Genomic DNA, 43719 nt, shown 5'->3' on the forward strand with positions numbered 1-43719 from the left:
ACAGTTAACAGTTAACAATTAACAATTAATATTAATTGCGATGATTATTGGTGTAAGGAATTCTGGCTCCGGCCCACTGAAGTTTTTCTCTTAAGGTGCGGTAATAAGAATAGTTTTCGCGCAAAATGATAAATTTTGCATTACAGTCTGCCATCCGCACGTCTACGCGATGTCCTGGCCAGATGGCAGTAGCCATAACGCCATCCATCCAGAGCTTAGTAGTTAGATCGTAGTCGGCTAGTGGCCAGATGCTAACTACGGAGCCGGAAGGCAGAAGAATTGGGCGACTGGAGAGGCTTAAAGGGCAAATCGGAGTAACTGCGATCGCTTCCATTCCGGGGTGTAGGATGGGGCCATTGGCAGAAGCCGTGTAGCAAGTCGAACCTGTAGGAGTAGCGACTATTAAACCGTCTCCTTGATATTGATCGACTACTTCGCCGTCTACCTCCATTTCGAGGATAGAAGTCGGCATTCTGTCAGCGGAGGCTGGCTTGACGCACATTTCATTGAGGGCGAGGAAGCGATCGCTTACTGGTTCCATGTTAGTGCGATCGCCCTCAAATACGGCCGCCTGTAACATCATCCGCTTCTGTACAGCATAGCGATCTTGCAACAACCGATCCCAAACCTTTTCACTGTCCTTAAAATCTTCAAAAGATTCAGTTAAAAACCCCAAATGTCCGCCCACATTCACCGCTAAAATGGGGATGTTATCGGGAGCAAGATGTCTAGCCGCAGCCAAAGCCGTACCATCACCGCCGAGCACTACTGCTAGGTCGATCTTTCCCGTGCTAGAAGCCAAAAATACTGGGTAGGGGTTATCCTTCGCGCCGGATGGCCCCATCAAAACGTGACAACCCCTACTTTCCAATTGCCTCGCACACTGTTCGGCCCACTGCTGGCTTTGGGCATCTCTAGCTTTGTGGGCGATGATTACCTGTTTGAGCTGCACGTTTTTACTCTAATAGGACTTGGATTAGTACCATTGTGTCATTAGGAGTCTTGTGAAGCAATGTTGTTGAGAGTTTTGAGTTTTGAGAGATGGCTTCGTTCCTCGCAACGGGCTTTACCCTGTGGGTAGTCTTGGCCAAAACCGTAGGTAGAAGGTAGAAGGCAGGAGGTTGGTTGTATGAAGTTCACTCAATCTAGGAAAAATAGTCAATTACTTGAAAGCGATCGCGCTTAAGCTAAATTAGAACTATAAGACGCTGTTTACTCAAAAGAATGGAAGAAGAGAAAGTTGTGTTTAATTTATCTCCTGTTTTTCGAGAATATCTCAGAAATTGCAGTTAACTGTTGACAGTTAACCAAAGTGCGATAAAATTAGAAATAACTACGTAAAGGAATCTTTATTAATTGAATTTCTAGACCATTAATTAAGATGAGTAAAAATCATAAGGTAAGGTTTTTCAATTCAAAAAATGGCTAATTTACCAGAGGAGATAGTTACAAGAGTTTTTAGCTTACAACGACAAATGCTAGTGTTGATGGATGAAGCCGGAGCAGCAGAATTAGCACTTTTTGAACGAGTAGGCGAAACAGAGGCAACGCTGCCCGAATTAGGGGAACTCCAAAATATTAGAGAACGTGCTGATGGTTACTACTCGCGTTTTTCTACGGTGTTGCGACGGATATTTGATTCTCAACCGAGGGCGAACAGTGCTAACCTAGAATTACTAGCTAGGACAATCTCAGAAGTTCAAGTGAATGCTGAGGCGATGCGAGCTAGTATTGAAGAAGTTAAGAGAAACTGGAACTTGCTATGACTAATGAAGTGAAAATTCCTGACGAAGAAGCCAGGGCGCGTTCTGTCGAAAAAATGCGATCCCTCTGCAAGCGAATTGACAGTAATTTTTTAGAATTAGATGAATTAATTGCTAGTTTGGAAGCAGACATTCGCAACAGCCCTCTGATTGCTTATCGTTTAGGAAAGATAAAAAAGGAATCGGTAAATGGTTAACTGTTTACCGTTTTTTGCATAAGTCCTAAAATTCATTAGTCCTCTGAGCGAGGACTTTAGTTATTAGCCAGGGGTTAAAACCCCTGGCTGTTTTCAGCTTAAGATATAATTCTCTGACCATTGCCAGTAAGTAAAGCAAGGATTATCTGCTTTTACAGCCACAGCTCCGATATATCCTAAAACAGGAGTTAACTGCTGCAAAAACCAAGGTTTTGCTGCTTGATAATTGCCCTGAATGGTTAATATTTCAGGAGGTTTGTTTGGGGAAAATAAGATTTCAAACCGATCTAAACCAAAGGCTAATCCTTCTCCTATTGCTTTTAGATAAGCTTCTTTACAAGTCCATAATTCAAAGAATGCTTCTGGTTTTTCTGAGGGAGAAAGTTCGCTCAGCCACGCATATTCTTTGGCTGAAAAGAAGCGTTGAGCAATTTGTTCGGCATCGGCAATCGGATGAATTTTTTCGATATCAATGCCAATTTCGCGATCGCGGGTAATGGCATACAAGGCAACTTTACCAGAGTGAGATAAGTTAAATTTGAGTTTTTTAACTCCACAACTTTCTGCTATTTCTGGTTTGCCTCGACTTCCATAATTAAACTGTATTTGCTCTGGAGCTATCTCTGAGTAGCGGCTTAAAATTGCTCTTAAAATTCCGCGAGAAGCGATGAAAAATTGTCTATGTTCCTCAAAGTGAAATCGCTCTGCTCTAATTTTCTCGTCACTAGATAGTGTTAGAGAAAATATCTCAAGTTGCTCAGGAGGTAAATCGAGAGCAGCATACCAAATATGGATGTCATTACTAGATAATGTCAGTTCTGCAATGGGAGCATTCCAGAGGCAATCAGAAACATTCATGTTTAGTGTAATTCAACAGAAAAATCATAATCATATCCCTTGAAATTCGAGTCAAGTTGTAAAGTGTAGTCGCCCGTAGCTGGGATTTTTCCTGTCCACTCTGTTTTACCTTCTACATCGCTAGCTCCGCCTAAAATTTTACCATCTGGTGTTAAAATTAATGGTAAAACTTGTTGATGATTAGTGAGTATCATCGTCTGACCTTTGGTAGCATTAATTAGGTAAGAATGGCTACCACCGCCGATGATTTTACCTTGGACTATTGCCTCACTTCCTCCCGCAACAAAACTAATTCTCTGCTTGACATTTGGACAACTACTTTTTGTACGATTTTTGGCAATCCAACCCGCGATCGGATCGCTAATTTGCAACCAACCATTTTGTTCATCAGCGACAGAAACAAAGCTATTATTTCTGAGCGTACCGACTATTTTGCTCTCGCTTACCTGTGGGCGATCGCGCACATTTAGCGGAGGGTTGGGGTCAGCTACTAAGGCCATACTAATTTTACACCCCGAATCTGGCGGGGAGACCACTATTGGCTGAGGTTTAGGAGTGGTAGGCGGGGAGGCGGCTGGCTGAGGTTTGGGGGATACTGGGGTGTCCGCCACTGGCGATACTGGATTGATATCCGCTTGCGGGTTTGGTACTGGGGATGATAGAACGGGAGGATTAGAGGGTTGGGGTGGTAATTCAGAGTCAGTGAAACTCGATTGGGACTGAATCGTGGCAACGGTGACACCAAGGGCGGTGGCAACTCCAGCTAAGCCTGCTATGATGAATTGGCTAGGTTTGAAGGACATAACTTATACCTCTTTATGAAGACTAATAATTTTTGTTGCAAATTTCGGCTTTAAAGCCTTTTATTTGTTTTAAAAGTTACAGAGGTTTGGCTAACTTTTCAGGACTTTTTATTAAAGTTTAACATTGAAAATTACCACAATCAAGACGTTAGTTATTGGTGGAGTCTATTAAGTGAATAATTTTACTGAGAGATGGCAAGAGATGATGTCCAACAAAGGTAAAATCAAATAAGTAAAATGTTAAGATTGAGTCCTCTTAGAGAAAAATCATCTCGCGAGAAGTTACTAGACGAAGTAAAGCGGGAAGTGAAAGCGGGGCGATCGCAGTCCTTGCACAAAGCTGTGTTGGTTAATTTACACGCAGACAAGCCGCCGCAGCAGTTTAGGCGATCGTGGGACATCGATCTGAAAATCGGCAGCCGCCCCAGCGTTCAGGTGCCGCAAAAGGCAGGAATTATGCAACTTTTCGACCGTATGGGTGGGAAATTGGTGATTTTGGGGGCAGTTGGGGCGGGCAAAACGACAACTTTGCGGGAACTAGCAGCGAAACTGGTGAATAGGGCGGAAAATGATGCAAATTTGCCCTGTCCGGTGCTGTTGAACTTGGCTTCGCGGAAAGATGATTCTCGGGCGATCGCGGATTGGGTAATCGAGCAAATTCACCTTAAGTATAACATTCCCGTTAATATTAGTCAACAGTGGCTTGCTCAACAGCAATTATTGCCATTATTAGATGGATTAGATGAAATTGAAGGTGAGCGACATGAAAATTTAATTCAGAGTATAAATAAATTTATTGAAGATTTTCAACCTAATCATCTAGTTATATGTAGCAGTTTTGAATCTTACAAAAAGTGCCAAAATAGATTCCGATTGCAAGCAGCAATTTTGTTAAAACCGCTGACCCAAACTCAAATTCGCGAGTATTTAATAGCTGCTAGAAGTCGAGAGCTATGGTACAATATTGAACGGGAACCTGAATTGTTGAAGTTAGCCAAAACACCGTTGCTATTAAGTCTGTTGACTTTGGCTTATGAGGAAATTTTAATTGAATCTTGGAAACGACTTCCTTCTACTGAGGCGCAGCGCCAGTATTTGTTAAATGCTTATATTCGCCGCCAGATGACACGGGAAATTAATCAGCAATGGTATCCTAAAGGTAAGGAACCGCGACCAGAACAAATTCGGTACTGGTTAGTATGGTTGGCTAAAAAGCTGGAAACAGAGAATTTGACAGAATTTTCTGTGGCAAAAATTACATCTAGTTGGTTGCAAACAGAACAGCAACAGCAAATATGTCTGATTGGAGTCATAGTAATTACTGGGTTAATTTTAAGTTTAACTGCGGGTATCGTAGGAGCAATTGTTGCGACAATCTTCGAGTTAAGTTCGGGAATAATTTTTGGGATAATTGCTGCCTGCATTAGCGGTTTATTTATCAAAATACCTGCTATTGAAAATTTTATGGTGCGAGTAGTGCTTTGCCGATACGGGTATATTCCCTGGAATTATCGGCGTTTCTTAAATTATGTCAGTGAAAGATTGTTGCTACAAAAAATTGGAGACGATCGCTATCATTTTATTCACAATTTGTTGCAACAACATTTTGGTGAAATGTGATGAAACACAGTAATGTCACCCTCTGGGCGGCGTTACAATTTTAGCGTTGAGGGCAGAGGCAATTTCTCCCCAATTTTATACTGACGTTTCTCGATCAAACGCTTTAATTCTGCAACGCGATCGCGCGGATTTGGATGAGTAGCTAAAAAAGGTATAATATCCCCACCCTGTTTCTCACTCATGCGCTCAAAAAAGTCAGTTGCTCCCCCCACATGATTATAAGTAGCTTGCAAAAGAGACAAGCCAAATTCATCAGCTTGACGTTCTTGATTTTGAGAAAATTGAGCAGTGGAGACAGTAGAAATAGTAGATTGCAGCGAGCTCAAATCCCCAAAAAAATAAGCCAGTACAACTTGCACAAGTAAACTCCGCCCCAAACTTCGTAAATGATCGCGGTGAGCAAAATGACCGAGTTCATGGCCGAGTACCATCATCAGTTCATTTTCTGATTTTGCTTCAGCAACTAAACCAGAATAAATAATCACAATATCACCCGGTATTGCTAAAGCATTGACCGTCGGCTGTGACACATACAAAACTCTGTAATTACGCCCTTCTGCTTGCTCTTTTGTTAACTTAGTTTCTAGTCGATCTAAAAGTTGATTCAGCGTATCTTGAGCCGGAGAAGGTTTAGCTATTTGCTCGTAAGCAGGAGCAATTAATTTACCAAGCTGTTGTTCTGCACTAACAGGAATTACCCATACTAAGCTATCGACTATAAATAGTATAAAGCAAATCGATCCTACAAGCAACCCTAAAAAGATTGTCAGAATTATCAATAACTGGCGATTGCTAGTTGGGGAATTTCTAGAGCTAAATTCATCATCAGGCATGATCTATAAATAGGTTTAGTTATTGCTTTTAACTGGACGGAAAGGATTCAAAAAATTAAGCAAAGGAAACAGATTTCGCGACTGCACCCACAGACGGCCTTGACCTTGGAAGCGACACACCAATCCTTCACCACCTAGAATCCCCGTTTTCAGACTTTTAAAAGATAAGCCGCCCATCATTTCCACATTATAGTTGAGAGTATCTTCAAAGGCGACAATGTAACCTGTATCGACAACATGATCGCCATCAATAGGAATTTCAACAATTGCCCCGTAGGAAGAAAACCAAAAATCTCCTTTCCCAGTAGCTTTAATTAAAAACAGCGATTCACCACTAAAAAAGCCTTTAAAATCTTGAAATTTTGTGTCAATAGTGACAGTGGGGCTAGAAGCAACAAACCCGGAAGATTGAACCATTAAATTATTACCATTACCATTAAGATAATAATGCTGAATATCTCCGGGTACTCCTGGCGAGACAAATAATTGCCCAGGTTTTCCTTCGGCGGTAAACTCACTGATAAATAGCGATTCACCCCCTAACATTCGACCAATTCCTTTCATTAATCCCCCTTGCACCTTGGATTTCATTTTGATACAGGAATCCATAGCTGCCATTGCTCCCGATTCCACAAAAACAGTTTCATTTGCCTTGAGGTCTAACCGTAATGAAGCATAGGAAGGGGAATGCTCAATAGTGTAATCAATTTCATTTTTCATGGCTGTTTCTCCATCGCCTTACTAAAATTCTCTACCAATATTCTCACTTAACAGTTAACAGTTAACAGTTAACAGTTCTATTATCGAGGCGGTAACTGAGGGCCAACTAATTGACCAAAAGCCGTCGCATTGTGAGTTTGACAGAATAATCGCCCTTTTCCTTTAAACCGACAAACTAATCCTTCACCACCTAGAAAAGCACCTAGCCAGCTAGAACCTGGCTTGCCAATTGTAAAGTTCAGGGTTTTTTCAAAAGCGACAATATGACCAGTATCTACTACATATTCGCCATCAACAGGGATTTCATAAATTGCTCCAAAAGAACTCAGGAGTAAATCGCCTTTGCCGCTAATATCTAACCAGAAAATTGATTCTCCCGAAAATAAAGATTTAAAACCTTGAAATCCCAACTCAATATCAACATCAGAACCGCTAGCTAGATAAGAAGTAGCCTGTACTACCAATCCCACATTAGAAACTTGATAATGGCAGATATCTCCGAGCAGTTTAGGAGCTAAAAATAGTTCACAGCCAGCAGTAGGAGAACGAAAAACGCTTAAGAATAAAGATTCTCCTGCGATCGTACGTTTAAGTCCGCCTAAAATGCCACCACCTTTACCTTGCCGGAGAGTAGTGCTAACATTAATATAACCGTTCATCGCAATCATCGCACCTGCTTCTGCTACTAATTCTTCGCGAGCATCGAAGGTGACACGCGCAATTGCACTATCAGGTTGCTGCAAAATTTGGATATCCATTATTGCTGCCTCTATTGCAAAATTAAAAGAATTTTGGACGTAAAAATCTAACTAAACCATCTATGCTGCGAGACTGTAAATAAATATCCCCAGTGCCGGAAAGTTTGTTAACGAATCCTTCCCCTGATGTGACTGAACCAAATAAGCCTCCAGCCAAAGTAACGCTCATTTTAATCCCTGGTTCGTAGGCGACTAAATGACCGCTATCAACCACAAATTCACCTGTAATTTTTTTATTCGTAATGCCACCATAAGCGCCGAAGAAAACCAGACCTTTGTTTTTACTACTAACTTTTAACTTGAACAATCCTTCGCCAGCAAACCAACTAGAAAAACCCGCCCAGCCGACACCGATATTTAATCCTTTAGTATGGGCAATATAAGCACCAGATTGAAAATATATCTCGCGATCGCTTTTTAATTCTATGGCTTCTATATCGCCAATAGTAGGTTGAGTTAAGATGACTTGTAGGGGTTCTTGCGTTTCATTGATGAACTTATTGACAAACAGAGATTCGCCGCCAAAAAACTTTTTGAGTAAGCCAGAGAAGAAGCCGCCTGAAAATTCAGTTTTTATAGATAGTTTTCCATCCATGCTAGTCATAGCCCCCGCCTCGGCGGTGATACTTTCTCCGGGGTCTAGGGTGATGAAAATAGCTGCAAAGGATGGTTTATAACGAATTTTATATTTCACAGGGTAATCTCCTTTAGAGACTGGTGAAGATAAATACAATTCTGTCAAAACTTGGCCTAACTAATTCCATTTTTTAACAAAAATATACATAGCTTGCTGATTTCCTAAACACTAGAGCAAAAATAATTGTGGAGTGAATCGGCATTTGCCCTTAGCAATCAGGCAGTATTTTCTGTGATAAAATAATGCCTGATTGTGATTTTTTAGTTATTATTTAGTGGTATTTTTGCCTTTTGAAATATCTGCTCTGCGGTAAATTCTAGTCCTGCAAACAGTGAATCTGTTAGCAGTGTATCTCCCATATAAGTCTGTGGTGGTGCATCGGGATAAAAAACAGTAATACTTCTAGCTTTGCTATCTACCACCCAAACCCGCAATACATTAGCATCTAAATAATCTCTTGCTTTAGCCGCCATTTGTCCAAAAGTTTGTCCAGGTGAAATAATTTCTATCACGAGTTCTGGTGGAACAGAACAAGCTCCATCTTGATCCCAGTCATCTGGTAAGCTTTCATTAGAAATATATAAAAGGTCTGGTATTGGTGCCCAATCTCGCCCTTTTTTACTTAAAGTGACAGCTAATTCTGGACATACTTCTCCCCGTCCATCAGACCAATTTTCAATTAGATTAAGGAATGTACGGGTGAGCTTGGAGTGAAATTTTTTTGGAGACATCTTTGGTACAGCCTGACCATCAATAAGTTCATAGGTAATATCACTCTCAACTGGCGGGAGACCCAAAAACTCTTCGAGTGTTAATCGGCTTGTGATTTGCACTATTTTTTACCTAATTATTTAGTGGTATTTTTGCCTTTTGAAATATCTGCTCTGGGGTAAATTCCAATCCTGCAAACAGTGAATCTGTTAGCAGGATATCTCCCATATAAGTTTGGGGTGGTGCATCGGGATAAAAAACAGTAATACTTCTAGCTTTGCTATCTACCACCCAAACCCGCAATACCTTAGCATCTAAATAATCTCTCGCTTTAGCCGCCATTTGTCCAAAAGTTTGTCCAGGTGAAATAATTTCTATCACGAGTTCTGGTGGAATGGGACAGGCTTCATCTTGATTCCAGTCTGCGGGTAAGCGTTCATAAGAAATATATAAAAGGTCAGGAGTCGGTACCCAGGCTCGACCTTTTTTAGTTAATTGAATAGCCCATTCTGGCAAGACTTCACCGCGTCCTTCACACCACAAATCGATTAGATATAGTAGTGTACGGGTAAGCTTAGAGTGCGAAAATTTTGGAGACATCTTTGGGACAGCCTGACCATCAATAAGTTCATAGGTAATATCTCCCTCAAGGGGGGGGAGAGCGAAAAACTCTTGTAGTGTTAGTTCGCTTGTGGCTGACATTGTTTACCTCGCTCAACTAGGAAATAGTTTAGCATTATTCTAGATTGAATTCAATGACAATAAATATTTGTGTGCGGATGGCGAAGCGATGGTATATAATTCATAACTATAGCAGTTTCATAATGCGCTAGGTAATTCAGGATGCGGGAACCTCAACCCCGAAAACGATTTGCTCAACATTGGCTCAAGAGCGAAAAAGCTTTAAATCAGATTGTTAAAGCGGCTGATTTGTCGCAGGATCGCGTATTAGAAATTGGGCCTGGTACAGGAATTTTAACTCGGAGCTTATTACCTGCGGCGCAGTCAGTTGTGGCTGTGGAAATCGATCGCGACTTATGCGAAAAATTAGCAAAGCAACTGGGTAAAGTTGACAATTTCCTACTTGTCCAAGGCGATATCCTTGCAATGGATTTAGAGGAGCAATTAGCTGCGTTCCCTAAATTCCAAAATCCTAATAAAGTCGTTGCCAATATTCCTTATAATATAACTGGGCCGATTATTGAAAAACTACTAGGTAAAATCTCAGCTCCGGCAGCTAAACCTTTTGATTTAATTGTGCTGCTCGTACAAAAAGAAGTTGCAGAAAGGCTGTATGCTAAACCTGGTTCCAGAGCCTTCGGTGCGCTGTCAGTGCGAGTGCAATATTTAGCTGAATGCGAGTTAATTTGCGACGTACCAGCTAAGGCATTTTATCCGCCGCCCAAAGTGGATTCTGCTGTAGTGCGGCTGCGTCCCCGGATGGTGGAACCGCAAGCGATTAACCCCGTACATTTAGAGAGTTTAATTAAACTCGGCTTTGGTAGCAAGCGTAAGATGTTGCGTAATAATTTAAAAGGAACAATTGAGTTAGAGCGACTCGCTCAATTACTAGAAAAATTACAAATAAATCCTCAATGTCGGGCTGAAGATCTAAGTGTAGCTGAATGGGTAGCTTTAGCTAACAACTTAGAGGTAGAATTGGGGAGAGAATTATACACCGGTGAGTAGCCTATGAAGTTCTGCATAGTTTTATGTTAAGCAATGAAGAAGGATTGATTATGGTCGCAGACTGATGTAAATTAGCTCAGAACAAGGGAATTACGTCCCAAATCATCCATACTTATGCGCTCATATTCTCTGATTGCTCCCGCAAAAATCAATCTATACTTAGAAATCATCGGTGATTCGCCTAGCGGCGGCTATCACGAACTGGCAATGGTACTTCAAAGTATAGATTTAGCCGATCGCATCGACTTGCGGCCCATCGGTACAGAAACCATCCGCGTCCGCTGTGACGATTCCCAAGTCCCCGCTGACAAAAATAACCTCGCCTACCGCGCCGCCGACTTGCTAGCTAGGCAATTTCCCACTGCTTTTGCTCGCTACGGCGGCGTGGAAATTGTGATTCACAAACACATTCCTGTAGCAGCAGGTTTGGCTGGCGGATCGGCAGATGCGGCCGCTGTTTTAGTGGGGATGGATTTGATGTGGCAACTCGGACTTACGCACTCAGAATTGCAAGAATTGGGTTCTCAATTGGGTTCGGATATCCCTTTTTGCATTGCTGGTGGTACTGCTTTAGCAACAGGTAGAGGTGAAGAACTTTCACCCTTGCCGGATTTAGATAATCTCTATGTTGTGCTGGCAAAATATCGCAATTTATCGATTTCTACGGCCTGGGCCTATCAAACTTATCGGCAACAATTCAGCAGTTCTTATTGTGCGCCGGATGATGTAGAATGTCGCCGACAACGGGTACATTCTGGGCAGATGGTAGCCGCGATCGCCCACAAAGATGCAGCAAAAATTGGGCAATTATTGCACAATGATTTAGAGAAAGTAGCCTTGCCTGTATATCCTCAAGTATTGCAACTGCGAGAGGTTTTTCAGTCACTAGGGGTTGTGGGAACGATGATGTCTGGTTCGGGGCCTACGGTGTTTGCTTTAACGGAGTCTCTGGCAGAAGCAGAACAGGTTAAAGAGCGGGTAAAAAGTGCGATCGCATCTCCCGATTTAGACCTGTGGGTGGCAAAATTTAGTAATACTGGCATTCGCATTGCATCTGATTAAACTATGACTAATCTAACTAATCCAACTCCCAATTCTCAACCGCCTAATTCTGCGGAAGAAACAAGTATTTTGCGGTGCATTACTGGTTCGATGATTGCTGGTGCATTCGCATCTGGTCTCTATTTATTAACGGCATCAATTGCCCAGACATTTGCTAACAAACCAACTCATTCTGACAATATCACGGTGATTAAAATCGCCTCTGCTGTGCGAACCTTAGTCGTAGGGATGGCTGCACTAGGAACAGGCATTTTCGCCTTGGCAGCTCTGGGTTTGATGGGGTTAGCGGTGCAACTTTTGATTCAGCGGTTGATAAAACGATTGAAGAAAGATGCAAGTATTTAATTCGACATTGCCAGTAATGAAGTTTCCAATCAGTTACAATTTTTACTAAAAAATTATATAGAAGTGTAATATTTTAGTGAGATTGAGCTAAAATTATTTGATATAGTCAAATTTTAGGGAATCTTGCATCTGACTGGATTAACAGTGAATCAAACTCTTGGACATCAGCCGCAAGTGGGGTTTCCCCGGATACCGCCATCTCTCCAACTGCGGCAATATCAACAGCAAGCTATCGCTAATTGGTTTGCCAATAATGGGCGCGGTACGCTCAAAATGGCCACAGGAAGTGGTAAGACAATTACAGCACTAGCCATCGCTTCTGAACTATATCAAAAAATCGGTTTACAAGGTCTCATTGTTATTTGCCCCTATTGTCACTTAGTCGCACAATGGGCGCGGGAATGCGAGAAATTTGGAATCCAACCGATTTTAACTTTTGAAAATGCCCGCAGTTGGCAAAGTCAACTAGCTGCGGGTTTGTATAACGTGCATTCTGGTTCCCAACCTTTTCTCGCGGCGATTACTACTAATGCTACTTTAATGGGAGAAAGTTTACAGTCCCAACTGCGCTATTTCCCAGATAAAACTTTGATTATTGGAGACGAAGCTCATAACCTGGGTACACCTCGTTTAGAACAAAGTTTACCGCGAAATATTGGACTGCGCCTCGCTCTTTCTGCTACTCCCCAAAGACACTTTGACGAACAGGGAAGCGAGGCTATTTTTGATTATTTTGGCCCCGTTTTGCAGCCGGAATTAACATTAGGAGATGCTATACGTCAGGGAGCTCTAGTTCACTATCTATACTATCCCCTCTTAGTAGAACTGACAGAATATGAAGCTCAAGTCTATAAAAAATTAACCAAAAAAATTGGCTGGGCTTTGCTAACTGGTGGAGAAGATATTGAGGATATAGATGTTAAGCCATTGCTGATGCAGCGAGCGCGGTTAATTGGAGCAGCCGCCAATAAATTAACCGCATTGCGGCAATTAATGGCAACGCGAAAACATACCAATCATACATTATTTTATTGCGGAGATGGTTCCGTAGAAGGAAGCTCTAGCAAAATTAGCGATCGCCAATTATCAGAAGTTACTAGAGTGCTAGGCTCTGAAATTGGCTATCGGATTAATACATATACTGCGGATACGCCTTTAGCTGAAAGAGAGCAATTGCGGCGGCAATTTGAAAGTGGAGAATTGCAGGGTTTAGTAGCAATTCGCTGTTTGGATGAAGGTGTTGATATTCCCGCAATTCGCAATGCAGTTATTTTAGCAAGTAGTAGCAATCCCCGTCAATTTATCCAGCGCCGAGGGCGAATTTTACGGCCGCACCCCGGTAAGGAACGTGCTACTTTATTTGACATGATAGTATTACCTCCCGACTTGGGTAGAGAAACCCTAGAAGTTGAACGTAACCTCTTGCGAAAAGAACTCAAGAGATTCCTAGAATTTGCGGATTTGGCAGACAACTCAGGAGCAGCTAGGACTAAATTGTTACAACTGCAAACCCGATATGGATTGTTAGATATTTAAAATCTTATAAACCTGCTATTCTTATTATAGACCATTAGCGTTTTGAGTTTGTAAAACTTGACACATTTAGGAAATATGACTATGGCATTTAGATACGAAGACAATTTTATCAGCGCAATATCAACGAACATTTTAGCTGAAAAGAATTCATCTTATAAGCTTAAGGTAGATTTGGGAGACGTGCAAGAACCAATTACCAGCGCACCTGAAGAAGTATGCCAAATCATCGAGCGGGTATTGCAAGCTGAGAAAGATAAGCTTTATATGAAACCACCCCGCAATATTAATGAAGACATCTTGAAAATTATCAAGGAGGTAATTAAATGAAACTAAACTCAATTAAACTTTATAATTTCCGTCAATTTTATGGCAAAACTCCAGAGATTACCTTTGCCTCTGGAACTCGGAATACCACAATGATTCATGGCAACAATGGATCAGGAAAAACAACGCTAATGAATGCGTTTACTTGGGTGTTATATGAAAAATTTAGCGCTGCTTTCGCTGCTCCAGACCAATTAGTAAATAAACGGGCAATTAATGAAGCTGAACCGAATAAAGCTATCGAATGTTGGGTTGAAATTGTGTTTGAGCATGGTGGTAAACGCTATCAAGCAAAACGGGTATGCCGCGCTTATAAAAATGATACAAATGTTGAGCATGGCAAAACTCAATTGCTGATGCAAATAGCGCAAGATGATGGTCGTTGGATGTTTCCGTCGGAACAACCAGATGATATTATTGGGCGAATTTTGCCAGAAAGTCTGCATCAATATTTTTTCTTTGATGGTGAAAGAATTGAGCAAATTGTCCGCACTAATAAGAAAGCTGAAATTGCTGAGGCAACTAAGGAATTGCTAGGTGTAGAGGTTTTAAATCGCTCGATTAGACATTTAGGAGAGGCGAAAAAGTCTCTAGAAACAGATTTGAAAGTTATTGGGGATACACAAACCAAGAAATCTTTAAAGGAAAAGCAAAAGTTAGAAAAAGAGGTGGAAAAACTTTCAAGTCGCCAAGTTGAAATCGCTCAGGAGTTAGCACACCAAGGTGAGCTAAAAAAAGCAATTAACAGCCGTTTGCTGGAACTTAGCGGTGCGGGAGAATTGCAGCAATTGCGGGCTGAGCTTGAAGCTAGTGCAGGCTCTATTAAAGAACAGTTAAAACAGGCGAGAGAAGCCTTAAAACGAGCGATTACCACACGAGGATATACTGTTTTTATTGCTGATATGACGGTGGAATTTCGACAAGTTTTTGATGGTTTGCGAGCGAAAGGAGAATTGCCAATGGGTATTAAACGGCAATTTGTGGAGGAGTTATTAAAAAGACAGCGCTGTATCTGTGGTGCAGAGTTAATTGATGGCACTCACGCTCATTTTGAGGTAAATGGTTGGATGGATAAAGCGGGAACTGCTGATGTGGAAGAAACAGCAATTCGCACGATTGTGCAAGTGGAGGAACTTGAGAAGCAAGTTCCTGATTTGTGGGAGGAACTTGACAGACAGCAAGAGAATATTAAGTATAATCGCACGGAGCTTTCTCGGATTGAGACGCAGTTAGATGACATTAATAAAAAATTGCGAAATTATCCAGATGAAGATATTAGTAAGCTGCAAAAACGCCTGGATGAAATTGAATCTAAAGTTAGTGAATTTAATCGCGAAACGGGTTCCAATCAGCAAGAAATAGATCATCTTACTCGTGAAATTGAAGGTTTAGGTAAACAGATTGATAAGCAGCAAATGAATGAGTCTCGGCAAGTTTTGGCTCAGAAACGCATTGCTGCCACTCAAGATGCTGTTGATAGATTGATTGAGGTAAGATCCCGTTTAGAGAAACAGTTTCGTTTGCAGTTAGAAAAGCGAGTGCAGGAATTATTTAGTCAAATTTCTTTCACTCCCTATCTCCCTAAGCTGAATGAAAAATATGAGATCAATTTAGTAGAAAATACAGGGGGTGAGGAAATTAGCGTTGCAGCTTCTACTGGTGAAAATCAAATTCTGAGTTTGTCGTTTATTGGTGGTATCATTGAGGGGGTACGGGAGTGGAGTCAACAGAATACTTTAATGGGGCCAGATAGCAGCACTTTCCCGATAGTAATGGATTCCCCTTTTGGTAGTTTGGATGAAATGTATCGGCGAAAAGTTGCGAAGACGCTGCCAAGATTGGCGAATCAATTGGTAGTTTTAGTTACAAAGACTCAGTGGCGGGTAGAAGTTGCGGAAGAAATGAGTAATCGCACAGGTAGGGAATATGTTTTAGTTTACAATTCTCCTAAGCCTGAGTGTGAAGAGGATTCGATTGAGTTGGCAGGCGTGCGTTATCCTTTGGTTAAACAAAGTCCGAATGAGTTTGAATATACGGAAATTGTAGAAGTAGATTATGATTTTTAGTTTGGTACTTACGCAGTTTTTGAGGCAGATAGTTTAGTGAACGCTAAAAAGATTAAGTGATGGGAGAAAAGAGGTATTTATGACCCCAAAATTATGTTACTCTGAACATAGTAGTAAAATTTATCACCACAAATAAAGGAGAAATCAGATGTTTTCTGATATTGAAAATCACTGGTCAAAAAAGTGTATCCTTGCTCTAGCCCAAAAAAATTTAGTCAGTGGGTACCCCGATCGCACTTTTCATCCTAATGCACCCCTAACTCGCGCTGAATTTGCTGTGTTAATGGGCAATATTTTCCACTATGCTGAGCCAATTCAGAACCCGATTTCTTTCAAAGATGTTACTAATAATCATTGGGCTTATAAAGACATTCAAAATGCTTCAACTAAAGGATTTTTAGCTGGCTATCCCGACAAAACTTTTCAACCAGAACAACTAATTTCAAGAGTACAAGCATTTATTGCGTTGGCAGCACAACTTAAGTTAAAAGTTCCTGAAAAATCTGAGGAAATCCTCACAAATTATTTTGACGATGGAGCGGGAGTTCCACAGTACGCTCGCAAGATGATGGCAGCCGCAACTAATGGTTTTCTAGTAGTTAACTATCCGAATTCAAGGCAGCTAAAACCGAATAAAAGTGCAACTAGAGGAGAGATGGCTGCTTCTCTCTGTCAAGTATTAGGCATTCCTTTTATTGTCCCGTCGCAGTATTTTGCTAAGGGTAAATTGTTTGCTATCGCACCCCAATTTGACTATGCTAGACCTTTTTCTAAAGGTTTAGCACAGGTAATAATCGGTGACAAAGAGTATGCGATCGATAAAATAGGCAATTTGGTTGACCAGTCTTATACGGAGCCTCAAGTAGCTAATAATTCTAATCTCCAACCATCATTGGTAGGTGAAAAAATTGGTTATGTAGATAATAAGAATAAATTGATTATTCCGCCAGAATTTGATGAAGCAAGGGAATTTTCTGAGGGTTTAGCGGCGGTGAGAGTTGGCGCTGAATGGGTGATAGAACCAAGAGGAAATGATGGTTCTGGTTCACCGGCTGAATATGTTAGAGTTTTAACTGGTGGCAAGTGGGGATATATTTTCAATCCTCTCTCTTAAAAGGTAAAATTTTTAGTTAAATTTGCAGTAAATAATTGATTTAAACAATGACTACTAATCGTATTAATGTTGCTAAAGATAAAGCCGATTTAGTCAAAGCTTTAACAGTAGCAGAGGGGAAAACTGGCCCTTTCCAGACTTACGCAGACGTGATAGTATTTGCCGCTGCTTTGGGGTCAAAACGGAAAAAGCGCTTACCTCTTAAGGAAATTTCTAAAAGAGAACCTGGGCCCATTGGGCTAGAAGTTTTTGTGTCTAGGGGTTACGATAGTATAATTAAGTTAATTGCGGTAGCAGAAACTAAAGACTCAAAAATTCTCTCCTATAATGATGCCACCTTAGAAGAACAGAGGCTTACTATTTTTGAAGAATATGCTAATGGAGGTTTGGAAATATTGCGAGAAGAATTACGAGGTGCTGGTGATTATTTAGATCAGCTTTTATTGATGCTTATTGGTGAAAGATTTAAGGAAGAATCGACAGAGCAAAGTTTTGATTTAAGGAGATTTTTATAGATACATAATGGCAGAAATAGGATTTAAATCCTATTTCTACACTCTCACATCTCTTCAGAAGTTTTGGAAGATTTTAACCACCGCTAGTCAGCGAGTTATTTATAGTTCAATTCAAAATCGGCGGCAAACCAACCTCCCTCGGTTTCACAAACTTACCATTAAAATTAATCGCCCGATCTTCCACAGTCCTGGCCGCTGCTACCGCCTGCCGCAATTCGGCTTTTTCCATATCATCCGTTACTCCTCCTAACAGATAAACAATCAATTTTGCTGACAAATCTTTTCCCGAAACTAACACCCGTTTCTTATTGGGATCGTATAAAATTCCATACCACAGTGACTCTGGAAAATCCATGTGGCTAAACCCGCCATCAGTGTCATATCTCCGCAGTTTGTGGAAGATTTCTTTAATAGACAATTTCTTTCTAAATACTAAATTTCCTAATGCCTGAGCTAGGGCAACTTGACCGACAGGACGGAATAACATATTGCCATCGCCCCCCGGTTTTTCAAAGCTAAAACGCCGCATTTCTAACGTTCCTAACCCATTATCTAATTCACAATAACTCGGCAAACTCGCTAATCCGTCAAAAAACAACTTAAATTCTTCAATTCCGGCTTCTAACTCCTCATCATCTGGTCGCATAGCAATTAATCCTTTATCTGAGGGTTTCCAGTGGGGAAATTTATACCGCAGATAGCGTTCTGACATATCTTGTAATGCTTGCAATGTAGTTAAAACTGTTGATTTAGCAGCCACAGTTGCGCTATCCCAATTAACGCGGGGATTGCGACCTTCGACTTCTTTTAATAGCGGGTGGGTAACGGCAACTTTACGGGCAACAATAGAAAATCCATCATCTTCATTGAGGAGTGCGAGTTGTCCTTGGCTTAATTTTACTGCCATTAAATTGACGTGAACAAAGATCGATCGCACTCTCCATCTTGCCTCTTGGTGGGTTTCTCCTTTGACAACGGCAGGAATGAATTCAATGCCGATTTTTTCTTGGGCTAGACCTTGTAAATAGGTGAGATCGATTTGATATTCTTCAATTAAGTCATCAACAGTAATCGCTTGACCGACAGGTTTTTTATATTTGTTAAAAGGTTGAAGGCGACCAGTTTTAATCAGGCTCATTAAGCCTTGAATGCCCATTAATCGGTGTTGACCATCAAGGGCAAAAACAGAGACATCTTTAATGTTTAAAAAGCCAACAGTTTCGTTTTTATCAATGGCTAAAAAGTCGGCGGAAGACTTACGGGCGCGACCGTTTTCATCCCATTCTGGGGCTTTGGGATCGTCTACCCAAGGGAGACTTTGAACGACTAAAACGGCGGGGAATTTGTGAGTTTTGCGGGCCGCAAGGTATTGGGCTAAAGATCCTTGGCGCGACCAGTCGAGAGGCCTTTGTTGGATTTCATCGATGGTTTCTTCGTCGCGGATGACGTTGTTAGTTTGGGGGTCGAATTTTTGGCGAAAAAGTGGAAGTTGGGCGGCGAAGCGAACTTTGCTGTCTAGCCATTCGAGGGTGACGGAACCGACGTAGGCTTCGGTGCTCCCCATTTGGGTTTTTTGGACGAGGAGGCGATCGTCGCGGCCGAGGTATTTGTCAAGTAAGAATGCGATCGCGTCTCTTTCCCGCTTCTCCTGTTCGAGAATTTGGCTAGCGAGGTCAGCAGTCGAATCGGGGGCGCTGGTCATGGTTAAGGTTTTTGGGGATTTTATAAGATTTTAGAAAAATAACATATATATTTTTTTTTGTAAAGTGAAGTTTTTAAAAAAAATTGTGCAATACTATATTTACGGTAATAATCGCGCTTTACGTATCATATCTATGTCACTCTGTCAAGTCTTCGAGAGGTTGGCAGGCAAATTTCTGTTTGACTAACAATATTTGGCGAGGAATTAGCATAAATGTTTAGTATTGATGATTTGAAACAGACAAGACCAATAATCTACAAACGGCAAGAATTAAAGCTTGTAGTAACAACTTTAGGCGTTTATATTTTCAACTCAGCCAGTAAAATTGTTACTCTAAATTCGATTTCAACCATTCATTTTTATGTCTGATTTTCCCATGATTTCTTCCTTTGAATACATCTTACCTGTTATCCGGGGAATTCAAGCGGGGCGAGAGTATTATGTCTCGATGTGTCCGGTACGTTTACTGCCAAAACTTTTCCCGATTCAAGGGGAAGAGTTAGCGCCAGAAAAGCGGTCAAATCGTAGCTTAAACCGCAGTCGTGTCCCAGAAATTGCTAAATATATTATCAACAATCCGAGAAATTACGCTTTAGGTGCGATCGCGGCTTCCATTGATGCTAAGATTACTTTTGAGCCTCTAGGAAATGAAGCAGAAAGCCGCAAAATTGGCAGGTTGCGCGTGCCAATGGATGCTACTTTTACTATTAACGATGGGCAACATCGGCGGGTCGCTTATCAAATGGCATTGAAAGAAAATCCTGAGTTGGGTTATGAAACGGTAGCTTTGATTTTATACTTGGATTTGGGATTAGAGCGATCGCAGCAAATGTTTGCTGATTTTAACCGCTTTCAAGTACCGATAGATGCTTCTTTAGATATTCTTTACCAACACCGAGAGTTTAAGGCAAATTTGGTCAAGGCGGTTGTCCAGCGAGTTGAGGTTTTGCGGTGTTTAACGGAGATGGAAAGGGGGACGTTATCGACAAAATCTGATAAACTTTTTACACTTAATAGTATTTCTCATGCTACTCTGAGTTTATTGGTTAATTATGCGGGTGTGGATATGGAAAAGCAGGTGGAATTGGCGGCGAATTTTTGGAAGGTTATTAGCGGTTTGATGGCTGAGTGGGAGTTAGTTTTGCGGGGGCGATTGACGGCGGCGAAAGTGCGGCAAGATTATGTTCATTGTCATGAGCTCGTACTCTCAAGTCTGGCTATTATTGGGGCGGATTTATTGGAGGTCTATCCTGATAATTGGCGGGAATGTTTGGCGGGTTTACAAGAGGTTGATTGGTCGATTTCTAATCCTGATTGGCAAGGTCATATTCTTTGTAAAAGTGGGGTTTCTAAGTCTAAGGTTAGTTTGGGTTGGATGAAGGGTTATTTACAAGGGAGGTTGGGTTTGTAGTTGGAATTAAACTGATTAGGCTGTCTAGTTTCTATGCCATCTTTGTGTTTTATTGATTTTTTTATACCCACCCTAGTTCAGTTTTAGCTGCTGTAATTGCTGCTCTTACAGCATTAGCACTGGCTGTTATCTTATAGGTATTGTTGGAATTATTGCTAGATAAAACAATATTTCCTGCCCAAATATGACTCTTTCTTGACCAATCAAGCTTAGCAAGTTTTGAGATTTTTTCATTCTCAAAACAATCATCATTTTTGTCATAAGTGCAGTATAGCAATCGCCCTAAAACTTCTACACCAACACTTTTGCCCAACACACAATCTTCTTTAAATTTCGCAACTTCCTCGATAGTTAAGTTTTCAACAGCGGTTTCAGCAATATGCTGTGTCTGGCTACATTCCGAGAAAAACTGATTGAGGCAACTAATTAAAACTTCTGATGATGTCTCAACATCATAATCTTGAAGATCATCAATTAGGTCATCAGCAAAGGCACAGCTTACGAGCTTAGCAATATAATTAGTTGTGTAAATTAACTTGTGTTTAGTTGAAGGAGAGTATTTAATCTTTTCTGTTTTACCATAAAACATTGATACTCGATCGAGTAAGTTTTTAGTAATACCTACTCGACCTTCAAACTCACCAAATGACAAAAGTAATGATTTATCTAGCTGTCTTGTCTGTGCCATATCTCGAAAATCAGTCTGACACTGGTTAAAGTCTTCTTCTAATACCAAAGTAATTGGAAAATAATCATCACCAATTAATTCACCATTAGAGCTTTCTATCAATTCGTGAATAGCACGTTTTCGGTGTTGTCCATCAGTAATATCTAATTTAACACCCCGACGAATTACTACTAGACAAATTCCCCGGCCCAATTCTACAAGCTCAATCTTATCTGGGGCGATATTTGCAGTTAGTGTCCCCAAAATCCAAGGTTTGTTCTTTGTACAGCGTTTAATAATATATTGTTTAACTTCCTCAGAATGACCATCTACCTCTGGGCGATTTTTTCCAGAATCAGGATCATTCCCAGTAGCGGGCTTCGCTTGAAGAAGAGTCGGTAATTCATCCGCAGGGACATTGATTTGTACCATTTTCCGCTTCCCCTGCTGAAAAATCAACCCCGGATAGCACTTCTGACGGTGATACTTTGCGAAGTAAGGCTCAAGCAACTCATCAAGTCGTGAATTGGGCTCAGGCTGAGGGTAGTTACTTTCAGACATATAAACTCTTGATTTTTTTGAGCAGAGAAAGACTTATTACTTTACTATAGCTATTGAAGTCTACAAACACAAGTCTACTATTTGCCCTATGGCAAAATATAAAGGAAAAATATGTCTTCTCAGTGGGTGCGGGAAATTATATCACAAATTATTCAATTTAGCAATAGGAGCTTTTAGATTATGACAGAAGCTCAGCAAGTTTTATTATTCCCATCTCGCACTGTTGCCGAGTTAGTGGAAGATATAGAAAAGCTAAACAAGGAAATCCAAGAATTATACTGTCTTGATGATATTCCTTGGATTATAGGCGTATCGTTTGGCAAAGATTCAAGTGCTATTTTACAGTTAGTGTGGTATGCGATTGCAGCACTACCACCAGAAAAGCGCACGAAAACAATTCATGTCATTACAACAGATACTTTTGTTGAAAATCCTATCGTTGCGGCTTGGGTACGGAAATCATTAGAGCAACTTAAGGCGGGATCTAAAGAGAAAAAAATGCCTATTGAAGCTCATTTATTGCATCCTTCTGTTCAGGGAACATTTTGGGTATGCTTAATTGGTAAAGGCTATCCGTCTCCTCGCAATGGATTTCGCTGGTGTACTGAAAGGATGAAAATTCAACCTGTTAACCACTTTATTAGAGAAATGGTTAGAGGACATGGTGAAACCATTGTAGTTTTAGGTACCCGCAAGGCTGAAAGTACGAAAAGAGCCGCAACAATGAAAAAGCATGAAGCAGGTAGATTACGCGATCGTCTTAGCCCTAATGCTCACTTACCTAATTCTCTAGTTTATAGCCCTATTGAAGATTGGCGGAATGATGAAGTTTGGATTTATCTGAACCAGTGGGAGAATCCTTGGGGGGGTAACAATAAAGACTTATTTACTTTGTACCGAGGTGCAACAACAGATAACGAGTGTCCTTTAGTTGTTGATACGTCTACTCCTAGTTGTGGTAGTTCTCGATTTGGATGTTGGGTTTGCACAATGGTAAACCAAGACAAATCAATGCAGGCAATGATCCAGAATGATGAAGAAAAAGAATGGATGCAGCCTCTACTTGATATACGCAACGAACTAGATATTCAGAACGATCATGACAAGAGAGACTTTCGGCGCATTTATGGCAGAGTTGAACTATTTGAACGCAATATTGGTGAAGGAAAAACCTCTGTTCAAAATATCCCTGGCCCCTATACTAAATTTTGGCGGGAACATTGGTTAAGGCGAGTCTTACAAGCACAAACCCAAATTCGCCAAACTGCCCCCTCAGAAATGCGCGACATCACCCTTATTACTCCTGAAGAACTCAGCGAAATTCGCCGTATATGGCTAGAAGAAAAACACGAATTTGACGATAGCCTACCCAAAATTTACGCAGAAGTCACTGGCGAACCCTTTGAAGACACTCGCCCCTTTGACGAAAGAAAACTACTAGGAAATGACGAATGGGATGTACTTCAAACAATCTGTGAAAACGACACAATGCACTTAGAATTAATGTCAAAACTCCTCAACACCGAACGCCAATACTACACCAAACCCCGCCGAACCGGGATCTTCCTTGATATCGATAAATGCTTTGATACCAGTTCGCGAATCAAAGAAGAAGCCATCGATAATGCCCACTACCAACGCCAAGTAAAAACTGCCCTCGAAACAGTTAAAGAAGATCCTCATGAAATTCAGCAAATTCGAGAGGCGATCGCCACTATTGAAGACCCCGAAAAATCCCCAGATACCAATCCCAAAAACATCAAAGAAATGATTGAAAACAAAGGCGACAAAAATAAACAATTATCATGGGGTGACATGAAATTTCCCCTCTTAAATCTCATCAACGAAAACCCAGCCGAATAACCACAATCCACCTGCATCTACGTCCATATCCGTTGATCTGCGGTAAAGATTACCCAGATCAACGTAGATAATAATTGAAAACATCTATGATTTTCCTCGAACTCAGCCTAGAAAACTTCGGCCCCTACCAAGGCAAACAAATCATCAATCTCCGCCCTCAAATAGATGAAGAAACCCGCCCCATTATCCTCTTCGGCGGCATGAACGGTGGCGGTAAAACTACCCTTATGGATGCCATTCGCCTCTGCCTTTATGGTAACAGAGCCCAATGTTCCACACGCGGCAATTTAAGTTACAATGACTTCCTCAGCCAATGCGTCAACCGTCACACTCCACCTACTGAAAAAACCCGTATTGAATTAGCCTTTGAGCACGTCTTAGATGACCGTTTAACTCAATATAAAATCGTCCGCTATTGGGAAAAACAAGACACCAAAGATACATTAGGTATTCTTGTTTATGACGGACACGATGAATGGTGGCCAGACAAAGCCATCGCCTCCACCTGGGACGAATACATTGAAACCCTACTTCCCTTGGGTATTTCTAACCTTTTCCTCTTCGATGGCGAACAAGTTAAAGAACTCGCAGAAATGGAAACCCCACCCGATTTTGTCGTCGGCGCAATTAAAAGTCTATTAGGTTTAGAACTCGCCGAACGTCTATCCGTTGACTTAGATATTTTCGCCAGTCGCAAACGTAAGGAAATAGCCGGGGCAAAAGACAAATCTACTCTCGATAAAATTGAAGCCACGTTTGAGAAACTACTCAAGGAAAAAGGAGAAGCAACAGAGGAGACTGGCAGCAATAAAGGCAAATTAGAACAAGCTGAAAAATATTTACAAGAAGCCAGCAATCGCTTTATTTCTGAAGGCGGAAAAATCGCAGGCGAACGCAGCTACCTCGACCAACAATTAAATGATTGGAAAAAACAGGCTGAAACTCAGCGCCAAGCAATGTTACAATTATCCGCAGGTTTTCTCCCTCTTGGCTTAATTTCCCCACTCCTTGAACAAGCCAAAATTCAAGCTGAAACGGAGGTCAACCAATTTCAGGCAAAAATTGCTAAAACAGCCGTAGAACAGAGAAGCGATCGCCTCCTTAAATACCTCACACAACTATCTTTAAAACCGAAACAGTTGCAAGATATCCAAACCTTCATCGAACAAGAAGATGCCGACTTTACACAACTAGCTGAAAGTGGCGAACCTTGGCTAGATGCTACAGTCGAAGCCATCGCCCAACTTGAAACTATCTTAGCATATCAAATCAAAGCTAATCAAGCTATTGCCATAGAAAAAATTAAAGAACTAAAATCCGCTGAAAGCGAGATAGATGTAGTCGAACGCCAACTCGATAAAGCCGCATCGCCGGAAGCCTACGAAAAGTTAGAAGCCGCTGTCAGAGAAGCCCAAAAACAAGTTGCTAACGCCCAAGCAGATTGGGAACTTGCTAACCGCAAAGTCTCTGAAATTGACAGAGAAATTGCCAAAACCCACAAGGAATTAGAAGAATATAGCCACGACTACCTCAAACACAGAAATAACCAACATACTCTCGCTTCCATCGCTAAAGCCCAAAACACGCTTAAACTTTTTAAGGAGAAACTAACTCTCAAAAAACTCAATAAATTGGAAGTAGAAATTACTGAATGTTTCCGCTATCTTCTCCACAAATCTGACCTAGTTCATCGAGTGGCTATTGATACCCAAACTTTTGCCTTATCTATTTACGACTCGCAAGGTACGCTGGTTCCGAAACATCGCCTTTCTGCGGGGGAAAAACAACTCTTAGCCATCGCCTTTTTATGGGGACTGGCGAGAGTATCCGGTCGCCATTTACCGATTGCCATTGATACCCCTCTCGGTCGTCTTGATTCTTCTCACCGTAACAATTTAATTGAGAAATATTTCCCCTCTGCTAGCCATCAAGTGATTCTTTTATCCACTGACACGGAAATTGCTAAAACTGAATATGAACAACTGAAGAAATTGGATGCGATCGCACACACCTATCTGCTAAAATATGATTCTAGCAAACAGCAAACAATTATTGAAGAAAATAGTTACTTTTGGTAAAAAATATGGTACAAACCCTACAAGCACAAGCCGTCAATCTTCGCGACCTCATCGATACATTTGGCATTCAATTAATTGAAGATGAGGGATTTTTCCGCGAGTGGCAAGATGACCTTCCCGAAATCACTGATTTAGATCGGCAACTTCTTGATAAGGTAAAAGCTGGTTATATTAATCTGCTAAATTACCCACCTTTACTAGAAAATGCTATCCGCATGGCTGTACTTGACCCGATGCTTTTTATCGGTGATTTTTACCTAGCCCCGTTTTACGTTAAGGGGGAAAAATCTGTACAAATTATCAGCGAAGATGGGGGAACTATCATCAGGGGAAATATGGACACTCTGGTATTAAAAGACCAATTCTGGGTAATGGTGATTGAGTCCAAAAAAGACGAGTTTTCTATTGAAGCTGGTCTTGCACAAATCCTTGCTTATATGCTAGGCAATCCTCACCCGAATAAACCCAGCTATGGCCTGATTAATGCAGGTGGCACTTTCGTATTTGTTAAATTGGTGAAGGGAGAAGTACCTCTATATGCTTTGTCTAGGATGTTTGGAATCCGCAATCCCGGCAATGATTTGTACACCGTTCTCAAAATTATGAAACGCCTAAGTCAATTAGTAATCTCCTCAACAGAAGATCGTAGCAAATGAAAAGGGAGTTAGAACATTATGAGTTCCTGAAATCCTTGATTCTAGTTCCTTCTTTCCCTAGCCCCTAGCCTCTAGCCCCTAGCCCCTAGCTATAAAATTATGGAACCACCAATCGAAAGAATCCGCCTTTCTCAATCTGGCAAAGACCAACTTTTAAAACTTCGTAGGTTTACTAAAATTGACCAATGGAATATTCTTTGCCGTTGGGGTTTTTGCCGTTCCCTTGCTGAACCTTCTATGCCTTCTCCCGTTCCCATTCCGGCTGATAGTAATGTCGAATTAACTTGGGATGTATTCGGCGGTGAAATGGCTGATATTTTAATAATTGCTTTGAAACAAAGGTGTTATAATGATAAGTTAGGCACGGATAAAGAAACTCTGGCTAAACAATTTCGCCTCCACCTTCATCGCGGAATTGGCTATTTAGCGGGCGATCCCAATATCAAAAAAATCGAAGACTTAATCGCGATCGCCACCCAAAAGTAACCGAAAACAACCGTAACGCCGCCCTCTGGGGGTATCTTTACCTCCCAGAGGGTGGCGTTACGTATATTCCCCAGTAGTCCTTCCGTTAGTGACTTAGGGGGTAAGGGCAAAAAGTGCGATCGCACTTTCTCGATCGCTATTGCCTCATAACCAAACTCATCCGCCAAATCTTCCCCTCCAAAGCGGAACAAATTTTTTTTGTAGTACCCCTTGACATCCTGTAGTACGTTATGTAGTATGTATACATGGCTGACGAAAAAGAGTTTAAAACCTTTGCTTCATAAGCCATCTGCACCTTTAAAGCTAAATAAGTCCTATAAGCAAGAGTCATGTCATTAACTCTAGGACAAAAGCGGTACTTAGCCCTGATGTAAGACACCCCAGGGGTTGTAATACATAGACTACACCGCCCACCGTCCAAACTCCAGTTATTGAAACTCGGAAATTCCACAGCCACAAGCAAAAAAAACTTCCGCAAACTCTTGACAAGCTTGTAGTATTTATGTAGTATGAGTGTATGACAGACGGGAAAGAGCCTCAAAGCTCCAACCCAAAAACCAACCGAACCTTGAAAACAGAATATTAACCTATTGTATGGGGGTATAGCTCAAATGGCTAGAGCAGTCGCCTGTCGAGCGAAAGGTTGCGAGTTCAAGTCTCGTTACTCCCGTAAACAAATCATATCAGATTTGCCAACAGTTAACGGTTAACAATTAACAATTAACCGTTAACCGTGAACATTTCAGGTTAGGTGGCCGAGTGGTTGAAGGCGTTGGTCTGCAAAACCAATATTCGTGGGTTCAAATCCCACTCTAACCTCTGGCAAAAAGCAGCGTAGCTTAATGGTAAAGTCCCAAGTTCATACCTTGGTTAATATCGGTTCAAATCCGATCGCTGCGACCAAAAGTAGGGATAGTGTAACTGGTAACATTACGGTCTCCAAAACCGTCGATCTGAGTTCAAATCTCAGTCCCTTCGCCAATTATGGTGCTGTAGGCAAATGGTTAAGCCACCTGACTTTCGATCAGGTAATTGCGGGTTCAACTCCCGTCAGCACTTCCTTGTGGGTTGTTGGCAGAATGGTTTTTGCAGCCGCCTTTTAAGCGGATGGATCGAGGTTCAATTCCTCGACAACCCACCAACATTCTATTTAATTTCTATTTTGGGTCGGTCCTCCTATAGGTGTAGGAAGCTGTCTGTAAAACAGTGGTTTAATACGATTGCTGGTTCAATTCCAGCTCGACCCATAGCGGGATAGAGTAGTGGTTACTCACAGGTTTCATACGCCTGTTTTACGAAGGTTCGATTCCTTCTCCCGCGTCCAAAAGGAGAGGTGGCCGAGAGGCTGATGGCATCTGTTTGCTAAACAGAATCGGGTTATTCCGACGCAGGTTCAAATCCTGTTCTCTCCGCTTTTCCCCCGGTAGCTCAGTTGGTAGTAGCGCTTGTTTGAAGAACAAGAGGCCGTCGGATCGAAACCGACCTGGGGGGCTGGCATTGTCCTGTAGCTCAGTGGTAGTAGCGATCGCCTGTTAAGCGAAATGTCGTAGGTTCAATCCCTACCAGGACAGCCTTTTTTTTGAATTGCCGGGTAGACAAATCGGTAAAGTCGCCTGTCTCTGAAACAGGAAATTATGTAGGTTCAAAGCCTACCCCGGCAGCCAATTATTGGGAAGTCGCCTAATCGGTATGGCACCGCTCTTTGAAAGCGGACAAATGTAGGTTCAAACCCTACCTTCCCAGTTCTGCTATTAGCAAAGCAGATTAATTAAACTCCTGTAGCCCAACTGGAAGAGGCCGCAAGCTCAAACCTTGTGTGTTACTGGTTCAAATCCAGTCAGGAGTAGTAACGGGATGTGGCGCAACTTGGTAGCGCGGCGGCTTTGGGAGCCGAAGGGTGCAGGTTCAAATCCTGCCATCCCGATTTGCCCCTGTGATGTAATTGGAAAACATCGCTTACTTAAGATAAGTGTTTTGCAGGTTCGAGGCCTGTCAGGGGTACTTGGCATTCAGCCAATTTTCACCGTTTGCTCTCGTGGCGGAACGGCAGACGCACTAGGGAGAGAACCTAGTTTTTTACAGGTTCAAATCCTGTCGGGAGCATCAAATTTTTAGTAAAATTAGGAGGAACTTACTTATAGTATTTAAGAAAAAACTACATGAAGCGGAGTTATCCCGTAGGGAATCGCCTAAACAGCACATACGAGAATTTCAGCAGTTTTGAGCAACCAGCTTTAATCTGTGAATTGTGCGAAAGAGAGATGAAGCGTTTAACAATTCATCACTTAATTCCACAACAATACACTAAACGAAAGAACTTAGGCACAGGCCCAACAGCTAACATCTGTTCTGCTTGCCATAAACAGATTCATGTTCTATTTGATAACAAACGCCTAGCCGAAGAACTCAATACACTAGAAATGCTAAAAAATGAGCCACAAATGCAAAAGTTTTTAGCTTGGGTAAGGAAGCAAACCCCTAGCAAACGAGTCAAAGTCAATCGTCACAGATAGTCAGAAAAATTAACTAAATAAATCTTGCCCCTGTAGCCCAATTGGAAGAGGTAACTCGCTTAGAACGAGGAGGTTACTGGTTCAAATCCAGTCAGGGGCATTTGATGCAGGTGTGATGTAACTGGCAACATGAGGCTCTTGTAAAGCTTTTATGTGAGTTCAAATCTCGCCACCTGCTTGTGCTATTTTAAAGGAGGAACACATAATGTCATTAAAATAAGTGCCATGAAAACTAAAATTTCAGTTATCCAAGCTGATATTACAAAACTCGAAGTTGATGCTATTGTCAATGCCGCTAATGAATCTTTGTTAGGCGGTGGCGGTGTTGATGGTGCAATCCATGATGCCGCAGGACGAGAACTGCTGAAAGAATGTAAAACACTGGGGGGTTGTCCAACGGGAGAGGCGAAAATTACGAAGGGTTACAAGCTCCCAGCAAAGTATGTTATTCATACAGTCGGCCCTATTTGGTACTGGGGAAAGCGAGGGGAAGCAGAATTATTGGCTTCATGCTACTTTTCTAGTCTGAATTTAGCTAAAGATCACAAGGTGAAAACAATTGCTTTTCCTGCTATTAGTTGTGGCGTTTATGGCTATCCTGTGGAACAAGCTTGTCGGATTGCTATTCAATCAACCCTAAAGTTTATTCAGGAACAGAATGTTATAGAGGAGGTAATATTTGTTTGCTTTGGCGAACAGATATATCAAACCTATCTCGAAACTGCCAAAGAATTTGGAATTTAATCTGGCGGATATGGTGCAATGGTAGCATCTGAGTCTTCCAAACTCGCGATACGGGTTCAAATCCCGTTGTCCGCTCTGATAATTTGCGGGTGTGATGTAACGGTAGCATCTGAGTGCGCCACACTCAGCGCATGGGTTCAAATCCCGTCACTCGCTTTGATAGTCCTGTAGCTCAACGGTGGAGCAGTTGTCTTACAAACAACGGGTTACGGGTTCAAATCCTGTCAGGACTACCAATTTAGGGGAGTGTAGCTCAACGGATAGAGCGCCACGCTTCGGACGTGGATGTTGTGGGTTCAATTCCTACCACTCTCGTTGTCTTTACTTGAAATTAAAGAGGTGATTCCATTGAATGATTAATTTTTTATTGTAAGAGCGATCGCACATTTACGTACCCTAACTTGTAGAGCTTACATACTTTAGTACGAGAGGAAAAGTAACGCTGTCAAAAAGCAGTGTGCGTTTGCAAACAAGGAGTGCAAAGAACCCGATAGGTAGGCTTAGAAGTAGCAATCCTTTAAAGAGTGTGTAATAACTCATCGGCGGAGTCCCTTTAGTAGCTGAGAAAACGCAAAGTGCTCTTATTACTTGTACGCTATTCCGATGCGATCGCTTCTAATAATTCACAAGTTTTTATGGGAGTGTAACTCAACTGGATAGAGTGTCGAGCTTCTACCTCGAATGTTGTGGGTTCAAGTCCTACCACTCCTGCTGAATGGGTCTGTAGCTTAATTGGAAAAGCATCTAGCTGGCTGCTAGAAAGATGTCAGTTCAAATCTGACCAGAATCCACCAAATAGTTAATTAAATTGGGTCTGTAGTTCTAATGGGAGAACGCTTCTCTTGCAAAGAAGAGGTTGTGGGTTCGACCCCCATCAGATCCACTGTGTCTGAAGCCAAAGTGGTAGCGGCGCTGGTTTGTGGAACCAGTAATAACGGGTTCAATTCCCGTCAGACACCTTTGGAAGATGCCGCTGAATGGCCGGCAACTGGTCTTGAAAACCAGGGTATAGCTAATAACTATAGGGGTTCGATTCCTCCATCTTCCTTTGACCACTGGGAGCCAGAAAGTGCGGCGCTGTGCTGATAACACAGAGATAGGAGGGGCAGTACCTCCCCGGTGGATTTCCCTCTGCCAATGGAGATGGCGCTGGTGCTACGAACACCGGATGTGATAGTTCGATTCTATCCAGAGGGGTGTAATTCTTAGGAAAAAAATTTTAACTTATTAGCAAGCAGGTTAAGCGATCGCTCAGTTACTCCTCTCCCGCTATAGCACTATTTAATAGGTGTTAAAATGTACAGCTAAATTTGGTCATTATGAGATATTGCAGCATTTGCCTTTCCATCATCAAGACCCTTTTGATCGGCTAATTATTGCTCAGGCGAAAGCAGAAGATTATGTGGTCATTACACAGGATGAGCGATTCAAACTATACGATATTAAATTATCTTGAATAATGATATGAATTTAAAACATTATAATTACTATCTAGTCCTTGACCTAGAAGCTACCTGCTGCGATCGAGAAACTATCAATCGAGAACACATGGAAATCATCGAGATTGGCGCGGTGATGGTAGAACCCAAAAACCTTACAATTGTTGATGAATTTCAAACCTTTATTAAACCAGTTCGCCATCCCATTCTCACTGAATTTTGCAAGTCTTTAACATCTATTTCCCAAAAACAAGTCGATCTAGCACCAACTTACCCGGAAGCGATCGCACTTCTCAAAAATTGGCTATCTGGTTACTCAAATGCTGTATTCGGTTCCTGGGGTGACTACGATCGCAAACAATTTCAACAAGATAGCAACTTTCACAAAGTACCTTTTCCCATTGCTTATCCTCATGTTAATCTCAAACAATTGTTTACAGAACAGCAAGGTTTGCGAAAACGACCTGGTATGGCAAAAGCTCTGCAACTTGTTGGTTTACCCCTAGAGGGAACTCATCATCGAGGAATTGATGATGCTAGAAATATCGCTAAACTTTTGCCTTATATTCTGGGTGAAAAGCAGCTTCCCTGACTTTTTGAACTATTGTACTCGCTCGATACTGTAATCTGTTGTATTTTTTCTGGTGAAATGCTAAGCTAATTATAACTCATCAACCATCTTTCTAAGAGAGAGAACTAATATGAAATTTAGTTTTGAGTTAGATAAATTGAAAATAGAATTTTGTTTTTGGGAACAGGTTTGGGCAGTTAGATTTAACAAGTTTTGGGAAATACCTCTAGCAAACATTGAAGGTGCAACCTCAAAGGAACCTCAAAGTAATTGGCGGGAAATCAAAGCACCTGGTAGTTTTATGCCTGGGGTAATCAAAGCGGGAACTTATTACACTAACAGAGGTAAAGAATTTTGGTATGTCACTAAAGACAGTAATTATTTGACCGTAGAATTCAAGAATGAATCCTATAAAAGGATGATTGTGAACTTGGATGATAACGAAATTTGGGTAGAAAGAATTAATCAGAGAATCGCCGCACAGACAGGATGAGTATAAGTCAGAAGAAACAGGCAAAATACTTAGGTAGCTGTCTTTTCAATCATCTGTACTTTACACTTAAGCGTGCGCTATTATCTGACTATTCTTGAGAAAGACGTTGAACAGCTTGACCTCCCAAAAGACGATCTGTTTCTTTGAGTATCCCAGGAATTTGGGCGGCGTGAGGACTGTGAATCAGACACTTCTTTAGTTCTAATTCGTTAATTTTATGTGCTTTAGAACCGGGAAACCAGTGGCTAGCATTTCCTAGTAGATTATAGCGCATTTTTCCATAGTCGATCATGTCATAAGCGATCGCTAAATTCCACAGCCACAAAATCACAGGAATGTTTATCCCGCCAGGGGTATTTTCAGGAGTAGGTAAGCCGACGTGCCAAGTTTTTACCCAGTCTTCTCCGAGTTTATTTATTGCTTCTTTTTCCAACTTTTCTAAAATCGGCTGTAAAATTTCATCAGCATTATCTAACAATTCTAAAGCTTTGAGATGTTCGTCAAAATCCTGCGATCGCGCCGCCCCCAAACTGAGAGTATGCACTTGGGAATGGGAAAGACAAAATAAGTCGTTAAACACCATCGGACTAAGTGGAGAACATAATTCTACTAATTTTTGAGGTGGATTATAAAGTTTCCCACCTTTATCAGAAGGGCTGATAATAAAAACTCCCATATCGTGGTTACTAGCAGCCTCAATAGCCGGCCAATTATTTTGATTAATGTAATACCAGTGGAGATTAACATAATCAAATTGGTTAGTTTTAATTGTCTGCAAAATCACATCAGTTGGCCCGTGAGTTGAGAATCCTATAAAACGCACTTTACCTTCTGCTTGCAACTTTTTGGCAACATCTATGCAGCCACCGGGACAGATGCTATAATTTAGCAATTCAGAGTTGTTAATACCGTGCAGCGAAAATAAATCGACATATTCTAAGCGTAAGTAAGCTAGTGATTTTTCAAATTCTTGAAGAAATTCTTTGGGATTAGATTTAGGAGAAACTTTGGTTTGAACAATTAATTTTTCACGGGGAAACTTGGGCAAAATCGCTCCCAACTGCATCTCAGAAGTGCCGTAACCACGAGCAGTTTCAATATGATTTATCCCGCATTCTATAGAGCGGCGAATGGTAGTTTCTAATTCTTTTTGATGGTCAGGTGGAACCATATCTGGCGCAACATCTTGCCACTTATATTGATATCTCATACCGCCACAAGAAAAGACGGGCATTTGCAATTCTGTACGACCAAATCGGCGATATTGCATTTTGGTAATTAATAATTGGTAATTGGTAATTGGTAATTGGTAATTGGTAATTGGTAATTGGTAATTGTTGTTATATCAAATCCGGGTTTATTACCGCCACTTTTCTTTTTAGTCCGCGCAGGCGGACTTTGTTTGTGTAGCCGCGATTTCTAATCGCCAGAAAAAGATATTTTTCTCATCTAGCAATTACCAATTACCAATTACCAACTAACCACTAAAAACTAACTATTTAGAAATCTCACGTATTATCGGCTGTCCGTCTTTGATTTCGCCAACCAGAACTAAATCTGTTACGCCTATGAACAAGCCATTTTCTAGTACCCCCGGAATGTTATTTAGGGTTTTTTCTAGTTCCCCTGGGTTGTCAATGGTGTTAAATTTGACATCAATTACCATGTTGCCTTGATCGGTAATTACGGGGCCAGCTTTTCTCACTCCCATGCGGAGTTCCGGTTCGCCGCCTAGTTTCGCGATCGCACGCATCACTGGCGTTATTGCCATCGGTAAAACTTCCACAGGTACGCGAAAAGTTGAACCTAATTTGTCAACTATTTTAGAACCATCTACCACAACGATAAACTGTTCTGCTAAGTAATCGACAATTTTTTCGCGGGTATGAGCCGCACCGCCACCTTTAATTAAATTTAGCTGCGGATCGACTTCATCAGCACCGTCAATAGCAACATCAATGCGATCGATTTCATCGAGCGTTGTTAGCGGAACTCCGTATTGCTTTGCCAAAACTTCTCCCTGAAAAGAAGTTGTCACTCCCTTGATATCTTTGAGCGTGCCGGCCTTGATGCGATCGCCCAAAGCTTCGATCATATAAGCTGCGGTTGACCCTGTACCCAGCCCTACGATCATACCAGACTTTACGCGGTCAGCGGCGGCATAGCCGACTTGTTGCTTGCTCAATTTTGCGGGGTCTTTTTCTGCGGCCATGATAAATGCTCCTCAATGAGTTGGCGGTTAGCGCTGCCAATTAAAATAACTACCAGTGTTTAATTTACCGCAATTAGGGCAATTTATATTGCATTTTCCTTGTCCCTTCTGCTATGGCTTACCTTTATTACTGCAAGTAGCTGAGCGCCGTTAGCGGAAACAAAGGCTGGTTTTGCTCGTCTAGTTTCACTACCCGATCTTGAAAGTTCCACCTCACTAAGTAATTGAAATTATATATCTAATCTAGCTTGAAACTGATGTAAACTGATTGTAAAGGAGGTTATCCGGGTTTTGAGAGCAGGTATCAGTACAAATACAGTAGCGACAGAAACTTATCTGAAGCATCAGGTAGAATATGTCAATAGCTCTTCTACTTAGTTAGTAAGAGTAGAGCAATGAGTTAAATGATTCGATAGTATTGTTGTAAAAACTGTGAGAGTAGCAGAGCCGATGATAACAGAGTCATTAGTGAATTTAGAAGCAGCACAAGCGCATTTCAACAAAGCCAACTGGCTTAAAGAAGCTGGCAAATTAGATGCTGCGGCTGATAATTATCAGAAAGCAATTAGCTTTAACGTTGAGGATGCTGAGATTCATAGAAAACTAGCTGAAGTCTATATTTTGAAAGGACAGTTAGACTCAGCAATTGCGTCCTGCAAATTCGCTCTCAAAGTTAAGCCAGATTTTGCACCCGCATACCTGACAATGGGAAATGCTTTCCACAGTCAAGAGCAACTGGAAATGGCAATTCATGCCTACTCTCAAGCATTAGAAATTGACCCGAACTTTGCAGAGGCTCATGCCAACTTGGGCAGTATGTATTATAAGCTAGGTCGCTTAGATGAAGCTGCAAATAGTTATCAAAAAGCACTTGCTAATAACCCAAATTTGGCTTCAGTTCTTTTAATGCTGGGCAATATATTGCAGCAACAAGAAGACTTAGGTGCAGCTATTGCTTGTTATCAAAAATCCCTAGTTTTGCAGCCAGGGTTACTGAGAAATTATTATAAATTAGCTGAGGCTTTAACAAAAAGTAATAACGTAGATGCCGCAATCTCCTGTTACCAAAAAGTCTTACAATTGCAACCTGGGGATGCTGAAGCTACAGATAAATTATCTAGCTTACAGCAACTAAAATCTCAGGAAGAGCCGAAAAATTCGCCAAATGATGAAGGGACTAAAGGTCAATTTCTTGAACTGGAAAAAGAAGGTGAATGGCAACAGCAAGAACCAATAAAGCAAGATGAAGAATACGGGCTACAACCTTCAAGTTTAAATCTACCACAGACTACCCAAGATTTAAGTTTAGATCGGCCTTTTGAAACTGCTGATGAAACTGCGGAACAAGTTTCAAGCTTCAATTTTAATCCTCCCGAACAAGTTGCTAAATTTCAAGAAGTTGAGGAATATAAAAAACGCGCCGAAGCTTATTTACTCCAAGGAAATTTCAGAGAAGCGATCGCATCTTGCCAGTTAGCGCTGAAAATTAGACCCGATTTCATACAAGCCTATGTGACGCTGGGGAACGCACTGCAAGGTCAAGGAAAAATGGATGCTGCCATTCGCGCCTACGAACAAGCACTCGAATTTGAACCCAATTATGCCGAAGTCCGCGCCAACATTGGTAGTATGTATTTCAAAATGGGGCATTTGGAAAAAGCGATTGTTTATTATCAGCAAGCCATCGCTCTTAAACCAGATTTAGCGGGAGTATATTGGAACTTAGGCAAAGTATTTCAGAAGCAAGGAAAATCAGCGGAAGCAATTGCTTATTTTCAGAAAACGAGCGACATAAATCCTCATGTAGTTGGTGCAGATTTCCATTTTAATTTAGCCAATACGCTTTTAACCGAAGGCAAGCGAGATGAGGCAATTCAGAGTTATCAAAGAGCGATCGCAGTCAAACCTGATTGGGCAGAAGCTTATGCCAATATTGGCAGTGCGCGGATGCAGCAAGGCAATCTAGAAGAGGCAATCCAATACTATCGGAAAGCTATCGCGATTAAACCTCAGTTAGAAGCGCTACATTTCAACATAGCTAATGCACTTTTGCATCAAGGAAAGTATGAGGAAGCAATTAGTAATTATCAAGAAGCCATCAAACATAAACCAGACTGGCCAGACGCGATCGCCAATATGGGTAATGCCTTTTCCATGCAAGGGAAACTAGAAGAAGCGATCGCCACCTATCAACAAGCTTTAGTTTATAAACCAGACTGGGCAGAAGTTTACTGCCGAATGGGACACATTCAGAAACAGGATCGACCCGGAGAGTCAATTGGTTATTTTGAAAAAGCGATCGAACTCAATCCTTATTTCAGCGAAGCACACCAGCAATTGTGCGACTTACTCAGTCATTCTAGCAACCTAGCAGGAGCCAGAAAAGTAGCTGACAAATACTGCGAATATTGCGGTGAAAGTGTCCCAGTTATGTCCGCAACTGCTTACGTATTTTCCTATCTCCAATCAGGTGTTAGCGAACTCGCTCTTCAGAAACTTATAGAGATAGAAAAACTCAGCTATCAAAGCTGTGAAAATTTTAGTGTCATTGACATTAAACTACTCTACGAAATTTTCCTCTTTGCCGTTTCTCACCTGCGAGATGATAGAGAAGCAAATGCCAACTTCTACAAACTAATTGCCCAGCAATATTACAAAAAAGCTGTACCACAACGGCAGATAGATCGCAAACCAAAGCCTAGCAATTACCCAATTAAACAAAGGCATTTAAGAATTGGTTTTCTCTCCAAACACTTTCGCCGCCATTCCGTAGGTTGGTGCAGTGAAGCTTTAATTCGCGAACTAACTAAGATCACTCCTCACGTTCATCTCTACGTTACTGGGAAGCTACAAAAAGATGAAGTTACAGAGCGATTTGAACAAATGGCAGGCAAATTCTACTGGCCTAAAAAATATCCGAATGGATTTGCAGATGGGGGAGAACTTCTTGAAGAGGTATTGCAAGATAATTTGGATATCTTAATAGATTTAGATTCAATGACAGTGCCAACCAATGTGGAGATATTGTATTACTATCCCGCATCAGTTTGCGTTTCTTGGCTGGGATTTGACGCACCATATCTATCTGACAAGCATTACTTTCTCTGCGACAAATACACTCACCCTGCGGGCGTGGAAAAACATTACATTGAGCAATTAGTCAGATTGCCCGAATGTTCTGTAGCAATTAGTGGATTGCAAAGTGTTTCTGTTGATAGAAATGCTTTAAGAAACTCTTTGGGAATTGGTTTAGATCAGATGACCTATCTGTGCGTTGCACCTGGCAGAAAGACCAATCCTGAAATGCTACGGGCTCAAGTTAAAATCCTTAAGGAAGTTCCTGACAGTTTGTTGATCCGTAAAGGTCAGGGAGATCCCGAAGTAATTCACACCAGTTATCGCCAAGAATGCGATGCTCAAGGAGTAGATTTCAATCGGATTAAATTTTTAGGGCAAACCAAAACGGAGGAAGAACATCGGGCGATTTATTATGTCGCTGACGTGCTGTTGGATTCTTATCCTTACAATGGTGGAACTCATAATTTAGAGGCTTTATGGGCTAATTTACCAGTGGTAACGAGAGCAGGTAATCAGTATCTATCGCGGATGGGTTACGCATTTTTGAAGAGTGTAAATCTTGATGTGGGTGTAGCTTGGAATTGGGAAGAATATACTCAATGGGGGATTAAATTTGGTCGAGATGCGGCTTTCAGAAATGCGGTGCGGGAACATTTAGTCCGTTCTAAGCAACCGGAGAATTTAGCGCCGTTGTGGAATCCTAAAAAGTTGGCACAGGAGATGTATGAGGTGTTTCAAGAGCTTTTAGCTAAGCAGGCTTAATTAACTATAGGGTGGGCAATCGCTGGAAAAAGCCTGTAACTCATAGCTAGATATGGTTGAAGCGAGTGTCCACCTTACAATTTATTAATGATTGTCTGACAATTGATTTTAACTTCAATACTGCCATAGCCATAAGCGCAAGCCTTCAGCCTGTTTTGCTTATTCTAGTGTTTATTCCAGGGATAGTATTGGGAGGGAAGATATCTTCAAAAAAAAATTCACCCTTTGTTGAGATGAAAATATACTGGTAATTTTATCTTACTTAATTACCAAGAGTGGTATAATGAAATCTTAGGTTGAGAAGAGAACAATATTATGAGCCAAAACACAAAAATATCTCAATTCCAACAAGCTCTAGAAGCTGTCGAAGCTTTATCATTAGAAGACCAATCAATACTGCTAGATATCCTTCACAAACGCCTCCGTCAACAGAGACGCAATGAATTATTAAAAGAAGTTGCAGAAGTTCGTCAGGATTACGCTCAAGGAAATGTAAAATTTGGTTCAATAGCAGATTTTATGGCGGAGTTGGATGATTAATGAAAATTGGTTGGAGTCCGAAGTCTATTCGCTCTTTCAAACGTCTAGTCCGTAAAAATCCACAACTTAGACCGTTGATTGAGGCAACTCTACAACTCTTAGCTGAAGACCATTTTCACCCTAGCTTGCGGACTCACAAGCTGGCAGGAGATTTATCAGGTATATGGTCATGTTCAATTGATTATAGCTACCGCATTTTATTTGAGTTTGTTACAAGCCTAGAAGATGAAGAAGAAGCAATTTTATTAATAAACTTGGGTTCCCATGATGAAGTGTATTAAACAGATTAAGTACAGTTTTATCACCTCGATCGCCTTTCAACCTACTATATGAATCCAATACTCCGGACAGTTTTTGAGTAAAAGCCTATAACCCTGATTCTACCGTTAGCGATCGCTCCTAGACGAAAGCCTGAAACCCTGATTGTACCGTTAGCGATGCCTACGGCTGGCTGCGCCTACGCAAACTGTCCGAAGTGTTGTGAATCTAAAATGAATCAATTATGAATCAACAATGATGAAATTATTTAACTTGAAAAACTTACAAAATACTCTAAAAAACTGCTTTACATTCCCATATATATATAGTATGATAATTCCATGCTGAAGGGGAGTAGCTGCTGGCACTAAACATAACCAGCCCACCTGAGTCAACATACTGGCGTTAAGCCTGGTTCAGGTGACAAATTAGCCGATCGTCCTTAGTCTAACGACAAGGAAAAAGACAGCAATTTGCAAGCGAGACTTTCACTAAGTTCACATCTAAGGTGAGCTTGGTGGAGTATTGCCCTCTCATCAAGCTCACTCAGATAGCCACAATAAAAATCTGAGGAGATTGAGAGAGTGTTAACAGCTTTTACTGCTGGTCTATTATTGATTACCATTTCTGAATTAGGCGATAAAACATTCTTTATAGCCGTCATTCTAGCAATGCGGCATTCGCGGAGGCTAGTGTTTGTGGGAGCCACCGCTGCCTTAGCAGCTATGACAGTATTATCTGTTTTAGTGGGTCAAGCAGTCTCACTATTACCGCAGAATTACATTCACTTTGCCGAAATAGCTCTGTTTTCTTGCTTCGGGTTAAAACTGCTGTACGATGCCAAAAATATGCCCGCGAAATGCGATCGCGAAGAAATACAGGAAGCAGAAGAAGCGGTAAATCAAGTGCGTGCCTTTAAATGGTTGCCAGCAGGAAGTAAATTAGCTGTTATTCTCAAAACCTTTGTACTAACATTTATAGCAGAATGGGGCGATCGCACCCAAATAGCCACCATCGCCCTCGCCGCTTCTAACAATGCCGTTGGTGTAACACTTGGAGCCATTTTAGGACACGCTATCTGTGCCGCGATCGCAGTTATCGGGGGACGCATCATCGCCGGTCGAATTTCCGAACGTACAATCACCGCCTTGGGTGGATGCCTTTTCTTAGTTTTCGGTACAGTTGCCCTGTTAGAAGGAGCTTAGAAACTGTTAACAGTTAACTGTTAGTTGTTGGTTATTAGTTGCAACTAATAATTGAACTAACAATATCGTTCTCTATCAAACTCGTAGTAGCGACTTTAGTCGCTTTCTTCTGCAATTAAGCGACTAAAGTCGCTACTACGATTATGAGCATGAAAGTTTGTTTATCTAGTTTACGACTTACGCAAAAACCAACAAACAACAACCAACAACTAACAACTAACAACTAACCATTAACCATTAACAAATTAAGGTTAAGGAGTCGGAGATGACGTTTCAGGAGCACTTGTAGGCGAACTCGTAGGCGAAGGAGCAGGCGAAGGAGCCCCAGCAGCTAACTGCTTAATTTGGTCTTTAAAATTAGCAGGAGCCAGCTCAGTAGCCTTATTAAAAAGTCCTTCGGCATCTTCAGTTTTCCCCTGTTCTCTCAAAACAATTGCCTTAGCCAAAACCGGGCGAAAATCCTTAGCATCAGCCTTGATCCCCTCATCGTAAATCACGATCGCCTCATCAAAACGCTTCTGCTCAGCATAAACCTGACCCAAAATCAACTGCACCGAAGTTACATCAACACTCCCAGCCTTCGCCTGATTTGCAGCCGGAGCCGCCTTCAGAGTATCTTGTAACAACCCGATCGCCGCTTCTGGCCGCTGCTGCTTGAGCAACAAATTCACCAACCCTTGCAAAGCCTTAACGTCCCCAGGCGCAACCGTCAGCACCGAGCGGTAAGCTTGAGCAGCACCTTCGCGATCGCCAGCATACTCCTTAGCTTGCGCCAACAAAATCGAATACTCCACATTTTCAGGATTCAGCTTCGACAATCTTTCCAGAGGCGTAATTACATCCTTAATTTCCCCCTCTTTAGCCTGAAGCAATTCCAGGCGCACCTGCAACAGGCCCCGCAGAGCCGTCACATTGTCCGGTTCCCGTTGCAAAACCAATTCATAACCCCGTGCCTGACCTTGTAAATCCGATTGCTTCGCCATAGTTGTTTGTGTTGGTGAAGGCGAAGGCGAACTCGATGCCTGATTCGCCTTCACAATACTATCCACAATCGGAGCAATAGAAAAACCCACAAAGGCAATAAGTGACAGCACCATCACCACACTAATCAAACCGCGACGCTTTCCTACCATCTCACTAGACCCCCACAACCGCAATGGTTCTCAATTTCACAGCTCCAACTGACAAAACAGCGTTTTGCTTGCAGCTAATATGGTAACAGGCCCACAAGTCTACTCAGCGAATCAACCTTGACTTACAACCCAGCCACTTACCATTCGGTAAAGCAGGATAGTCTAGTGTAGTTTTGTCTAGCTGTGAAATTGCCTAACTGTGCGGATCAGCCCGTTAGGTAATTGAATTATAAGTACAATAACCACTGAAGGTCGTGACGCTACTAGCTAACAACTCCCGCTCAAGGCAATCAACTTAAGATGCGATCGGTATCTCCTAAACCCTTTGATATCAAAGATTTTGGGAATTTACAGCAGCATCGAGTTGACAGTCCTTGAGCTAAAAGTTAACAGGCCGGGAGACATGAGGCGCAAGCCCCAAGTCCTCCGCTAGTGGCATTTCAAACAGTTTCTTCCTAAGTTCCCAAAAGGGATGTGTCTCCGCTGCAAGGAGTTTTTATGAACCCCTCCCCGAACCGCTCTTCCAAATCGTCCAAGTCTACTCCCTCTCAAAAAGAGAACCTAAGCGAGCAGATTGTCAATCTGATTAAAGCTCCTACCCAGCCGCCAGAGTCAGCAGCCGAGAGTCCTGTACCTTCGGAATCTGCTACACCCGTGCCTGTCGAGCCCAGTAAACCCCCAGCATCAACAGAGGCGATTTCCTCAACGGAAAAGCTGCAAAAGCCCCGTCGGATAGTGCCCATAGTGCAAACAGCACCAAAGGACGCTGAATCTGTAGCAACGGCTTCAGGAAAAATAGCACCAAAGGAAAAATCCGGCGATGCCCCCCCGCCCTCCGCTCCTGTTAGCGATCGCCAAACTGCACCCGCCTCAGAGCCAATAGCAGAAGACGCTATTGCTAACGAGGAGGAACCAGTAGATCCCACAGCCGGGGCAATGCGGCAACACCCAATTCCCCCGCCCAGCGAACCCAGACAGTACCGAGCCGTTGGCTTAGTCCGGGGGCGCTACGCTGCCTCAGAAGAGCAATTCACGCGGGGTACGCTCACGGCATCCGATGGCACGGCGATCGACGCAGTGTTACTTGGTCGAGTTATGAGTTTAGTGAAAAATCACCTGAACTTAGAACAAGAACACCTCTGGGTAGTCTATCCCCGCACCCGACAGCAAGATGGCAACTTACACGCCCAGATTATGGGCGTTTGGGAGCCGGAAACGCTTAAAAAACCGATCGATCCGTCCTCAGAGGAAGAGAACACTGCACCAGAGGACGATCGAGAGGAGGTAAGCAGCGAAGAATCCCCCGAATCTTTCCCGCCGTCCCACATCAATGTTGAAAATGGCTATTTTTCTATTCGCGGTGAGGTAATTTATCAATCCCAAGAGGACGAAAAATATGTCATCGTCAAGATCAAACAAGCTCCCCGCAAGGATGGGGAGACGATGAAGTTTTTTAAGTTAAAACTCACTGGGGATTTAGCAACAAAGGCAGTCGGTCATTTTTGGGACTTCCACGTACAGTTGCAAGCTGAGAAACTTTTGATTCAACAGGGCAATAATATCGGCCCCATGCCCGTGAAGAAAAAGCCATTCAACAAGGCTGGTGGTGGTGGTGGTTTTAAAGGCAAGCGTGCCTTTACTCCCGCCCCTAAGAGAGATCCAGACGCACCGCGTCCTGCTCCTCCCACACGCAAACCGGCAGCGGTAGCAGCCGAAGCGCCTCCTCCTCGCAAGGAACCCCTTGCTAAGCCTGTCAAGAAGCCTAAGCCTACTGAGGAGTGATGGGCAGGGGGAGA

40 protein-coding genes and 28 tRNA genes are annotated in these 43719 nt (G+C 41.9%); 54 read left to right on the top strand and 14 right to left on the bottom strand.

Annotated elements, in window-relative coordinates; genetic code table 11:
* Positions 1–31 precede the first annotated feature (31 nt).
* On the bottom strand, positions 32–952 hold the full coding sequence (locus OSCI_RS04325; RefSeq protein ID WP_007353651.1) for an NAD(+) kinase: 921 nt from the start codon (positions 950–952) through the stop codon (positions 32–34).
* 469 nt (positions 953–1421) lie between these two features.
* Between OSCI_RS04325 and OSCI_RS04330 the strand changes: the two genes are divergently transcribed.
* On the top strand, positions 1422–1766 hold the full coding sequence (locus tag OSCI_RS04330) for a hypothetical protein (protein WP_007353652.1): 345 nt from the start codon (positions 1422–1424) through the stop codon (positions 1764–1766).
* A complete protein-coding gene (locus OSCI_RS04335; RefSeq protein WP_007353653.1) occupies positions 1763–1960 on the top strand; it encodes a hypothetical protein in 198 nt (65 codons plus the stop codon). The genes OSCI_RS04330 and OSCI_RS04335 overlap by 4 nt, the downstream gene beginning before the upstream one ends.
* A 93-nt stretch (positions 1961–2053) precedes the next feature.
* Here OSCI_RS04335 and OSCI_RS04340 read toward each other — a convergent pair whose 3' ends face one another.
* Both OSCI_RS04340 and OSCI_RS04345 read right to left on the bottom strand, forming a co-directional pair.
* Positions 2054–2818: a 4'-phosphopantetheinyl transferase family protein gene (locus OSCI_RS04340; protein WP_007353654.1), complete on the bottom strand. Its 765-nt coding sequence runs from the start codon at positions 2816–2818 to the stop codon at positions 2054–2056.
* 2 nt (positions 2819–2820) lie between these two features.
* Positions 2821–3621, bottom strand: a complete 801-nt coding sequence (locus OSCI_RS04345) for an SH3 domain-containing protein (RefSeq protein WP_007353655.1) — start codon at positions 3619–3621, stop codon at positions 2821–2823.
* A gap of 237 nt (positions 3622–3858) precedes the next feature.
* Between OSCI_RS04345 and OSCI_RS04350 the strand changes: the two genes are divergently transcribed.
* On the top strand, positions 3859–5241 hold the full coding sequence (locus OSCI_RS04350) for an NACHT domain-containing protein (protein WP_007353656.1): 1383 nt from the start codon (positions 3859–3861) through the stop codon (positions 5239–5241).
* Positions 5242–5273: 32 nt separating this feature from the next.
* Here OSCI_RS04350 and OSCI_RS04355 read toward each other — a convergent pair whose 3' ends face one another.
* The 6 genes from OSCI_RS04355 to OSCI_RS04380 all read right to left on the bottom strand — a co-directional run bounded on the left by OSCI_RS04355 (position 5274) and on the right by OSCI_RS04380 (position 9602).
* Entirely contained in the window at positions 5274–6074 is an 801-nt protein-coding gene (locus OSCI_RS04355; protein ID WP_007353657.1) for a M48 family metallopeptidase, read from the bottom strand.
* A 15-nt stretch (positions 6075–6089) separates the two neighbouring features.
* Positions 6090–6794, bottom strand: coding sequence for a TIGR00266 family protein (locus tag OSCI_RS04360; RefSeq protein WP_007353658.1), 705 nt, complete (start codon positions 6792–6794; stop codon positions 6090–6092).
* 80 nt (positions 6795–6874) lie between these two features.
* Positions 6875–7552 (bottom strand): TIGR00266 family protein, encoded by a 678-nt coding sequence (locus OSCI_RS04365; protein WP_007353659.1) that lies wholly within the window; start codon positions 7550–7552, stop codon positions 6875–6877.
* A gap of 22 nt (positions 7553–7574) precedes the next feature.
* Positions 7575–8246: a TIGR00266 family protein gene (locus tag OSCI_RS04370; protein WP_007353660.1), complete on the bottom strand. Its 672-nt coding sequence runs from the start codon at positions 8244–8246 to the stop codon at positions 7575–7577.
* A 203-nt stretch (positions 8247–8449) separates the two neighbouring features.
* A complete protein-coding gene (locus OSCI_RS04375; RefSeq protein WP_007353661.1) occupies positions 8450–9022 on the bottom strand; it encodes a Uma2 family endonuclease in 573 nt (190 codons plus the stop codon).
* Positions 9023–9032: 10 nt separating this feature from the next.
* Complete coding sequence (locus tag OSCI_RS04380; RefSeq protein WP_007353662.1) at positions 9033–9602, bottom strand: Uma2 family endonuclease; 570 nt, start codon at positions 9600–9602, stop codon at positions 9033–9035.
* Between the two features lie 141 nt (positions 9603–9743).
* Between OSCI_RS04380 and rsmA the strand changes: the two genes are divergently transcribed.
* The 8 genes from rsmA to OSCI_RS04420 all read left to right on the top strand — a co-directional run bounded on the left by rsmA (position 9744) and on the right by OSCI_RS04420 (position 17551).
* On the top strand, positions 9744–10589 hold the full coding sequence (gene rsmA, locus OSCI_RS04385) for a 16S rRNA (adenine(1518)-N(6)/adenine(1519)-N(6))-dimethyltransferase RsmA (RefSeq protein WP_007353663.1): 846 nt from the start codon (positions 9744–9746) through the stop codon (positions 10587–10589).
* A 114-nt stretch (positions 10590–10703) separates the two neighbouring features.
* On the top strand, positions 10704–11651 hold the full coding sequence (gene ispE, locus OSCI_RS04390; protein WP_007353664.1) for a 4-(cytidine 5'-diphospho)-2-C-methyl-D-erythritol kinase: 948 nt from the start codon (positions 10704–10706) through the stop codon (positions 11649–11651).
* A 3-nt stretch (positions 11652–11654) separates the two neighbouring features.
* Positions 11655–11996: a DUF3082 domain-containing protein gene (locus OSCI_RS04395; RefSeq protein WP_007353665.1), complete on the top strand. Its 342-nt coding sequence runs from the start codon at positions 11655–11657 to the stop codon at positions 11994–11996.
* A gap of 144 nt (positions 11997–12140) precedes the next feature.
* On the top strand, positions 12141–13532 hold the full coding sequence (locus tag OSCI_RS04400) for a DNA phosphorothioation system restriction enzyme (RefSeq protein WP_007353666.1): 1392 nt from the start codon (positions 12141–12143) through the stop codon (positions 13530–13532).
* Between the two features lie 81 nt (positions 13533–13613).
* Positions 13614–13859, top strand: coding sequence for a hypothetical protein (locus tag OSCI_RS04405; RefSeq protein WP_007353667.1), 246 nt, complete (start codon positions 13614–13616; stop codon positions 13857–13859).
* Positions 13856–15922, top strand: coding sequence for an AAA family ATPase (locus tag OSCI_RS04410; protein ID WP_007353668.1), 2067 nt, complete (start codon positions 13856–13858; stop codon positions 15920–15922). Before OSCI_RS04405 ends, OSCI_RS04410 begins: the two co-directional genes overlap by 4 nt.
* Before the next feature lie 148 nt (positions 15923–16070).
* Positions 16071–17036: an S-layer homology domain-containing protein gene (locus OSCI_RS04415; RefSeq protein ID WP_007353669.1), complete on the top strand. Its 966-nt coding sequence runs from the start codon at positions 16071–16073 to the stop codon at positions 17034–17036.
* Positions 17037–17083: 47 nt separating this feature from the next.
* Positions 17084–17551, top strand: a complete 468-nt coding sequence (locus OSCI_RS04420) for a DNA phosphorothioation-associated protein 4 (RefSeq protein WP_007353670.1) — start codon at positions 17084–17086, stop codon at positions 17549–17551.
* Between the two features lie 106 nt (positions 17552–17657).
* On the opposite strand, the gene OSCI_RS04425 is transcribed toward OSCI_RS04420, so the two are convergent.
* The gene (locus OSCI_RS04425; RefSeq protein ID WP_007353671.1) at positions 17658–19253 is read right to left on the bottom strand and encodes a DGQHR domain-containing protein; all 1596 of its coding nucleotides are present in this window, start codon (positions 19251–19253) and stop codon (positions 17658–17660) included.
* Between the two features lie 361 nt (positions 19254–19614).
* Here OSCI_RS04425 and dndB point away from each other — a divergent pair, with 361 nt between their 5' ends.
* Positions 19615–20664 carry a DNA sulfur modification protein DndB gene (gene dndB, locus OSCI_RS04430; protein WP_007353672.1) on the top strand — a complete coding sequence of 350 codons (1050 nt, stop codon included), beginning with the start codon at positions 19615–19617 and terminating at the stop codon, positions 20662–20664.
* Between the two features lie 61 nt (positions 20665–20725).
* On the opposite strand, the gene OSCI_RS04435 is transcribed toward dndB, so the two are convergent.
* Positions 20726–21892: a DNA sulfur modification protein DndB gene (locus tag OSCI_RS04435; RefSeq protein ID WP_007353673.1), complete on the bottom strand. Its 1167-nt coding sequence runs from the start codon at positions 21890–21892 to the stop codon at positions 20726–20728.
* A 180-nt stretch (positions 21893–22072) separates the two neighbouring features.
* Here OSCI_RS04435 and dndC point away from each other — a divergent pair, with 180 nt between their 5' ends.
* The 37 genes from dndC (at position 22073) to OSCI_RS04605 (ending at position 32735) form a co-directional block, all read left to right on the top strand.
* Complete coding sequence (dndC, locus tag OSCI_RS04440; protein ID WP_007353675.1) at positions 22073–23755, top strand: DNA phosphorothioation system sulfurtransferase DndC; 1683 nt, start codon at positions 22073–22075, stop codon at positions 23753–23755.
* A gap of 86 nt (positions 23756–23841) precedes the next feature.
* Complete coding sequence (dndD, locus tag OSCI_RS04445; protein ID WP_007353676.1) at positions 23842–25833, top strand: DNA sulfur modification protein DndD; 1992 nt, start codon at positions 23842–23844, stop codon at positions 25831–25833.
* A gap of 5 nt (positions 25834–25838) precedes the next feature.
* Positions 25839–26489: a hypothetical protein gene (locus OSCI_RS04450; RefSeq protein ID WP_007353677.1), complete on the top strand. Its 651-nt coding sequence runs from the start codon at positions 25839–25841 to the stop codon at positions 26487–26489.
* A gap of 99 nt (positions 26490–26588) precedes the next feature.
* On the top strand, positions 26589–26975 hold the full coding sequence (gene dndE / locus OSCI_RS04455; protein ID WP_007353678.1) for a DNA sulfur modification protein DndE: 387 nt from the start codon (positions 26589–26591) through the stop codon (positions 26973–26975).
* Between the two features lie 596 nt (positions 26976–27571).
* A tRNA-Asp gene (locus tag OSCI_RS04460) sits at positions 27572–27645 on the top strand.
* A gap of 75 nt (positions 27646–27720) precedes the next feature.
* A tRNA-Cys gene (locus OSCI_RS04465) sits at positions 27721–27794 on the top strand.
* A gap of 9 nt (positions 27795–27803) precedes the next feature.
* Positions 27804–27878: transfer RNA gene (locus tag OSCI_RS04470), tRNA-Met, on the top strand.
* Positions 27879–27881: 3 nt separating this feature from the next.
* Positions 27882–27956, top strand: a tRNA-Trp gene (locus OSCI_RS04475).
* 5 nt (positions 27957–27961) lie between these two features.
* Positions 27962–28034, top strand: a tRNA-Glu gene (locus OSCI_RS04480).
* Between the two features lie 6 nt (positions 28035–28040).
* Positions 28041–28116, top strand: a tRNA-Lys gene (locus tag OSCI_RS04485).
* Positions 28117–28139: 23 nt separating this feature from the next.
* A tRNA-Tyr gene (locus OSCI_RS04490) sits at positions 28140–28222 on the top strand.
* A 1-nt stretch (position 28223) separates the two neighbouring features.
* A tRNA-Met gene (locus OSCI_RS04495) sits at positions 28224–28299 on the top strand.
* Between the two features lie 3 nt (positions 28300–28302).
* A tRNA-Ser gene (locus OSCI_RS04500) sits at positions 28303–28387 on the top strand.
* Between the two features lie 5 nt (positions 28388–28392).
* A tRNA-Phe gene (locus tag OSCI_RS04505) sits at positions 28393–28466 on the top strand.
* A 7-nt stretch (positions 28467–28473) separates the two neighbouring features.
* Positions 28474–28546, top strand: a tRNA-Asn gene (locus OSCI_RS04510).
* Between the two features lie 14 nt (positions 28547–28560).
* A tRNA-Gln gene (locus OSCI_RS04515) sits at positions 28561–28639 on the top strand.
* A 5-nt stretch (positions 28640–28644) separates the two neighbouring features.
* Positions 28645–28718: transfer RNA gene (locus OSCI_RS04520), tRNA-Gln, on the top strand.
* A 29-nt stretch (positions 28719–28747) separates the two neighbouring features.
* A tRNA-Leu gene (locus OSCI_RS04525) sits at positions 28748–28821 on the top strand.
* Positions 28822–28825: 4 nt separating this feature from the next.
* Positions 28826–28899 (top strand) — tRNA-Pro (locus OSCI_RS04530).
* Between the two features lie 3 nt (positions 28900–28902).
* Positions 28903–28976 (top strand) — tRNA-Leu (locus OSCI_RS29590).
* Positions 28977–29004: 28 nt separating this feature from the next.
* Positions 29005–29078, top strand: a tRNA-Leu gene (locus tag OSCI_RS04535).
* Between the two features lie 56 nt (positions 29079–29134).
* A complete protein-coding gene (locus OSCI_RS04540) occupies positions 29135–29488 on the top strand; it encodes a hypothetical protein (protein ID WP_007353681.1) in 354 nt (117 codons plus the stop codon).
* 26 nt (positions 29489–29514) lie between these two features.
* Positions 29515–29588 (top strand) — tRNA-Leu (locus OSCI_RS04545).
* Positions 29589–29594: 6 nt separating this feature from the next.
* Positions 29595–29666: transfer RNA gene (locus OSCI_RS04550), tRNA-Thr, on the top strand.
* 47 nt (positions 29667–29713) lie between these two features.
* Complete coding sequence (locus OSCI_RS04555) at positions 29714–30232, top strand: O-acetyl-ADP-ribose deacetylase (protein ID WP_007353682.1); 519 nt, start codon at positions 29714–29716, stop codon at positions 30230–30232.
* 4 nt (positions 30233–30236) lie between these two features.
* Positions 30237–30307, top strand: a tRNA-Gly gene (locus OSCI_RS04560).
* Between the two features lie 10 nt (positions 30308–30317).
* Positions 30318–30388, top strand: a tRNA-Gly gene (locus OSCI_RS29595).
* Between the two features lie 5 nt (positions 30389–30393).
* Positions 30394–30468, top strand: a tRNA-Val gene (locus tag OSCI_RS04565).
* Between the two features lie 6 nt (positions 30469–30474).
* Positions 30475–30547 (top strand) — tRNA-Arg (locus OSCI_RS04570).
* A 322-nt stretch (positions 30548–30869) separates the two neighbouring features.
* Positions 30870–30943, top strand: a tRNA-Arg gene (locus OSCI_RS04575).
* Positions 30944–30949: 6 nt separating this feature from the next.
* Positions 30950–31026: transfer RNA gene (locus tag OSCI_RS04580), tRNA-Ala, on the top strand.
* A gap of 16 nt (positions 31027–31042) precedes the next feature.
* Positions 31043–31115: transfer RNA gene (locus OSCI_RS04585), tRNA-Ala, on the top strand.
* Positions 31116–31117: 2 nt separating this feature from the next.
* Positions 31118–31191: transfer RNA gene (locus OSCI_RS04590), tRNA-His, on the top strand.
* A gap of 3 nt (positions 31192–31194) precedes the next feature.
* Positions 31195–31280 (top strand) — tRNA-OTHER (locus OSCI_RS29600).
* Between the two features lie 240 nt (positions 31281–31520).
* Entirely contained in the window at positions 31521–31688 is a 168-nt protein-coding gene (locus OSCI_RS31290) for a PIN domain-containing protein (protein ID WP_007353684.1), read from the top strand.
* Between the two features lie 8 nt (positions 31689–31696).
* Positions 31697–32263 (top strand): 3'-5' exonuclease, encoded by a 567-nt coding sequence (locus OSCI_RS04600; protein WP_019487664.1) that lies wholly within the window; start codon positions 31697–31699, stop codon positions 32261–32263.
* Between the two features lie 109 nt (positions 32264–32372).
* Entirely contained in the window at positions 32373–32735 is a 363-nt protein-coding gene (locus tag OSCI_RS04605; protein ID WP_007353686.1) for a hypothetical protein, read from the top strand.
* An 88-nt stretch (positions 32736–32823) separates the two neighbouring features.
* On the opposite strand, the gene OSCI_RS04610 is transcribed toward OSCI_RS04605, so the two are convergent.
* Together OSCI_RS04610 and rpiA are read right to left on the bottom strand one after the other, a co-directional pair.
* Positions 32824–34005 (bottom strand): aldo/keto reductase, encoded by a 1182-nt coding sequence (locus OSCI_RS04610; RefSeq protein ID WP_007353687.1) that lies wholly within the window; start codon positions 34003–34005, stop codon positions 32824–32826.
* Positions 34006–34230: 225 nt separating this feature from the next.
* The gene (rpiA, locus tag OSCI_RS04615; protein WP_007353688.1) at positions 34231–34947 is read right to left on the bottom strand and encodes a ribose-5-phosphate isomerase RpiA; all 717 of its coding nucleotides are present in this window, start codon (positions 34945–34947) and stop codon (positions 34231–34233) included.
* A gap of 450 nt (positions 34948–35397) precedes the next feature.
* Between rpiA and OSCI_RS04620 the strand changes: the two genes are divergently transcribed.
* From OSCI_RS04620 to OSCI_RS04635, 4 genes are all read left to right on the top strand, one after another.
* Complete coding sequence (locus tag OSCI_RS04620) at positions 35398–38787, top strand: tetratricopeptide repeat protein (RefSeq protein ID WP_007353689.1); 3390 nt, start codon at positions 35398–35400, stop codon at positions 38785–38787.
* Between the two features lie 315 nt (positions 38788–39102).
* Complete coding sequence (locus tag OSCI_RS04625) at positions 39103–39327, top strand: hypothetical protein (RefSeq protein ID WP_007353690.1); 225 nt, start codon at positions 39103–39105, stop codon at positions 39325–39327.
* On the top strand, positions 39327–39608 hold the full coding sequence (locus OSCI_RS04630) for a type II toxin-antitoxin system YafQ family toxin (RefSeq protein ID WP_007353691.1): 282 nt from the start codon (positions 39327–39329) through the stop codon (positions 39606–39608). Before OSCI_RS04625 ends, OSCI_RS04630 begins: the two co-directional genes overlap by 1 nt.
* Positions 39609–40169: 561 nt before the next feature.
* Positions 40170–40790, top strand: a complete 621-nt coding sequence (locus OSCI_RS04635) for a TMEM165/GDT1 family protein (RefSeq protein WP_007353692.1) — start codon at positions 40170–40172, stop codon at positions 40788–40790.
* A gap of 251 nt (positions 40791–41041) precedes the next feature.
* Here OSCI_RS04635 and OSCI_RS04640 read toward each other — a convergent pair whose 3' ends face one another.
* Positions 41042–41923 (bottom strand): tetratricopeptide repeat protein, encoded by an 882-nt coding sequence (locus tag OSCI_RS04640; RefSeq protein WP_007353693.1) that lies wholly within the window; start codon positions 41921–41923, stop codon positions 41042–41044.
* Between the two features lie 498 nt (positions 41924–42421).
* Between OSCI_RS04640 and OSCI_RS04645 the strand changes: the two genes are divergently transcribed.
* The gene (locus OSCI_RS04645; RefSeq protein ID WP_007353694.1) at positions 42422–43705 is read left to right on the top strand and encodes a hypothetical protein; all 1284 of its coding nucleotides are present in this window, start codon (positions 42422–42424) and stop codon (positions 43703–43705) included.
* The last annotated feature ends 14 nt before the right edge of the window (positions 43706–43719 follow it).

Source organism: Kamptonema sp. PCC 6506, assembly GCF_000180455.1.
Taxonomy (GTDB): domain Bacteria; phylum Cyanobacteriota; class Cyanobacteriia; order Cyanobacteriales; family Microcoleaceae; genus Kamptonema; species Kamptonema formosum.

Excerpts from the sequence above, each read along its gene's own strand:
- OSCI_RS04330 (WP_007353652.1), top strand. The coding sequence starts at position 1,422 with ATGGCTAATTTACCAGAGGAGATAGTTACAAGAGTTTTTAGCTTACAA.
- OSCI_RS04335 (WP_007353653.1), top strand. The coding sequence starts at position 1,763 with ATGACTAATGAAGTGAAAATTCCTGACGAAGAAGCCAGGGCGCGTTCT.
- OSCI_RS04340 (WP_007353654.1), bottom strand. The coding sequence starts at position 2,818 with ATGAATGTTTCTGATTGCCTCTGGAATGCTCCCATTGCAGAACTGACA.
- OSCI_RS04345 (WP_007353655.1), bottom strand. The coding sequence starts at position 3,621 with ATGTCCTTCAAACCTAGCCAATTCATCATAGCAGGCTTAGCTGGAGTT.
- OSCI_RS04350 (WP_007353656.1), top strand. The coding sequence starts at position 3,859 with ATGTTAAGATTGAGTCCTCTTAGAGAAAAATCATCTCGCGAGAAGTTA.
- OSCI_RS04355 (WP_007353657.1), bottom strand. The coding sequence starts at position 6,074 with ATGCCTGATGATGAATTTAGCTCTAGAAATTCCCCAACTAGCAATCGC.
- OSCI_RS04360 (WP_007353658.1), bottom strand. The coding sequence starts at position 6,794 with ATGAAAAATGAAATTGATTACACTATTGAGCATTCCCCTTCCTATGCT.
- OSCI_RS04365 (WP_007353659.1), bottom strand. The coding sequence starts at position 7,552 with ATGGATATCCAAATTTTGCAGCAACCTGATAGTGCAATTGCGCGTGTC.
- OSCI_RS04380 (WP_007353662.1), bottom strand. The coding sequence starts at position 9,602 with ATGTCAGCCACAAGCGAACTAACACTACAAGAGTTTTTCGCTCTCCCC.
- rsmA (WP_007353663.1), top strand. The coding sequence starts at position 9,744 with ATGCGGGAACCTCAACCCCGAAAACGATTTGCTCAACATTGGCTCAAG.
- ispE (WP_007353664.1), top strand. The coding sequence starts at position 10,704 with ATGCGCTCATATTCTCTGATTGCTCCCGCAAAAATCAATCTATACTTA.
- OSCI_RS04395 (WP_007353665.1), top strand. The coding sequence starts at position 11,655 with ATGACTAATCTAACTAATCCAACTCCCAATTCTCAACCGCCTAATTCT.
- OSCI_RS04405 (WP_007353667.1), top strand. The coding sequence starts at position 13,614 with ATGGCATTTAGATACGAAGACAATTTTATCAGCGCAATATCAACGAAC.
- OSCI_RS04410 (WP_007353668.1), top strand. The coding sequence starts at position 13,856 with ATGAAACTAAACTCAATTAAACTTTATAATTTCCGTCAATTTTATGGC.
- OSCI_RS04415 (WP_007353669.1), top strand. The coding sequence starts at position 16,071 with ATGTTTTCTGATATTGAAAATCACTGGTCAAAAAAGTGTATCCTTGCT.
- OSCI_RS04420 (WP_007353670.1), top strand. The coding sequence starts at position 17,084 with ATGACTACTAATCGTATTAATGTTGCTAAAGATAAAGCCGATTTAGTC.
- OSCI_RS04425 (WP_007353671.1), bottom strand. The coding sequence starts at position 19,253 with ATGACCAGCGCCCCCGATTCGACTGCTGACCTCGCTAGCCAAATTCTC.
- dndB (WP_007353672.1), top strand. The coding sequence starts at position 19,615 with ATGTCTGATTTTCCCATGATTTCTTCCTTTGAATACATCTTACCTGTT.
- OSCI_RS04435 (WP_007353673.1), bottom strand. The coding sequence starts at position 21,892 with ATGTCTGAAAGTAACTACCCTCAGCCTGAGCCCAATTCACGACTTGAT.
- dndC (WP_007353675.1), top strand. The coding sequence starts at position 22,073 with ATGACAGAAGCTCAGCAAGTTTTATTATTCCCATCTCGCACTGTTGCC.
- dndD (WP_007353676.1), top strand. The coding sequence starts at position 23,842 with ATGATTTTCCTCGAACTCAGCCTAGAAAACTTCGGCCCCTACCAAGGC.
- OSCI_RS04450 (WP_007353677.1), top strand. The coding sequence starts at position 25,839 with ATGGTACAAACCCTACAAGCACAAGCCGTCAATCTTCGCGACCTCATC.
- dndE (WP_007353678.1), top strand. The coding sequence starts at position 26,589 with ATGGAACCACCAATCGAAAGAATCCGCCTTTCTCAATCTGGCAAAGAC.
- OSCI_RS04540 (WP_007353681.1), top strand. The coding sequence starts at position 29,135 with ATGAAGCGGAGTTATCCCGTAGGGAATCGCCTAAACAGCACATACGAG.
- OSCI_RS04555 (WP_007353682.1), top strand. The coding sequence starts at position 29,714 with ATGAAAACTAAAATTTCAGTTATCCAAGCTGATATTACAAAACTCGAA.
- OSCI_RS04600 (WP_019487664.1), top strand. The coding sequence starts at position 31,697 with ATGAATTTAAAACATTATAATTACTATCTAGTCCTTGACCTAGAAGCT.
- OSCI_RS04605 (WP_007353686.1), top strand. The coding sequence starts at position 32,373 with ATGAAATTTAGTTTTGAGTTAGATAAATTGAAAATAGAATTTTGTTTT.
- OSCI_RS04610 (WP_007353687.1), bottom strand. The coding sequence starts at position 34,005 with ATGCAATATCGCCGATTTGGTCGTACAGAATTGCAAATGCCCGTCTTT.
- rpiA (WP_007353688.1), bottom strand. The coding sequence starts at position 34,947 with ATGGCCGCAGAAAAAGACCCCGCAAAATTGAGCAAGCAACAAGTCGGC.
- OSCI_RS04620 (WP_007353689.1), top strand. The coding sequence starts at position 35,398 with ATGATAACAGAGTCATTAGTGAATTTAGAAGCAGCACAAGCGCATTTC.
- OSCI_RS04625 (WP_007353690.1), top strand. The coding sequence starts at position 39,103 with ATGAGCCAAAACACAAAAATATCTCAATTCCAACAAGCTCTAGAAGCT.
- OSCI_RS04630 (WP_007353691.1), top strand. The coding sequence starts at position 39,327 with ATGAAAATTGGTTGGAGTCCGAAGTCTATTCGCTCTTTCAAACGTCTA.
- OSCI_RS04640 (WP_007353693.1), bottom strand. The coding sequence starts at position 41,923 with ATGGTAGGAAAGCGTCGCGGTTTGATTAGTGTGGTGATGGTGCTGTCA.
- OSCI_RS04645 (WP_007353694.1), top strand. The coding sequence starts at position 42,422 with ATGAACCCCTCCCCGAACCGCTCTTCCAAATCGTCCAAGTCTACTCCC.